The sequence below is a fragment of the Chryseobacterium vaccae genome (assembly GCF_009602705.1).
GTDB classification, from domain to species: Bacteria; Bacteroidota; Bacteroidia; order Flavobacteriales; family Weeksellaceae; genus Chryseobacterium; species Chryseobacterium vaccae.
In genome coordinates, this window is the sequence record NZ_VSWH01000001.1 from 2,306,859 (window position 1) to 2,364,529 (window position 57,671).

At 35.8% G+C, this 57,671-nt stretch carries 55 protein-coding genes, 1 tRNA gene and 1 pseudogene (2 of these 57 cut by a window edge); 7 read left to right on the plus strand and 50 right to left on the minus strand.

What is annotated here, in order from left to right; all coding sequences use genetic code 11:
- The 9 genes from FW768_RS10495 to FW768_RS10535 form a co-directional block, all read right to left on the minus strand.
- Positions 1-778: the beginning of a TonB-dependent receptor gene (locus FW768_RS10495; RefSeq protein WP_153395202.1), read on the minus strand. It extends 1,607 nt beyond the left edge of the window; the window shows 778 of its 2,385 coding nt (coding positions 1-778); its start codon is at positions 776-778; the stop codon falls past the left edge of the window.
- 269 nt (positions 779-1,047) lie between these two features.
- Positions 1,048-1,404, minus strand: coding sequence for a hypothetical protein (locus FW768_RS10500; protein ID WP_153395204.1), 357 nt, complete (start codon positions 1,402-1,404; stop codon positions 1,048-1,050).
- Positions 1,405-1,754: 350 nt separating this feature from the next.
- Positions 1,755-3,686 (minus strand): ABC-F family ATP-binding cassette domain-containing protein, encoded by a 1,932-nt coding sequence (locus FW768_RS10505; RefSeq protein ID WP_153395206.1) that lies wholly within the window; start codon positions 3,684-3,686, stop codon positions 1,755-1,757.
- A 318-nt stretch (positions 3,687-4,004) separates the two neighbouring features.
- The gene (locus FW768_RS10510; protein ID WP_231128669.1) at positions 4,005-5,381 is read right to left on the minus strand and encodes a T6SS phospholipase effector Tle1-like catalytic domain-containing protein; all 1,377 of its coding nucleotides are present in this window, start codon (positions 5,379-5,381) and stop codon (positions 4,005-4,007) included.
- Between the two features lie 155 nt (positions 5,382-5,536).
- Positions 5,537-6,214, minus strand: a complete 678-nt coding sequence (locus FW768_RS10515; RefSeq protein ID WP_153395208.1) for a response regulator transcription factor — start codon at positions 6,212-6,214, stop codon at positions 5,537-5,539.
- Entirely contained in the window at positions 6,183-6,944 is a 762-nt protein-coding gene (locus FW768_RS10520; RefSeq protein WP_231128670.1) for a sensor histidine kinase, read from the minus strand. The genes FW768_RS10515 and FW768_RS10520 overlap by 32 nt, the downstream gene beginning before the upstream one ends.
- Before the next feature lie 17 nt (positions 6,945-6,961).
- Positions 6,962-7,585 carry a hypothetical protein gene (locus FW768_RS10525; RefSeq protein WP_153395210.1) on the minus strand — a complete coding sequence of 208 codons (624 nt, stop codon included), beginning with the start codon at positions 7,583-7,585 and terminating at the stop codon, positions 6,962-6,964.
- A 27-nt stretch (positions 7,586-7,612) separates the two neighbouring features.
- Positions 7,613-8,350 (minus strand): hypothetical protein, encoded by a 738-nt coding sequence (locus FW768_RS10530; RefSeq protein ID WP_153395212.1) that lies wholly within the window; start codon positions 8,348-8,350, stop codon positions 7,613-7,615.
- A gap of 817 nt (positions 8,351-9,167) precedes the next feature.
- Positions 9,168-9,788 carry a DUF5715 family protein gene (locus FW768_RS10535; RefSeq protein ID WP_153395214.1) on the minus strand — a complete coding sequence of 207 codons (621 nt, stop codon included), beginning with the start codon at positions 9,786-9,788 and terminating at the stop codon, positions 9,168-9,170.
- Between the two features lie 220 nt (positions 9,789-10,008).
- Here FW768_RS10535 and aqpZ point away from each other — a divergent pair, with 220 nt between their 5' ends.
- The gene (aqpZ, locus tag FW768_RS10540) at positions 10,009-10,725 is read left to right on the plus strand and encodes an aquaporin Z (protein ID WP_153399867.1); all 717 of its coding nucleotides are present in this window, start codon (positions 10,009-10,011) and stop codon (positions 10,723-10,725) included.
- A 56-nt stretch (positions 10,726-10,781) separates the two neighbouring features.
- Here the strand turns inward: aqpZ and FW768_RS10545 are convergent, their stop codons facing one another.
- The 23 genes and pseudogenes from FW768_RS10545 to aceB all read right to left on the minus strand — a co-directional run bounded on the left by FW768_RS10545 (position 10,782) and on the right by aceB (position 36,960).
- The gene (locus FW768_RS10545; RefSeq protein WP_153395216.1) at positions 10,782-11,327 is read right to left on the minus strand and encodes a hypothetical protein; all 546 of its coding nucleotides are present in this window, start codon (positions 11,325-11,327) and stop codon (positions 10,782-10,784) included.
- Positions 11,328-11,422: 95 nt separating this feature from the next.
- Complete coding sequence (locus FW768_RS10550; protein WP_153395218.1) at positions 11,423-12,403, minus strand: LuxE/PaaK family acyltransferase; 981 nt, start codon at positions 12,401-12,403, stop codon at positions 11,423-11,425.
- A gap of 175 nt (positions 12,404-12,578) precedes the next feature.
- On the minus strand, positions 12,579-13,370 hold the full coding sequence (locus FW768_RS10555) for a UDP-2,3-diacylglucosamine diphosphatase (RefSeq protein ID WP_153395220.1): 792 nt from the start codon (positions 13,368-13,370) through the stop codon (positions 12,579-12,581).
- 24 nt (positions 13,371-13,394) lie between these two features.
- Positions 13,395-13,841 carry a 6-pyruvoyl trahydropterin synthase family protein gene (locus tag FW768_RS10560; RefSeq protein ID WP_153395222.1) on the minus strand — a complete coding sequence of 149 codons (447 nt, stop codon included), beginning with the start codon at positions 13,839-13,841 and terminating at the stop codon, positions 13,395-13,397.
- Between the two features lie 309 nt (positions 13,842-14,150).
- The gene (locus tag FW768_RS10565) at positions 14,151-14,513 is read right to left on the minus strand and encodes a hypothetical protein (RefSeq protein WP_153395224.1); all 363 of its coding nucleotides are present in this window, start codon (positions 14,511-14,513) and stop codon (positions 14,151-14,153) included.
- Positions 14,514-15,285: 772 nt separating this feature from the next.
- Positions 15,286-15,540, minus strand: a pseudogene (locus tag FW768_RS23985) (RHS repeat-associated core domain-containing protein); the annotation flags it as partial.
- 212 nt (positions 15,541-15,752) lie between these two features.
- Positions 15,753-16,202: a hypothetical protein gene (locus FW768_RS10575; protein WP_153395226.1), complete on the minus strand. Its 450-nt coding sequence runs from the start codon at positions 16,200-16,202 to the stop codon at positions 15,753-15,755.
- Positions 16,199-16,873 carry an RHS repeat-associated core domain-containing protein gene (locus FW768_RS10580; RefSeq protein WP_153395229.1) on the minus strand — a complete coding sequence of 225 codons (675 nt, stop codon included), beginning with the start codon at positions 16,871-16,873 and terminating at the stop codon, positions 16,199-16,201. The genes FW768_RS10575 and FW768_RS10580 overlap by 4 nt, the downstream gene beginning before the upstream one ends.
- A gap of 243 nt (positions 16,874-17,116) precedes the next feature.
- Positions 17,117-17,911 carry a hypothetical protein gene (locus tag FW768_RS10585; protein WP_153395231.1) on the minus strand — a complete coding sequence of 265 codons (795 nt, stop codon included), beginning with the start codon at positions 17,909-17,911 and terminating at the stop codon, positions 17,117-17,119.
- A gap of 14 nt (positions 17,912-17,925) precedes the next feature.
- On the minus strand, positions 17,926-21,372 hold the full coding sequence (locus FW768_RS10590; protein WP_153395232.1) for a DUF6443 domain-containing protein: 3,447 nt from the start codon (positions 21,370-21,372) through the stop codon (positions 17,926-17,928).
- Between the two features lie 5 nt (positions 21,373-21,377).
- Positions 21,378-24,722 carry an RHS repeat domain-containing protein gene (locus FW768_RS10595; RefSeq protein WP_153395234.1) on the minus strand — a complete coding sequence of 1,115 codons (3,345 nt, stop codon included), beginning with the start codon at positions 24,720-24,722 and terminating at the stop codon, positions 21,378-21,380.
- 5 nt (positions 24,723-24,727) lie between these two features.
- On the minus strand, positions 24,728-26,272 hold the full coding sequence (locus FW768_RS10600) for a T9SS type A sorting domain-containing protein (RefSeq protein WP_153395236.1): 1,545 nt from the start codon (positions 26,270-26,272) through the stop codon (positions 24,728-24,730).
- Between the two features lie 523 nt (positions 26,273-26,795).
- Positions 26,796-27,530, minus strand: a complete 735-nt coding sequence (locus FW768_RS10605) for a DUF6882 domain-containing protein (RefSeq protein ID WP_153395238.1) — start codon at positions 27,528-27,530, stop codon at positions 26,796-26,798.
- Positions 27,531-27,536: 6 nt separating this feature from the next.
- Entirely contained in the window at positions 27,537-28,124 is a 588-nt protein-coding gene (locus FW768_RS10610) for a hypothetical protein (protein WP_153395240.1), read from the minus strand.
- 4 nt (positions 28,125-28,128) lie between these two features.
- A complete protein-coding gene (locus tag FW768_RS10615; protein ID WP_153395242.1) occupies positions 28,129-28,680 on the minus strand; it encodes a hypothetical protein in 552 nt (183 codons plus the stop codon).
- Positions 28,681-28,697: 17 nt separating this feature from the next.
- A complete protein-coding gene (locus FW768_RS10620; RefSeq protein ID WP_153395244.1) occupies positions 28,698-29,870 on the minus strand; it encodes a hypothetical protein in 1,173 nt (390 codons plus the stop codon).
- 148 nt (positions 29,871-30,018) lie between these two features.
- Positions 30,019-30,573 carry a hypothetical protein gene (locus FW768_RS10625; RefSeq protein WP_153395246.1) on the minus strand — a complete coding sequence of 185 codons (555 nt, stop codon included), beginning with the start codon at positions 30,571-30,573 and terminating at the stop codon, positions 30,019-30,021.
- Positions 30,574-30,586: 13 nt separating this feature from the next.
- Positions 30,587-31,072, minus strand: coding sequence for a DUF4259 domain-containing protein (locus FW768_RS10630; RefSeq protein WP_153395248.1), 486 nt, complete (start codon positions 31,070-31,072; stop codon positions 30,587-30,589).
- A gap of 177 nt (positions 31,073-31,249) precedes the next feature.
- Positions 31,250-32,512: an erythromycin esterase family protein gene (locus FW768_RS10635; protein ID WP_153395250.1), complete on the minus strand. Its 1,263-nt coding sequence runs from the start codon at positions 32,510-32,512 to the stop codon at positions 31,250-31,252.
- A gap of 263 nt (positions 32,513-32,775) precedes the next feature.
- A complete protein-coding gene (locus tag FW768_RS10640) occupies positions 32,776-33,162 on the minus strand; it encodes an acyl-CoA thioesterase (RefSeq protein WP_153395252.1) in 387 nt (128 codons plus the stop codon).
- A 117-nt stretch (positions 33,163-33,279) separates the two neighbouring features.
- Complete coding sequence (locus FW768_RS10645; protein ID WP_153395254.1) at positions 33,280-33,849, minus strand: OmpH family outer membrane protein; 570 nt, start codon at positions 33,847-33,849, stop codon at positions 33,280-33,282.
- Positions 33,850-34,038: 189 nt separating this feature from the next.
- Complete coding sequence (aceA, locus tag FW768_RS10650) at positions 34,039-35,319, minus strand: isocitrate lyase (protein ID WP_153395256.1); 1,281 nt, start codon at positions 35,317-35,319, stop codon at positions 34,039-34,041.
- Positions 35,320-35,382: 63 nt separating this feature from the next.
- Positions 35,383-36,960 (minus strand): malate synthase A, encoded by a 1,578-nt coding sequence (aceB, locus tag FW768_RS10655; RefSeq protein ID WP_153395258.1) that lies wholly within the window; start codon positions 36,958-36,960, stop codon positions 35,383-35,385.
- Positions 36,961-37,084: 124 nt separating this feature from the next.
- Between aceB and FW768_RS10660 the strand changes: the two genes are divergently transcribed.
- The 3 genes from FW768_RS10660 to FW768_RS10670 all read left to right on the plus strand — a co-directional run bounded on the left by FW768_RS10660 (position 37,085) and on the right by FW768_RS10670 (position 40,116).
- On the plus strand, positions 37,085-38,563 hold the full coding sequence (locus tag FW768_RS10660; RefSeq protein WP_153395260.1) for a helix-turn-helix domain-containing protein: 1,479 nt from the start codon (positions 37,085-37,087) through the stop codon (positions 38,561-38,563).
- Positions 38,564-38,640: 77 nt separating this feature from the next.
- Entirely contained in the window at positions 38,641-39,294 is a 654-nt protein-coding gene (locus FW768_RS10665) for a ComF family protein (RefSeq protein ID WP_153395262.1), read from the plus strand.
- A gap of 132 nt (positions 39,295-39,426) precedes the next feature.
- Positions 39,427-40,116 carry an alpha/beta fold hydrolase gene (locus FW768_RS10670; protein ID WP_153395264.1) on the plus strand — a complete coding sequence of 230 codons (690 nt, stop codon included), beginning with the start codon at positions 39,427-39,429 and terminating at the stop codon, positions 40,114-40,116.
- Positions 40,117-40,121: 5 nt separating this feature from the next.
- Here the strand turns inward: FW768_RS10670 and upp are convergent, their stop codons facing one another.
- Positions 40,122-40,772: a uracil phosphoribosyltransferase gene (gene upp, locus FW768_RS10675; RefSeq protein WP_153395266.1), complete on the minus strand. Its 651-nt coding sequence runs from the start codon at positions 40,770-40,772 to the stop codon at positions 40,122-40,124.
- A gap of 82 nt (positions 40,773-40,854) precedes the next feature.
- The gene (gene der, locus FW768_RS10680; protein ID WP_153395268.1) at positions 40,855-42,165 is read right to left on the minus strand and encodes a ribosome biogenesis GTPase Der; all 1,311 of its coding nucleotides are present in this window, start codon (positions 42,163-42,165) and stop codon (positions 40,855-40,857) included.
- A 256-nt stretch (positions 42,166-42,421) separates the two neighbouring features.
- On the opposite strand from der, the gene FW768_RS10685 reads away from it, so the two are divergent.
- A tRNA-Gln gene (locus FW768_RS10685) sits at positions 42,422-42,492 on the plus strand.
- Between the two features lie 260 nt (positions 42,493-42,752).
- On the opposite strand, the gene FW768_RS10690 is transcribed toward FW768_RS10685, so the two are convergent.
- The 7 genes from FW768_RS10690 to FW768_RS24000 form a co-directional block, all read right to left on the minus strand.
- A complete protein-coding gene (locus tag FW768_RS10690) occupies positions 42,753-43,292 on the minus strand; it encodes a hypothetical protein (protein WP_153395270.1) in 540 nt (179 codons plus the stop codon).
- A complete protein-coding gene (locus tag FW768_RS10695; protein ID WP_153395272.1) occupies positions 43,264-43,659 on the minus strand; it encodes a hypothetical protein in 396 nt (131 codons plus the stop codon). The genes FW768_RS10690 and FW768_RS10695 overlap by 29 nt, the downstream gene beginning before the upstream one ends.
- The gene (locus FW768_RS23990; protein ID WP_394349959.1) at positions 43,652-44,245 is read right to left on the minus strand and encodes an RHS repeat domain-containing protein; all 594 of its coding nucleotides are present in this window, start codon (positions 44,243-44,245) and stop codon (positions 43,652-43,654) included. The genes FW768_RS10695 and FW768_RS23990 overlap by 8 nt, the downstream gene beginning before the upstream one ends.
- 267 nt (positions 44,246-44,512) lie before the next feature.
- Positions 44,513-46,207 carry an RHS repeat domain-containing protein gene (locus tag FW768_RS23995; protein ID WP_394349960.1) on the minus strand — a complete coding sequence of 565 codons (1,695 nt, stop codon included), beginning with the start codon at positions 46,205-46,207 and terminating at the stop codon, positions 44,513-44,515.
- 33 nt (positions 46,208-46,240) lie between these two features.
- Positions 46,241-46,720: an SMI1/KNR4 family protein gene (locus FW768_RS10710; protein WP_153395278.1), complete on the minus strand. Its 480-nt coding sequence runs from the start codon at positions 46,718-46,720 to the stop codon at positions 46,241-46,243.
- Positions 46,721-46,723: 3 nt separating this feature from the next.
- Positions 46,724-47,071, minus strand: coding sequence for a hypothetical protein (locus FW768_RS10715; protein ID WP_153395280.1), 348 nt, complete (start codon positions 47,069-47,071; stop codon positions 46,724-46,726).
- An 83-nt stretch (positions 47,072-47,154) separates the two neighbouring features.
- Positions 47,155-47,688: an RHS repeat-associated core domain-containing protein gene (locus FW768_RS24000; protein WP_394349961.1), complete on the minus strand. Its 534-nt coding sequence runs from the start codon at positions 47,686-47,688 to the stop codon at positions 47,155-47,157.
- Between the two features lie 662 nt (positions 47,689-48,350).
- Between FW768_RS24000 and FW768_RS10725 the strand changes: the two genes are divergently transcribed.
- Positions 48,351-48,617 carry a transposase gene (locus FW768_RS10725; protein WP_153395284.1) on the plus strand — a complete coding sequence of 89 codons (267 nt, stop codon included), beginning with the start codon at positions 48,351-48,353 and terminating at the stop codon, positions 48,615-48,617.
- Positions 48,611-49,432, plus strand: a complete 822-nt coding sequence (locus FW768_RS10730; protein WP_153395286.1) for an IS3 family transposase — start codon at positions 48,611-48,613, stop codon at positions 49,430-49,432. The genes FW768_RS10725 and FW768_RS10730 overlap by 7 nt, the downstream gene beginning before the upstream one ends.
- Before the next feature lie 78 nt (positions 49,433-49,510).
- On the opposite strand, the gene FW768_RS10735 is transcribed toward FW768_RS10730, so the two are convergent.
- The 9 genes from FW768_RS10735 to FW768_RS10775 all read right to left on the minus strand — a co-directional run.
- Positions 49,511-50,596 (minus strand): IS481 family transposase, encoded by a 1,086-nt coding sequence (locus tag FW768_RS10735; RefSeq protein ID WP_153391442.1) that lies wholly within the window; start codon positions 50,594-50,596, stop codon positions 49,511-49,513.
- A gap of 64 nt (positions 50,597-50,660) precedes the next feature.
- Positions 50,661-51,002, minus strand: a complete 342-nt coding sequence (locus FW768_RS10740) for an RHS repeat-associated core domain-containing protein (protein ID WP_394349962.1) — start codon at positions 51,000-51,002, stop codon at positions 50,661-50,663.
- A gap of 128 nt (positions 51,003-51,130) precedes the next feature.
- Positions 51,131-51,727 carry a hypothetical protein gene (locus FW768_RS10745; protein ID WP_153395290.1) on the minus strand — a complete coding sequence of 199 codons (597 nt, stop codon included), beginning with the start codon at positions 51,725-51,727 and terminating at the stop codon, positions 51,131-51,133.
- A 63-nt stretch (positions 51,728-51,790) separates the two neighbouring features.
- Positions 51,791-52,564, minus strand: coding sequence for a hypothetical protein (locus FW768_RS10750; RefSeq protein WP_153395291.1), 774 nt, complete (start codon positions 52,562-52,564; stop codon positions 51,791-51,793).
- Between the two features lie 6 nt (positions 52,565-52,570).
- The gene (locus FW768_RS23940; RefSeq protein ID WP_317163065.1) at positions 52,571-53,593 is read right to left on the minus strand and encodes an RHS repeat-associated core domain-containing protein; all 1,023 of its coding nucleotides are present in this window, start codon (positions 53,591-53,593) and stop codon (positions 52,571-52,573) included.
- 480 nt (positions 53,594-54,073) lie between these two features.
- Complete coding sequence (locus tag FW768_RS10760) at positions 54,074-54,502, minus strand: hypothetical protein (protein ID WP_153395295.1); 429 nt, start codon at positions 54,500-54,502, stop codon at positions 54,074-54,076.
- Complete coding sequence (locus tag FW768_RS24005; RefSeq protein WP_394349963.1) at positions 54,502-55,458, minus strand: RHS repeat-associated core domain-containing protein; 957 nt, start codon at positions 55,456-55,458, stop codon at positions 54,502-54,504. The genes FW768_RS10760 and FW768_RS24005 overlap by 1 nt, the downstream gene beginning before the upstream one ends.
- Before the next feature lie 365 nt (positions 55,459-55,823).
- A complete protein-coding gene (locus tag FW768_RS10770; RefSeq protein WP_153395299.1) occupies positions 55,824-56,174 on the minus strand; it encodes a hypothetical protein in 351 nt (116 codons plus the stop codon).
- A 4-nt stretch (positions 56,175-56,178) separates the two neighbouring features.
- A protein-coding gene (locus FW768_RS10775) for a DUF6443 domain-containing protein (protein ID WP_153395301.1) crosses the window boundary here: on the minus strand, positions 56,179-57,671 show its end. 1,987 nt of this gene lie beyond the right edge of the window; 1,493 of the gene's 3,480 nt are visible here — the last part of the coding sequence; its start codon lies beyond the right edge, outside the window — the gene reads right to left on this strand; the stop codon is at positions 56,179-56,181.

Here is a 57,671-nt window from a genome sequence, read left to right on the forward strand (position 1 = left end):
AGTCATTTTTCCAGGATTTCAGAGCATTTGCAGCCAGTTCACCGCCTTTTCCGTTAGACATTCCTGACAGTTTTATATTTCCCATCAGCGTATCTTTCTTGGGTAGCGGCGCCGGTTCCAGAATGATAGTTCCCCCGATTCCTTCGCTACCGTATTTTAATGCCGATGCTCCTTTGATTACATCGATATGTTCAAAATCATTGACGTCCACATTAGGAGCATGCTCTACTCCCCATTCCTGTTCAGCCATTTTCACTCCGCTGTTCAAAATAGAAATACGGCTTCCGTAAAGACCTCGGATAACAGGTTTTGAAATATTATTCCCTGTTTTCAATGCGGTAACTCCGGATAATCTTGAAAGCAAATTCCCCAGATTTTCCGTTGAATTTCTTTCAATTTCAGTTTTGTCCAGCGTTTTCATAATTACGGATGCTTTCTTTTTATGGCTTCCGTGCAGGGTAATGGTTTCGATATCACCGGAATGATGCTCTAGTATAATTGTCAGGCTAAGATCCTGGTCAACTCCTATATTTTCAGTATAATCATTGCAATCAGGATGTTTAGCAATGAGTGTATACTTTCCCGCAGGAATCCTGGGAAGGACAAACTTACCTTTCCGGTCTGTTTTTGCCGTGAACGTCCCGATTTTCACTTCTGCATTTTCCAGCATGGTTTTATCATGAAAATCCTGAACGGTTCCTTCAATGGTGTACGTTTTTTGTGCACTTGTAAGCGCCAGTCCGCAAAAGACCAGCAGCAGGCTATATATCAATTTCATTGTCAATAAATAGATTGAGTACCTTTTTTGAGGTACATTTTTTCGTAAAAATTAAGGGATGGGTTTATAATCTGTGTTGATGTACGATGTACAATGTATAATGTACTATGTCTTAATGATCAAAGAAAGTTATAAATCATTAAAAGCTGTATTACTGTTTCCAGCCAACAGACTATTAATTGTTTTTACTAACAATATAAGCTTTAAACGTCAAACATTGAATATTACATCTAAAACAGCATGTTTTAAACCCAAAAAGAATCTATGAATTATGAAATTGTGGGTGGACCCCGAAGCTGAAATGTGAATTTAGTCTGAGACCATATTTTTTCCTGAACAGCAATAATAAGTTCTACTTCCTGTGTATAATGTTCAAAAGTAAAACTGTATTCTTCAGGAACCAAAGTATGTCCTGTTGCCAGGAAATGACAGGCAAGACAGTCTCCGGCTTTTTCTTTCTGGGAAGACTTTGCCATGGTATTTTCTGTTTTTTTAAGATTGAAGCTCTTAAAATAGTCTACAGAATCATGGTGGTGAAAGCTTTGGGAAAACAGCGCAACGAAGTATATCCCAAACAAAAGCTTGGCGATAAAACTCTTCAGATTTCTGCTTTCCTTAAAAACCATTTGTCAAAATTATAAAAATAATTTAATTTTTAAATTAAACTTATATTAAAATTAAACTGAACTACTCTTATCAATAGGTAGAAAAGCAGTGCTCTTTGTTACAAAAGAACAGGATTAAAATAACTCAATATAGCTTAATACACTGATTTAAAAATCTTTGGAAAAGAATTTTAAAGATGGAGCAGTTTTTTATTAATCGCAATAGCAGATAAATCGAAGTGTTTTTAAGATAAACAAAGGCGTAAACTTAGCAAAGTCATACAATGTTTTGCAAACTCTGATTAATGTGCGCCTTTGTTTAATTTATTATTCTATTTTGGGAAAAACTCTCTGCTCTTCTTATTTCAAAATTAATCCAGCTGAGAACCTAAATATTCCCACTCCTGTAAAGCAAGTTCAAGTTCTCCCTTGGTTTTATTATATTTTTCCAGGGTTTCCTCTGAAGGATTTTCCTGAGCAAAAGAGGCCTCCATTTTTTCAATTTCGGTTTCCAGTTCTGAAATTTTCTCTTCTACCTTTTTCAGCTTGTTCTGGATGTTTTTTTGCTCTTTACTAACCATAACAGATGACTGGCTGCTTGGTGTAGCAGGCTTCACTTCTGCTTTTTTAGGCTCCGGCTTTACTTCTTCATTGTGCAGCTTTGCTTTTTCTGCAGAAATTTCTCTAAGGGTTTCTTTTTGTCTGTATTCAAGGTATTCTCCTACACTTCCCAGGAATTCTTTCATTCTTCCGTCACGGAATTCATAGATTTTATCACAAAGTCCATCCAGGAATTCTCTGTCGTGGGAAATTACGATCAATGTTCCCTGAAAATTCTGTAGAGCCAGTTTGATAATCTCCTTAGACTGAATATCCAGGTGATTGGTAGGCTCATCCATAATCAGAGTATTGAAAGGACGAAGCAACAATTTACAAAGCGCCAGACGGTTTCTTTCTCCCCCGGAAAGCACTTTTGTTTTTTTGGTTACCGCTTCTCCCTGAAAAAGGAAAGACCCTAAAAGGTCTCTCACTCTTGGTCTTGTTTCTTCCGTTGCGGCATCTTCAGCTTCTTCCAGTACTGTTTTATTGGGTGTCAGTACTTCTTCCTGATTTTGGGCGAAGTATCCGATGTTTACATTATGTCCTAAATTCCAGGTTCCAGTATAATCTTTGATGTCTCCGGCAAGAATTTTGGCTAGTGTTGTTTTTCCCTGTCCGTTTTGTCCTAAAAGGGCAATTCTGTCTCCTCTCTGAACAATAAAGTCTACATCATCAAAAATCTGTTTTGTTCCGTAAGCTTTTCCTAAATGTTCAGCCTCGAAAATAACTTTTCCGGGTACCACAGACTGTACGAAACGGATATTGAATTTGGAAACGTCTTCGGTATCTACTTCAATACGTTCAATTTTATCCAGTTTCTTAATAAGGGACTGTGCAAAAGATGCTTTGGTAGCACTTGCACGGAACTTATTGATGTTATCTTCCATCTGCTTGATCTCCGCGTCCTGATTCTTTTTAGCCTGAATCAGTTTTTCACGGCGTTCTTCACGCATTACAAGATATTTTGAATAATTGGCTTTATAGTCATCAACTTTTTTGTTATTAATGTCAAATGTTCTGTTGCACACCGCCGTCATAAACTGTTTATCGTGGCTTACCAGAACAATGGCTCCAGGATATTCTTTCAGGAAGTTTTCCAGCCAGATAATAGACTCCATATCAAGGTGATTGGTGGGCTCATCGAGAAGCATGATATCATTCTTTTGAAGCAGCAGCTTTGCCAGCTCGATTCTCATTCTCCAACCTCCGGAAAATTCATCGGTAATTTTATGAAAATCATCTGCTTTGAAACCTAAACCAAACAATATTTTCTCCATATCACCTTCAAGATTGTAGGCATCATGGTTCATCAAAAGATCATTAAGTTCAGTCATCTTATTGATCAGATCAGTATAGGCATCACTTTCGTAATCGGTTCTGGTAGCCAGCTGGTGGTTAACTTCTTCCAGCGCTTCTTTCCAGGCATTAATCTGTTCGAAGGCCTGCATGGTTTCATTCCATACCGTTCTTCCTTTAACGAAATCAAGATCCTGCTTCAGGAAACCAATGGTTATATTCCCTTCAGGAACTACATTTCCTTCGTAGAAATTAATTTCTCCCGACAGCATTTTCAACAGGGTAGATTTCCCTGCTCCGTTTTTTCCTACCAAACCAACTTTATCATCTTTTTTGATGGTAAAATTTACGTTTTGAAACAGATAATTTCCCGAATGATGTAATCCTAAACCTTGAACCGAAAGCATTTCTTTTAATTAATAATTAGTTATGAATAATGAATTTTCGGGTGCAAAAGTACGGAAAAAGAAATGAATAGGCCAGAAATAAAAAGAGGGAAGCCGGAAGAGGGAGGATGGAAGTTCACCGCTGCCTCAGACTTTAGGAGGTTTTCTGAAACTGATTTTTGTTTTTATCGCAACGGCAGACAAAAAAAAATTAAATTCCTGATGTTTTTAAGATAAACAAGGCCGCTTCGCTTATTTTTGAAATACAAGAGTTTTAAAGATAGAAGTTTACGAAGCGGCCCATTGTTTTTTTATAACAAAATGCGTTGCTTTCAGGTCTTAATGGTTCCCTTCTTCCAGCTTCCAGCTTTCTCCATTCATTTTATTCATTCTCATCTCGATGGTACGGCTCCAGATATCGTTGTTTGGGACATTGGTTCCATAGAGAAAATCAGGGATAAAGCTGTCTTCGGGAAGATGAAGTTCCATGATAACCTTAGTATGGCTTTCATGATCCAGAGAGCTGCTGCTGGGTACATTAAGGCCATTATTAATCAATTCTGCACTAATATCTTTTGTGGATCTTTTTAATACTTCATCGCTGTACAGCCCGAAGTTGGCAGAAATATGGGTATACTCTGCAAAGCGGCTATAATCATATACAGGCTGGAGTTCCGGCTGCATATTTTTAACGTAAGCTTCTGCACGGATATAAAAGTCTACAAGAAACGGGTGTTTTTCCGGATCTATCTCAAAATCATCTTCTTTAAAATCTGTACTGAAGATCTGTGATGTTACCCTGTTGGTTTCGTCCAACATCAGTCTGCCATATACTTTTGAAAGATCCTGATAAACTTTGTCTCTGGAAACATAAGCTTGCGCAAGAATCACCCCTTTTTCAATCTGAAATTCTGCAAGCAGCGAATCCCATATTTTATTTCCAGCCCTATCTGTTTTGGCATTTCGTATATCTGATACATAATCCTGCAAGTCCTGGGTATTGAGAAAATCTGTAGAAATATAGACGGACTGGGGACCTTCCAGATAGCCACCTCCAATATCTGCATGAGCCCCGGGAACAAAGACCTCCTTCCATACAGAATTCCAGGTTTCCGTTTTTGTATCCCGCCTACTTTTGGAAGTCTCAAAAAAACCGGCAAGAGGAAAAAAGTACCTGCATTCATTCACGGCACACAGATGAAGGGCATTCTCTGTTTCCTGCGGCAAATTGATTGTGTAGGTATTAAAAGGTTTGGATTCTACGGTGTCAAAAACACCCAGAAATTTTATTTTAATGGAGACTGAAGGATACTGTAAGAGAATCTGATTGCTGAAATGTCTTGCCAGCATACTTCCTCTGCTGAATCCATAGATATAAAAATAGTATATTTTGTTGGTATTATTTATTGTATGCTCTACGAAATCATAGGCTTTCTGAAGTTTGTCATCCGAAGAATATCCTTTTTCTCCAGGAGGATTGCTACAGGTCGCCATTGCAAAATTACTATCTTCCCCACCATTTAGGGTACCAATTCCTTCAACATATAATTTGTGGTTTCCGTTAAATAAACTGAACAGTTTGTAAATATTAGTCGCTGCTCCCTGATAACTTTCATTATTCCTGGCCGGCATATTCGCTGAAGCAGCATTAACTCCGTTGTTTCCGGTTCCGTCAAAAAAAATTCCGACTGATATTATTCCATCGTTTTTCATCATTGTGTTTCTACGTTGTAACTGACTATCTCCGGCGTATTTTAATGAACTACAATTATTTACATCCGGACTAAACTTATAGTGTCAAATTAACGAAAGATACAACAAGTGTACAAGCGTGAAATCACCAAATAAAAAAATTCCGTATTTCTACGGAATCATATTTTTTCAAGGGTATAAATGTTATTAATGATGGCATAGATCACAATGCCTACTGTATTTTTGGCTCCAATCTTTTCAAGAATCCGCTGCCTGTGGCTTTCTACTGTTCTTGGACTGATGAACAGCTTTTCTCCGATCTCATTGTTGGTATACTCCTGGCAGATCAGCTTTACCACATCTTTTTCTCTTTCGGAAAGTTCATCTTCCATTTCAAAAAGAGATTTTTTCTTCGTCGAACTGTTCATATAAGTAAACAGCATCTGATGATCTTCAGCGGTAAAGAAAACGCCATTTTTATAAACCATTGTGATGGCATCAATAAATGTTTTTCTATCTGAATTTTTAGGAAGAAATGCAGAAACTCCCAGTTTAACCATATATCCCAGGATAGATGTTTTATAGTGGGAAGAAAGAATGATAATCTTCAATTCAGGGTATTTTTCTTTTAAAATCTCCACGAGTTCAAAGCCATTCATGGGCTGCATCTGCACATCTACGAGAGCAATATCCGGAAAGCCTTCATTGGAAAGTTCTTCCAGTTTTTCAATAAAATCAGGTCCGTTACCGGAAGTCAGCGATACGGAGATATTTTTTTCATTGGACAACAGCATTTTTACTCCTTCCAGGATCAGCTGTTCATCATCAATCAGTGCTATTTTGATTTGCGGGTTCATGGTTTGTTGGAATTATAATAATTAAACGGCTTCCTTTTTTCAGGGTACTTTTCCACTTATGGACAGCATTCATTGATTTCATCCGGGATTCTATATTTTTGAGTCCCATTCCTTTTTTTACCTGGTCATAATCAAATCCCTGCCCGTTATCTGATATGACCACCGCCATATACAAAGGATAATCTTTGATATAAATCCAGAGATCTGTTGCCTGGGAATGTTTGATTACATTGGTTGTAAATTCCTGAATAATCCTATACAGCTGCACTTCTGTAAAAATCTCTTTTTTCCTGTACCCGGGCATTACCTGCAGAGAAATATTGATTTTATGAGACAGATTCGCAATCAATTCTTCCACATATAAAACCAATCCTACTGATTCAAGATTTACAGGATATAATGAATGTGAAATGCTTCTTGCCGCATCAATCAATGATGACATCTGGCCGTAAATATTCTTTTTAATCACCTCATCTCCTTTGGTATCCAGATTATTCAGCCATAATGATAAAATATTAAGCCTGTTTCCGATATCATCATGAATCATAACGGCTATCCTTTTTCTTTCTTCTTCCTGAGCTTTAATGTTTTCAAGTACCAGACTTTTCTGGTGAAGAACTTCTGCCTCATGCTGGGCATTTTTTTCTTTAATAATCCGGCTGATGAAAGAGCGGTAAGCAAGGAGTATAAAGGATACTATAACTGTTATGGTAACAATTATAAGAACCAAAAGACTGATATTTAAAGTTACTTCTTTAATTTGATAAAAGTGTATATAAATGAACAATATAAGATACTCAGCAAGATATTATTAATGCTCAGCATAAAGTAAAAATCATCATCAGAAAGATTGGCAAGCTGATGCTGAATAATAAAAAAAAATACTGACACGGAATAATAGAAGAAAATACTGGCATCTACCAAAAGAAAACGGTTCTTTGCAGAAGCTCCATTAATTTCCCGGATGAGCGTGAATCCCGAAAGACAGACAATGATAATATTGGATACTACCTTCACAATATCACTGTTGGAGGGATAATCAAAGGCATATTTTGCGACCATAAAACCAATAGCCAGTACTCCTGCCAGCCCGAGAAAATATTTTGATACGTCCAATTTTCTGATGAATAGAGCACTCAGCAGAAAAAATTCTCCGGCAATATAAAACGGATAGATAAATGAAGTATCATTCAGTTTAAAAACATAAGGCAGGATCAGGTTCAGGAGTTCAATAAAAAAAAGAAAAGCAATACAATAAAAATACTGCTTTTCCTTATGATTGAGTATACGATATCTGGCTGCTCCCAAAATAATCACACAAAGAAGCAGGCCATAATTCAGAAATAAAATTGTCTTAAAAAATTCTGTCATTCCTTTTTCGTCCAGACATTTAAGATCTTAATTTGGGAATCCGGGAATACGGCATACCGGCGGACATGGTTTTGCCCAGTCATAGGTATTGGAAATAGAGGATGTAGTTCCTCCATTCTGCAGCAGTTCATGGTAAGAAATAAAGATCAGGGTTACCAGCATTCTTTGATAAATATCATTGTAACGAAGTCCGAATGAGCATACGATTCTGGTAACTTCAGGGATCGGATGGCAAAGGTCTTCCATAGGAACGTAGAATTTTCTGAAGATTCTTGCCCCTCCGAATTCTGAACATTCATGATAGAACCATTCCATTCCTTCGTCTCTCCAGCGCTCAATGGCTTCTACCGCTTTATCCTGCTCAAAAACAGGAGCTTCTGATACTGGAAAATACATATCCGTATTGCTGCCTATTTTTTGAAGGTCGTTAGAAAGTAATGCATTTTTTACGATTTTAAACTCTTTAGTCTCCTGTAGGACAAGATCGTATTTCTGAGGCTCAAGAGTAGTGTACTGGTACTCTGTTACAGCACTGTTTATCACTCCTTTTTCAGTTAACGGAACAAAAATCAGGACAAGACTTCCTTCAACTACTCCAACTTCTGCGCAGATATATTCGTAGGAATTGTAGTCTTTGATTTTATCAATTTGATCTTTAGATAGTTTAAAAGTGTAATTGGTGCGAATCCACTCAGCAATTGAGTGATAATCAGAAACCCCGTTACCCCATTGGGCAATTGCCAGGGCGTATTCTTCTCTGTTCATAGATGTGGCTTGTTTAGTTTGCATAAAAATATACAAACTAAATGTGCTGTGCAAATAATCACTAAAATTTGAATTTTAATTAACCTGGGTTAAGAAATTTTAAATATAAAAGGTTGGAAGATGGAAGAAGGAGGCTGGAAGTCACTGTTGGTTATAGATACTGAAACCTCTGTAAAATCAAATGAGATAAAAATATATCAACACTTATTTTTAATGACCTTCATAACTTTCCTTCTTCCAGCTTTAAGCCTGTCTAAATAAAACATTTTATCCCGGACTGAGATTATAATTGTTTTCAAATTTTGTTCATATTAAAGCTATATCAGAACAACATATGAATCAATATAATTATCAGGTCGCTCCTACGGAGCTCACTTTAGATCATGTATTAAATTCTATGAACAGAGTACTCCTACGGAGCACTTAAAAAACTCAAATAATATCATATTTTTTACAAAAATTTATAAATTGATCATCAGTTATAACACTTAATATAAGTCTGATTTTTTATTCCGGACTGAGGTTAAGGTAAGTATAAAAGAATGGATAAGGAAGACTCGAAATTATTTTTGGTTGCACCCTAAACAGCCACCATAAAATTAAAAAACTCTATCAGAACATCATATGATCAATATAATTATCAGGTCGCTCCTACGGAGCTCACCTTAGATCATGTATTAAATTCTATGAACAGAGTACTCCTACGGAGCACTTAAAAAACTCAAATAATATCATATTTTTTTACAAAAATTTATAAATTGATCATCAGTTATAACACTTAATATAAGTCTGATTTTTTATTCCGGACTGAGGCTAATTAATAATTCCTAACAGTAACATGATAACAGCTCTGCTGTTTTTCTTTGATATAGTAAATTCGGCCCGCGTCTGCATAGTATTTCAGGACTTTCTCCAAAGCGAGCTCCATTTTGGGATTATATTTGAGTACATTATTGAAACGCACATAAGAAATATCGAAAGAGTTTCCGTAATTGTGAGAACTGATCCCTAGAGAGGCATTGGAGTTCACTTTTCTAAGCCGGCATTGGTCTTCAAGGGTTCTTGTTATTGACGAAACCGTAAAGGTATGACCTTTTGTCTCTTTACTGAATTTTGATGCGATCTTCTCTAATGTTGTTTTGGCTTTGGATACCATAAAAGCCCTGCTGTAATCCAGTCTCTGAACACGGTACCCTTTTCCTGTTTTTTTTACCGCGTGAAATTTACCGCTATTAACGTACTTCTGTACCGTTTTAGAGTCTTTAAGCAGTTTAACCCCAAAACTCTTTGAGGCATCCAGATGAGACTTATAAAGAGGAGTAGGTTCTACTTTTAAAACCTGTGACAAATCATAGCAGGGAAGACTCTTTTTAGCTCCCTGTGAATAATAAAGACTGTATAGGAAAGGCACAAAAACCACACAAAAAAACTTTCTCATTAACCATGCTTTAAAATTACTAACGAAAGATAAACATTTATGTTATATCAATCAATCCGGAGCGTTATGCTCTTTCAACAGAATCCCCAACAAACATTAAACCAAATTAATAAATCCTCAATTTTTTCGTTCTCCAATATTTGAAATATTTTTAAGATTTATCTTTCTATTTTGAGATTTAAATTCTACATTTGAGATACATTTAAAAATAAACAACATGATAAAAAAACTTTTTGCTGAATTTTTCGGCACGTTTTGGCTTGTTTTCGGAGGCTGCGGAAGTGCGGTTTTTGCAGCCGGAGTTCCCGACATCGGAATTGGTCTTTTAGGCGTTGCTCTAGCTTTTGGTCTTACAGTGCTTACAATGGCATATGCTGTGGGCCACATCTCCGGAGGTCATTTTAATCCGGCCGTTACTTTCGGGCTTATGGCAGGAGGCAGATTTCCTGCAAAAGACCTTATCCCGTACATTGTTGCCCAGTGTCTTGGAGCGCTTGTTGCTGCGGGATGCCTGTATGTTATCCTTAATGGCGCCGGAACCGTAGATTTTTCCCAACCCGGAGCGTTTGCCACCAACTTCTATGGGGAAGCGGTATATAACGGCAAAGCATTCAGCATGGGAGCCGCATTTCTTGCGGAATTCTTACTGACAGCATTTTTCCTCATTGTTATTATGGGAGCAACGGATAAATGGGCGAACGGAAAGTTTGCTGGTATTGCTATCGGTCTGGCTTTAACACTGATTCACTTAATTTCAATTCCTATCACCAATACTTCGGTAAACCCTGCGAGATCTCTTTCACAGGCTGTTTTTGCAGGAGGACTTGCGATGTCTCAGCTCTGGTTATTCTGGGCAGCTCCTATTTTAGGAGGGATTGTAGGAGGGTTGATTTATAAGTTCCTTCTTCAGAGAGATTCGACGGAAGTTGAAGCTTAATTATATTCAACATTTCATTATCATAAATAACAAATCCTGTCATCTGACAGGATTTGTTATTTTTTCTTCTTTATATCAAAAGGATTTTTAAAGATCAATTCTTCGTGTTTTCCTTTGATCTCCATCTTCCTGTGCAGGAGATTCAACGCCATTTTACGTATAAAAAGATCTTTATCATTCAGTTTCCAGTAAGAATCTTCATGTACATTTTTAGGCTTACGTATCAGATAGAATTCCGTTTCCCAGCTGTCTTCATTATGGTAAAACTCAATGATGCCACAGTGTTCCGGAACATCTTTATGCTCGATCATTCCCATCGGAAGCAGAAAACTGAATGCGTTGCAGACATAATCTCCACAAGAAACCTTGTCATGCTTCAGAAATTTTTCTCCCGTATCTTTGTTGAGATATGATTTTTTGAAATCGTTTTTAAAGTCACTTTTCGATAGTTTGATCTCAATTTCATGACTGAACCCTTCGGCATCAATGATCAGTATATCAGCCTCCCAATCTGCCTGAAAGTGATTTGTCATCACAATTTCCTTCTCAAAATCACAGTGAGAGTGGATGTAGGCATGAACAAGCTCGTCTATTTTGATCATTGTTTGGAAAGTGTGTTATCTGCTTTGTATAATGTACGATGTATAGTTTACGATGTAAAAGTATCGGACTAATTTTCAGTTCAAACCGCCCTCTATTAACTTACCAACAGGCTGCAACCGCGGATATCGGAATGGTCTATTCTTCCAAGCACCTGAAACTGATCTCCGGTTATTTTCCCCAAATCCTGGGTAGCAATAAAAGAACAGGAATGAATATTGGCAAGATCTATAATATTGACCGCTCCGGTTCTCCCCTCTTTTTCATAGGCAAAAGGGTCTTCTGCATTTCTGATCATCACTCTCATCCATTTTGGGCATGTATATTCATTTTTTCCGAGAGAATAAGCCTGGGAAAGCAGTTCTGTCATCGAATATTCGGAGTAGATTTTTTCGGTTTTAAATCCGTTTTGTAAAATGGCCAGAAGTTCGTCTTTGGTCATTTCTTCCTTTCTGCCTTTCATTCCTCCAGTTTCAATTACGGTCAGGTTGAGGGATTCTGAGATCGATAGATTTTGAGATTTCAATGTATCTAAAAAATCCAGCAGAGCGAAGGAAACTCCGAAAAGAATAACTTTTTTATCCTTTATTGTTATCAGCAGATCAAAAAGTTCGGTATGATTGTAAAGAAAATATCCGTTCTCCGGTTTGCCTGATTTTTTCATAAGATAATCCACCATATAAATCAGGGAAGAGTTCTGTTTTTCCAGGTAACTAGGAAGAAGCCCCAGGAAAATAAAGTCTTCCGGTTTTCCGATAAACTGTTGAAAACTTTTATAGATGCTCTCCTCATATTTTCGAGGATCTGCAATATAATGTTTTGAAAGATTCATCTGCGTGGTTCCTGAGCTTTGAAAAAAAAGATCAGCTTTGGCATTTTTATCCAGAATCTGATGATTTTTAAACATTTCTATGGGCAGAAACGGAATTTTCTCCAGACTGTTGATCTTTTCAACATCTGTCTTCAGAAAGTCTACAAACTTCCTGTATATTTCAACGTTTTCATACTGATATCGAAAAGTTTTCAATGCTGCGTTCAGGAAATCCTGTTCTGTCTGAATGTTGAATATATTTTCCAATTCTAATAAAACTATTTTAAACTCCCCCGCTTTACCCTAAGTTTTTACAGGGAAAAAGATATTTTTTAATATTTTTTTCAGAAGATTTACACTTTGGTAAACTTCTTGCAATTACCTATTCGGAATATGGATTAAAAACAAGAGTGGACTTCGGTCCATTCGGAAATTACCTCTTTTAGGGGTAATTTTTTTTTGTTCCGTCCTTATAGGTTTTCAATTCAAAATTCTTCTCAAAAACCCCGTAAGTGTAATATGAAATCCAGTCACCGAGGTTAATATATTCAGCCTTTCCACTCAGGTTCAGAACCATCGGAAGGTGGCGGTGTCCGTAAATAAAGTAGTCTATTTTCTGGGTTTTCAGTTTCTCTTTTGAATAGATGATCAAAAATTCTTTATCTTCTCCCAGGAATGCCTTATCTTCTTCTCCGGAAATCATTTTATTTTTCTGGGAAAGGTATAAGGCTACTTTCATTGCAATATCGGGATGAAGCCATTTGAAAAACCACTGGGCAACAGGATTGGTAAACAGCTTTTTCATTCTTTTATATCCTTTATCGCCAGGCCCTAATCCGTCTCCATGAGCTAGCAAAAACTGTTTTCCGCCCATTTCAAAATACTGCTTCTGATAGAATACAGTACAGCCGATTTCTTCTTCAAGATAATCTTTCATCCAAAGATCATGGTTCCCGACAAAGAAATAGATGTGAATTCCCCTGTCTTTCAATTCTGCTATTTTACCGAGAACACGTACGTATCCTTTTGGAATTACGTGTTTCCATTCGTGCCAGAAATCGAAAAGGTCACCCATTAAAAACAGGACCTGGGCATCTTCCTTAATTTCATCCATCCAGCGTATGAATTTCTCTTCACGCATCTTGCTTTCCTTAGGAGTGGGTGCTCCGAAATGCTGATCTGAAGCGAAATATACCTTTTTGCCAGGTTCGAGATTAATGATCGTTTTTAACACCGTCTTGAGTTTTTATCTGTCAGATTACTTATTATCTTCTGCGAACCATTCTCCGTAAGAGTTTTCGGTTTCATGAAGTTTAAGGTAGGCCAGAGAAACCTCAGCCGGAAGTTTTGATTTTATTTTTGCAGCGATGGCATACAGCATATTTTCACAGGTAGGCTGAAAACTGCAGTAGATCACTTTATGACCTTTCTGCTCCAGATCTTCGCCCAATTCTTTATGCGGAGACAGGGCATTCACCAAAACAGCATGGTCCCATACATCTACAATTTCAGATTTTACGATACTTTTGATATCCCCAAAATCTACTACCATCCCGTTTTTGGGATCTTCCAAGTCATTGATGGGCCTCCCTTTCACCGTTACAAACAGCTTATAGGAATGTCCGTGCATATTTTTACATTTCCCGTCATAGTTGTACAGCACATGAGCGGTTTCGAATGTAAAAATTTTCGTAATACGTATCATAATAAGTCTTTCAATTTTAATTTACTGGTTTTTATATTTTTTTAACTGCAAAAAATACAGCAGAACTGAATATCGTTCATGAAATAAAAACCAGTAAAATGAATTTACAAATTTAAGATAAAAAGAGGAACAAATAAAATGCCTGAAAGATTGGGGAGAAATTATTATTTTGTATTTGGGGAACAGAACGTTTTTATTTTTATCAGCCATACGAAAGGAATCGTGCGAGAGCGGGGGCTACTCAGAAACGAAACATACAAAGAAAAGAAGCTAACTTTTAAGAGTTGGTTTTATTATTATACTCAAAGTCTAATCGAACCTCATTGAAGAAGGAGATTTAATAATGACATAGTATTTATCATTTTTAGCAATTTTTGAAAATCTTTTTCTATATTTTTTTTTATCTAAATTAAATATGTTAATGATAACATATTCTTGGTTTAAATAAACTTTGGGCAAGTTGACAAGATATTTTGAAACAAATACTTTATTAGGTATAATCGCTTCAAAACCTATATTTATATTTTGCGATGAAGTATTTAATAAACTTGTATAAAAATTGTCGCTTATATCAACTGATCCAACAGTATATTTAAATTCAATCTTTTCTGTAGATGGAGGAATGTTTATATAAAAATTATTTACCGTTAAACATGGTTCTTCATCAATCATGATTAATATATTTAATTTTTTACATTGAGAATAATATGTCGTCAATATAAAGGAGCAAGCTAAAATTAATACTTTTTTTACTATACTATTTTGCATTTCTATTCAATATGTTTTTTATTACGGGAACAGTCAATTTCATTCTAAAAGATCCATCTCTATTATATACTGCCGCACCAACAGATCTGTTATCTTTATAGCTCCCATCACTATTTTTTGTAATATTTGATGAATTACCAATCTCTAATCTACCAGCAATTATATTTGTTTGATAAGTTGAAAATGCTACATCATCAACACCTCGAGTTGGAGTTAAAGCATTTAAAGGATAAAAAGTTCCGCCTGTACCTTCAATAATACCTGTACTATGAGAATGTATACTTGTTGTCGGAACGCCTTGCAAAAGACTATTAAACTTAATATTTGTACTTGCCGTAGCCATTGCTCCATCTGCGGAGATTGTTGGCGCTGGTCCTGTAGGAGATCTTAAAATATATCCAGTACTCCCAATAGTAGAAGCTTCTTCACTTAAACCACCATTATCAGTTTCTCTCTTTATAACGTCTAGTGTTTCAGTAAGCTCATTGTCAAACGGAACAATCATATTAGAATTTAATTCACTTAATTTTTCAGTAGAAATATGTTCCCCTTTTTTTTCTGCTGCTTTTATTGCTTTTTGATCATCTCTATTAGTTATCATTAATGTTCCTTGTACATCAGTTCCGTCAGTCCCAATTTTTTTTCCATTTTCATTAACATAGTCAATTGGATCTCTTCCATCTGGATCAATAAATCTAATCGGATTATTAAACGCATAATTATAAGGACTATGACGAGTCATCTTCTCCGCCAGCGGATCCACAACACCCCATCTTCCCAAATCCGGCATATACATCCTCGCTCCGTAGTCATACATTCCGGTCTCTTGAAGCTCTTTCCCGTTGTACTTATACTGATAAGCATTCTGTGTGGTTGCTGTATAATTATGCAGCAATCCAAAAGGATAATAATTATTCACTTCCACAATCTCTCCCGGTTTCCAACCATCAATACAATTGGGTGGATTTAAAGGGTTCCAAGGTCCGTCACATTGCACCCAACGGTATTGTCTTGGCTGAATGAATCCGTCCTTATTGGTATCCGTGTAGCTTAATCTTACATTTCCAAGATGATCAGTGTAATTATAGATATAGTGAGTTAACTTTATCAGCCAGACGAAAGGATTCGTATGGGAGTTGGGAATTATTTTAAAGAATCAATAAAAATTAATTTATCTCCTTCTATTTTATACTTATAAACAGGATAAATTATATCAATATGTGGAGGCGTTCCTTCCAAAATATATGACTTAATGCTATCTTTTTTATAAATTTTCATGAATCTATTACTTAGATTTTGACTATCAATTATATAAGATGGCTTAGTAACCTTATCTCTGTAAATACCATAGCTGTTTTTTGAACGAATACCTGTTGGACTAACTGTAATTGTAAGCAATGTATCCCTTGTCTTTGAAAACGAAACTTCATAAATGAATAGTTTATACAAGCTTTTATTTGGAATTGGATTTTTTTTCTGATAATTTAATATTTCATTATATAGATTATCATTAAAAAAAACGTCTTCTTTCTTTGCATTATTACAGCTTATTAATAACCCAAAAACAAATAAATATAAAAGATTTATTTTCATTTTTTAAAATTTTTGCTATCGTTATTAATTTTCTTTATCAAATAAACACCAGTTTTAGTTACATTATAAAGATTTGTAGATTTTGGAAAAAATACATAATTAGGATAATTAACATTATAATCTACAGTGTTTCTATAATCTCCTCCAGGACCATAATATACTCCGTTTCCCCTAGATCCCATAGAGTTCAGTTCCGTGTAATCTTCTTCGTACTTTGTTTTAAAAGGGTGATTATGATATTCAGCGTTAGTGCTAACATCTTTTCCTATCTGACCCGACCCTGGTGAAAAACCAGAATCATTATAAGTCTGTAAAGCCAAATATCTCTTTTTTTCCAAATTAAAATCTATAAGTGAGAACTCAACATTTTTAGCATTATTGGCTGTATAATGAAATAAATTAAACATATCGTCTTCCACTTGAGAAGTATATTCTTTTATAGATTGATGATATGCTTGATATTGATCATCTTTGTTACCATCTCTATAAAACCTTAATTGACCTACTAAACCCTTAGCCTTTATTCTTATTCCATCTTTATCAACAAATTTTATAGGATTATTTAAAACATAATTATAACCTGTAAAATCAAAGAATTTCTCCGCGAGCGGATCAATCACACCCCACCTGCATAAGTCAGGCATATACATTCTGGCTCCATAGTTATACATACTGTCTCTTGTAATTCCTTTCCGTCATACTTAAGTAACCTTATAAATACGAGGCTACTTATTTTCTCCCGCACGATTGTATCGTGTAGGAGCAGGGAGAATTTTCATTAATCAAATTTCATAGAATTTAGAGTGTAAGCTACCCAATTTTGTTTCCTACAACTTTTTACCATTGTACTTGTAATTATAAATAACCTGATAATATAAAGTAACTTATTATTTATCGTGCGTAAGCAGGGGAGATTACCATTCTAAGTTGTCAATTAGTTTGTCTTTTTCCAAATTTAAAATAGCAATATTATTTATTTTTCCTACTACATTAAATAAAACAAAATAATTAAATTCTTTCAATGGATAATCTTCAGCTAATTCATTTGCGTCACTAAAAGATATGAATTTTAGATCCCCCTTTAAATTTTTATAATAAAACTCGTGATTGTTAATAAAGATTAAAGGTCTTGAATATGCTATTGTTTTAAATAGATAAACAGAAGGACTATTAAACAATAGTTCTTTAGTTGTTTTTTTATAAATGTAATATTGATTGTTTTGAATATAATAAGAAAAATCAGAAGTATTTTCTAATTGCTTAACTATGTTTGGTCGTTCAATTAACAACATTAATACATCATCTATTTGATTAGAGTTTGAACTTTTTAATATTTTGTTAAAATCTATTTTACTATTAATTTTCTTTCTATTTAGAATAGCAAATTCTATTAGCTTAAGGTTTTCTAATAAGTTAAACTTATTAGATTGCACATGTAAAAAAATATTTTTTTTAGGAAGAAAAAAATATTCGGTTTGCTTGCTTGGTATCATTTCAAGAAAGATTTCAATAGAATCTGTATAGTTATACTTTTGTGATAACTCTTTTACATATTCACCAATTATAATTCCGTTATTAATCTCTTCTCTGTAAGAAAAGCAGGCTATATGGACAGTTATATTTTTAGTAGTATGTTTTACAGTAACGCTTTTTCCATAAACATTTATGAAAAAAAAGCTTATCAATAATATTATAATTTGCTTTTTCATTTTTGGAAATACTTTTATTTTAGGTTGTCCTGAATATAATTATCTTCTGTTTCTCCTGTTGGAAGCACTTGAGGAGTTATTCTTTCAGTATTTTTATTTGTTGGATTCTTTTTTGAGTTTGGGTCTTTTGGCATGCTAGTAGAATCCGGTTTCATTTTTCTATCATTAGTTCCATTTTGGGTTCCGGGTCCATATATAAACAAGTAACCTCCAGGAGTTGTAACCATATCTCCTTCAAAATTTGGATTTTCTTTGGAAGCCTTTACAGACTCTGCAATATCTCCCATTTGGGGTCCGTAATTTGAAGGAGCATCTTGACCAATACCATATTCTATTTCATCTGCTCTACCATGTGTGTGGCTTATTCCAACCTGAACTGTACCCTTTGGTGGATCTTCTGCAAGATTAGAGTTTACAGCACCTGAATTTGGGCCTGCTGATATTGGCGTAGTATATGAATAGTAAGTAGTTCCATCAGAATTTACACCTTTATAAAATCTAGTTCCAATTTCACCATTCATTCTGATAGACATATTATTATATTGCTTTCCAAAGTTTTCTCCAGCTTCTTTATATGATTTATGTATAGAATGTGGCTCTAATCCTTCAAGCTCCCTTGCGTCGATTACTCTATTTCCACTAAAAACATAAGGAGCCCAAGTTGGGTATTTTTCTGCTAGTGGATCAATATTAAAGAAACGCGCTACATCGGGCATATAATTCCTCCACTTAAAACTATAAAAACCAGTCTCCTGCAACTCTTGTCCTTGAAACTTGTATTGGTAAGCATTCTGTGTGGTTACGGTGTAATTATGCAGCAATCCAAAAGGATAATAATTATTCACTTCCACAATCTCTCCCGGTTTCCAACCATCAATACAATTGGGTGGATTTAAAGGGTTCCAAGGTCCGTCACATTGCACCCAACGGTATTGTCTTGGCTGAATGAATCCGTCCTTGTTGGTATCCGTGTAGCTTAATCTTACATTTCCTAAATGATCGGTATAATTATAAATGTACTGGCCGTTAAGTGCATCATAATAACCTTCTGAGGTAGGAATGATTCTGAGTTTCATCTCCGCAACTTCATTTGGATCAGGTAATATAATTCCACCTGTTCCTGCTTCTGATGGCTTGGTACTTTTATACTGGAATCCATCCAGATAATTGGTTTCTATATCTCCAAAGAACTTCTTTACTTTTACTCCATCTGCCCTGTAGGTGTAGTTGGTTACTTTGGTATTCTGGGTAATCTGCTTAGGTAAATTTAAATAATTATACTGAATTGAAGAAATTCCCTTATCCGGATGGCTGGTCATATTCCCATTGCCGCTGCCATTATCATTGTCATATCCTATTGTACCAGGGCTGGCAAGGTATGGATAGCCTGATGGATTCTGCTGCAAATCGGTTATTTTAGTCAGCTTATTGCCTGTATAATCATATCTTAAATCATCAATCACAACAGCAGCTGTATTTCCTGTTTGGAGGGCAGCTGATCTTTTCAGCTTTGTGATATTTCCATTCAGGTCGTACTCTGGCATTTCAAAATATTCATTGGCTGTCTCATTGCCTTGTTTCTGGTAAAATCCTGCTAAAAGACGGTTTAATGGATCATAAACATAACCGTATCTTTTTAACGGTTCATTTTCTTCCGTTAAAGTTTTCCAAGATACTTCCGTAATATTTCCGTTGAATTTAGGTCTTACTTTTAAGGTGCTATAGTTACTGTTCGGGGTTTCCATTCCTTCAACTTGGTTGTAATTGATTTTATAACCAAACAGATCATTTCCCAAATTCGCAGGATCGTTAATTTGTGTCATCCAGCCCCTGATGTTATACTGATAGTTGATGGTTTGTAATGGTGATCCCACACTGGTTCCTCCAACCTTCTTGGTTTCCAATTGGGAGAGTTCATTGTAGCTGTTTTGCGACAGAATCTCTTCCGGATTACTGTCTACTTGATGCTTATGAACGAGCTGTCTGTTCTGGTGGTCATACGTAAAGGTTTCAGTAACCACTCTCTCGGTATCTGTACTCAGTCTTTTATGCTTTGTCACAGCTTTCTGTACAGCTCCTGCGAAATCAAGTTTGGATTCATTGTGAGTATAACCTCCCAAATGATTGATGGAATGAGTGCTAATTACTCTTCCTTTGGTATCATAATAAGAGTAGCTTTTGGTCCAGTTATCGTCTTCAATGTTCTTAACCAGGCTCATTACGGCAAGGCCTTTCGTGCTTCTTCCCTCTGTAGAAGGGGTATCTGTTAAGACTGTTTCCCCTTCAATGCTTGATGGGAAAGAAGGATTGAAGCTATACTGGGGATAAGTATCATAATAATTGATACTTAACACAGTCTGTGTGTCAGATGGGAAATAATTATTGGAATAGTAAACAGACATCCCACTTTTAACATAACCTGCTGTACTTCGGGATTCTGTAATTATTAAATCTTTGATCAGATTTTGAAGGGCTGGTCTTTCTCCTGCTGCAATTATTCCAGTAAGAATAGTTCTTCCAAACTGGTCATATTTAGTCATCAACCATTTACCTTGCGTTCTCATCCCTGCATCCTGGGTAAGAATCAAACGGTCTGACTTGTCATACACCATATATTCCCAATCTTTTCCCGGAAGTTTCTTCTCAACCAAACGGTTTCTACCGTCATAACGGTACTGATAGCAAAGATTTTTGAGCGTGGCTTCATCCAGCGATGCCGCTCCGGAAGCTAATGGTGGAAGAACAAAAGCCAACTGATCATATTCATTATAAACATAGTAAGTGTCTGTATTTTTGATTTTGTTGAGCATTTTTCTGACTAAAATGGTCTGGCCTTTTCCATTCTTGAATTCGATGGTCTTATTGCCGTCTTCATCAATAATTGTGTTTTTATACAACTGTGCAGCACCATAGCTTTCTACAGAACTGAACTCTGATTGGGTAGCTCCGTTTACCCAGGTTGTGGTGACGGTATATTTCCTTACCTCTCCGTCTTCAGAAGCATCATACTCAAATTTCACAGGTTTTCCTGCCCATGCTGTTCCTACCTGCTTCTGTTCAAGAATACGGTCTAAAGGTGAGTTTTCCAGGACTTTCTCAGCATAGATCTTTTCTGAGCCATAAGGTGTACTTGAAGCATTAGCCAGTGGATTGGGAACAATAGCACCGTTTAAGGTTCCTGCCTGGGGAATGGGAAGGTATTCTTTAATCTGCCTTCCAAACTCATCATACGTGATATGGGTAACCACATCTCTTCCCAGAGGAGAAGCTTTTACATTAACAACCTGTTTGGGCCTTCCAAGACCATCAACATACTGAACGGTTTCTAATGTTTTGGAAGGCTGGGTTCCGTTATAATCAAGGTAGGTCTTGGACTGGACGTAATTTTCTGTATCGGTAAGCTGGCCATGGGCTAAGCCAGAGAGCAGCAGGGTACCTATCGGGATAATGTATTTTTTCATCGTTCTTAGTTTTTATAGTGGTATTGGTATTCTTTGATGATTCTCCCGCCCGGGCTGTGTTCTCTTACTTCTTTCAGCCTGTTCGCCGCATCATACAGGTATACTTCCCGGATTCCTGACGGTGGCGTAATGCTTTTCACCCCGATTAATGGATCGTAGCTGTAAGTGGTGATCTGATAGCCGGTTAATGAAGCATGATTCCTGAAACTGTCCAGTGCCGCCAAGAGATTCAGCTCAGCCTGTTCTGCCGATACGCCCTGAGGGGGAATATTGTCATTGTCTGACGCGGTGATGATACCGGTCACTAAAGAGGATGGAATATCGGTGTATTTAATGCCTTCTATTTTAGCGATCGGCTGGGTACTGTTGTATCCCCAAATGATGGCGGTGGAAATGCCGTCTTTGGTGGTATACTGCAGAATATTTCCTTTGCTGTCGTATCGGTCATAGGTAACTTCTGTATGTGCTGCTGACGGGTTCTGTATATCATAAGACTGAAGTGACAATGGCAGCACAAGGTTTCCGGCTACCGCATGCGGCAACGATGAAGGATAAATGGTTTCTGTCTTAGACAATGTTTTGGTCATTCCATTTATAGTCTGCTTTACAGTAGTTTCCAAGGGAATGCCTATCATATTTTTTTCAATCATCAGCTGGTTTCCTTTTTCATGGGCATAGCTGTAAATGGTCTCAATAGGTTCATTATGAGTGAGAATATTGATTTGCTTCAAAAGATTAATTGGTTTTTGAATATCATTTATAGAGTACTCATTATTTACTTTTGAAGTGAGGATCTTTCCATTAATATAATCTTTTGTAGTGACTTCATCTAATAAAAACTTCCCTGATTCTATAGGGTAATGTGCCAGTATTTTTGTTGTATACCATGCAGTCTGTATAGTAGGCCCACCTTTCCACATTAGGTATATTCCCATGATCGTAGAAGGGATCACCTGTCCCCCATTGCCAGATGAATAATTACTTGACAATGCATTTTTAAAATAAGTCGGAGTATAGCTGTAAATCACCTCTCTTAACGGGTTGTTTGCATTCAGGCTATAGCTGGTTTCACTGAGAAGGCTGGTATTACTCAGCTTATAAGGATTAAATCCATTGCCGTCAAGACTGGTAATATCCATAGGATTATCGGTATAGCTATATTTGAATAATTTTTTTCCTTTTCCCAATGTATGTTCGGTGACATATTCATAATTTACCACATCTTTTCCCGATAAGCTTGAATTAATTGCCTGATCTGCGCTGAGTACATAAGGATTACAGAGAATATCATGATCATATCCCGTATTTCGGATCACTTTATAGGTACCTTTCACAAATTCTAAAGGAGACGCAAAATAGGCGGAAGATCTTTTCCCTGAAAGATTAGGATTGTAATATTCAAACTGTCGTTTTGTATAGGTTATTGAGCCGTCAAAATCTTCAACACTTTTTATTCTCACTCCTCCAACAGGATTATTCTGGTTATTGTTTTTAATATTTTTCACTTTATAAAACCGTAATGCAACAGAACAATTCCCATTTCTGACCGTTCTGATCCTTTTAGGAGCTTGCGGATGGAGAAAAAAATTTGGATCTGTTAATTGTGCCTCGCCATCCTGACCGCTGAACGTAGCCACTGTTTTCCATTGATTATTTATCAACTCGTCTAAATAAGCAAACCCGGAACTGCTTCCATTTTCAGGAATTTGATTGGGAATCTCGTTTGAACATGAATTTCTGAACTCACACCAAAGTTCCTCAGAATTACTTGAAGGATCTACATCGAAATAAAAATACTCGTTTGAAGGAGTTATTTTTGTAATTATGTCATACTCATTCTGAGTATTGTCATAATAATTGTTGATCGTTCCGTATTCGACAGCCTGTCTTTGCGGAATCACCAGCTTATCCCATATCGTATTATTTTCATAAGTAAATGACGATGAGCCGCCTGTAGGATATAGAACCTTCTTTAAAATGAAAGCCTGTGAATAATCCGAATATACGCCTCTGTCCCCTCCCTTGATATAATTGATATTGAAATAGCGAAGATTGGGGATAAGCCCTCTATTTGTATCATTTCCGTTATAATACCCCCAAATGTCCTGTGCAAAGCTTTCAATAGCAGGCTTATATGCTTCATTGTACTCAAAGATATGCTTGCTATTTTCCAAAATATTATCTATTCTGGTTAGTTTCAGTCTGTAGTTTCTGTAATCCGTGCCAATTCCAGAACCAAAATAAGTGTGGTTAAATTTGTAGTTCCCAATGGTATTTCCAGCCGAATTGTTAATGAGTATCTGATCTATTGCAAAAGTATTCTCTGGATTTGCCCCATTAACATCTTTTCTTCCCAGTACCCCGTCAATCGTATTTTTATAATTAAACTTTACAGTCTCATTGCCATATTTTATTTCCGTCAGCAAAATATCCCTATATTGGTTAATAGTTGTTGCATGAGTATCTTCTACCGCGCCCCGGCAGGAAATTTCATATCCCTCTATGGGAGCATATACATCCTGATAGCTATGTGTGGTAGTCTGATAAGTCATTCGTTTTTCATATTTGAAAGAAATTTCCTCGTTGGTTGGAAGTTTAATATTTTCAAGGAAAAAAGAAGATACTGAGGAGTCTACAGACGGCCCCGTTGTTGACGACAGAGTGTTCCCACGTCCTAAAGTATAAATAATTCCCTTTGGATCTGTTATTTGGAATCTTTTATCAGTGTCTGAATAAGAAATTTTTATATTGTCATAAGGGATTGTATGAAAACCTCCGTTGGAATCCATGATAAAAGAACCTGAAATTGTAGGCAGGTTATAATGGAAAATATCAGGCTGCATATCCTGAAGACCGTCATATAGATTATAAAGCTTTGTACGGACGTCAACCGGCAGAGATTCTAAGTTGATATCTGTATATACATGGTCAAAAGGATTTGCTGGAAACCATTTGGTATAATTCATTACATCACTTCTCCCATGCTGCTCCACTGAAATACTGTTGGGAATGGCTAAAGTCCACCCTAAACCAACTGTACCAGAGGTTTCATCTACTTTTATCCCTCCTGTATTATAGGTTAAATGAATAGGGATTGATAATCCACTGGTATTAATACTGTAAATAGGAATGGATATATTGAGCTTCCCTGTCCTGTAATCAACCGGAAAGTCTCCAGCTTTAAAAATGCTGTAAGTCTCAGGAGTAGAGGGAATAATTTTGTCAAGGTTGTTATTGCTGCCCAGCGATTGTTGTCCGCAAAGGTTCGTTGAAATCATAAAAAAGAAAACCGCACCTTTTAACCGTTTTGTTCCATGGTGTTTATTTTGAATCTGCAAATATTTTTTCATTTGTATTATTTCTTTATCTGTTTTGCATTTGCTGTTTTATTGGTATCTGTTTTGATCACCACCAGGTAAGCCCCCTGAACCAGTGGCTGAGTATTAATCTTGGTGACTTTATTCTTCGTCTTCACGCTCTGAAGCTGTCTTCCGCCCATGTCATACACCAGAATATCGGATTCTGAAAAATCAACACCTATTTCTACGTAAGCATAATCCGAGACAGGGTTTGGATAAATTTTGATATCCTGCTTCTGGATCAGCTTATCGATCTGGCTGTCTCCAAGCTTCACAATCTTCCAGTTCTCTTTTCCGAGTTCTTCAGCACTGGTGCCGGCAAGAATAATGGAACCGTCTCTGTTCAGTTTAATATCTGAAAGTCTTTCTTCTTTCTTCCGGTTCTCTCCCGTGATGTGTTTTCTCCACTGTTCATTACCCTGCTGATCCAGATACAGCATCCAGAACGTTTCATCATCTTTTTCTATTCTTCCTTCTGCCTGGGTGTAACCACCAAGCAAAATTCCTTTGGACGTTTTATCATCCGCGGAATGAATCACACTCATTCCCATCAGGATATCACGGTTTTTGAAGTTGTAGGATTTCTGCCACTGTTCTTCTCCTCTTTCATTTAAAGCTAAAAGCCATAAATCGGTTCCGTCTTCTATTCCTACGGTTTTGTTTCCTGATCTCTCGGATCGTGATTCTCCACCGATAAGATAGCCGGTGGATGTTAAAGCCAATGTTCTTAAATGATCATCACCTTTTCCTCCGTAGTTCTTTTCCCATTCTACTTTTCCGTTTTTATCCAGCTTTACAATCCAGTAATCGCCTTCTCCTGAGTTTTCGGTTTTCTTCGAGCCTCCGATTGAACTTCTTGAATAAATCCCTAACAAAGCGCCTCCATCCTTTGTGGGGATCATTTTCTCTACTTCATCCAGTCCTTTTCCGCCTAAGATTACTTGCGAAAGTTCCTTCCCATTTTTATCCAGTCTGATGATCCAGGCATCTTTAGAGCCATAACCTTTGGAAGAGTTCTGAACATTACCTGCCACAAAGAATCCTAAGTCTGTAGTCTGAACGACTGCTCTGGCTTCTTCATCGGAAGCGGTTCCTAATGTTTTCTGCCATAATTCATCCCCGAATTCATTCAATCTTACCAGCCAGAGGTCGGATCCGCCTTTGGATTCTTCTTTTTTATCCAGTCCTTTTCCCGAATACGAAGTTCCGGCAATAAGGAAACCGCCTTCCTGGGTAGAAACAGAAGCGGAAAGATAGTCGTGATTTTGTCCTGAAAGGTATTTTTCCCAGACCTGTTCACCCTGCTGGTTCAGTTTAACCAAATGGAAATCGTAGCCGTTGTTTTGCTTGTTAGCAGCTGGCTGTTGGCTTTTTGTCTGGATGGAACTTCCGGTAATCAGATACTGCTGATCAATAGTGGGGGTAATCTGGCTTAGGAAATCCTGAGTGGAGGATTTGAGGTATTTCTGCCAGAGAATTTCCTGGGCTGATATACTCAGGACCGTGCATATCATTAATGCACTCATGTAGAGTTTTCTCATTTGCGTTTGTTTTTATTATGAAATATTTACAAAATTAACATTTATTAGTATAAATTAATTCCTCACTAAAGAGAGTTATTGTAAATTTTATCACTTTAAAGTGTTTTTTATACGAATGTAAGTATTTGTATTGAAAATATATTTCTATACATCAACAAAAATAATCGTATTTTTTTCGAAAGAATTATTTTTTAATTGATAATGATATAGAAATTAGTGATATAAGTAAAAATCGATAAAATTTAAATTTTGCACCAAATTTTAGCAAAAAAACTGCTTCAGAAATGAAACAGTTTTTTTTCTTTGGCCTATAAAGTTAGCTCTAGAGAATCTCTTCCACTCAAAGCTTTATCGTTTATACCGCTAATTTTAGGGAGCAAAGGATAGAATCAACTTTGTTGATTCGAAGAAGCAGCCTCCATAAAGATTCAGTTTGATTTCAATTTGTTTGTTACCCCCCAAGGTCTGCGATGGACATTACTTATTTTTGAAATATAAAGTTTCGAAATACATGGTAGATCGCCTACCCTTTCAGATTAGTCAGCCTTGATAAATCATCAAACTCTCCGATTACAGAATTTCCGTTTTGCGTTCCTTCTACAGAATTTTCATTTTCGGTTACCTGATATCCTTTAAAGACCAGATAGTTCTTGAAGGTATTTTTATGGTTCACTTCAAACTGTGAGATCAGTTGCGGGAAAGCAGTAAAGATCCGGAGATGATCACTGGTTCGGGCCTGGTTTATTGTATCACTTTTCACAGTTACCACCATGGCACCCTGGCCGTAATCTGCAATATAATAACCGCTCGCATCAAACATTCCCGATGCAGTCATGCCTATAAGGTGCAGTTCCTCTGTTGAAAAATCAAAGGTATCAGTGCTCAGAAGGTCAATTCCGTTCTCTTCACCATATTTTTTAAGCTGAAGAGACTGCCTGATTATATTTTCAGGAAGATTGGATTGTGTATTCGCCCATGCCCAAAGCCAGGTTTGCGATGAATGGGAAAAAGTTCCAAGTATTTGCATCGGAAAAGTAAGATCTTCACCAAAACTGATGATTCCCTGACCAATGTCCACATTCCAGTTATTATCTCCGATTACTTCTCCAAAATCCATCTGTTTATCAAAGGCTATTGCTCCATAACGTTCAAGAAGCTCCTGCTCTGTTTTGCAAGCAGCCTGTTCTGGCTGTACTCCTTGAGAGCTATCAGAATTTTGGTTGTCCGGCTGTCCGAAAATGTTGTTAAATAATCCCATATTATATTATTTGAATTGATTATCTGTTTCTGTAAGCAAATTAATAATTTCTTTGGCGGTGTCTATTTCTGTTTGATCAGTAAACTTTGTCAAGATAAATGAATGCGCTTTTGCTATTTCGAAAATATATTTCAGCCAATAATAATGTTCATCCCCATACTCAAATTCTTCCCAATGCATTTCATCCTGATCTTCACTTTCAAATTCCGGCCAGATATACTGTTCATCAAGCAATTCATGAATATGACTGATTTTATTTTCTATTTCCTGACCTTCATAATATTCAGTCTGGAATTTTGCTGCTTTCACAACTGCCAGAATAGTTTTTAAAATCTGCTTTTTATCTGTTTGGTCAAACGCAAGAAGTCTGAACAGGAACAACAGCGCAAATGGTGTTGCCATCATAATTCCATCCTGATGTTCAATATTCATTTCAATTTTTCCAATCGCCGCTTTTTGTTTTTCAGGATCATCCGAAAGCATATCATGGAAACAGGCAGGAAAATCGGTGGAACGGCCGTACCAGTTGACCAGTCTTCCCCATGGAATATCATAAAGTCCGGCTGAAAAATAGAATTCTTTATCTGTCTGCATCGATTTATAGTTTATGTTTTTCCATTATTTCGCCATACCTTTTATGATATACCGAAGGATCAATTTTTTCTTGAGCAGTAATTTCGGACAGAATTTCATTTTGAAAATTAACTTCTTTTTCCAATACATCATTCCAAAATTCAGGTTCATCTAAAAAATTTTCAAAGTAATCCAGCGCATCAATCACTCCGATAAACAATCCGACAATGTTCTCTGTACTGTTAATATCACAAACAGCATTGCCCAATGCATCTAATATAAAGATTTCAACGGGTTCCGGTTCTTCATAATCATCAGCATATTCATCCAACCCGTCCAGACTTTTCTCATTTGCTTCCTGATATTGTTTGACCTTCTCATTTCTAATATCAGAAATCAACTGTTTTTTATCAATTTCAAGGTAGATATATTTAGCTGTAACCTCTTCAAAATCATCCAGCAGAAAATAGAAATTCAATAAAGCAATGATCAGGTTTTTCCTTTGTTCAATTGAGGAACTGATAAGACCTTTCTGTAAATTCCCCGTATGCTCTTTGATGTGCTTTACGATGTCCATTTTAATTTATTTTGAAATTATCTTGTTGCTTCAAATCTGCTGATCACCTTATATTCCCTGTTCATTATTATAATATCATAATTTCCTTTATCCAGTATCAAAAACCGGCTGTCTTTTGAATTGTTAAGTTCGATAATATCCGCGGGAATCCCTTTTTTCTCAAATTCTCCTTTTCTGTAAGCCAGAACCAATACCGGAAATTGTGTGACTTTAGACTTTGGAATTTTATAGAACCTGCGGTTTCCGTCCAGCATCCAGCCAGGTCTTCCTTTTATGTATTTTGTAACCGGATGAATGATTTTAATATCTGTATACAGCTCTTTGTCTTCTCCGTTGTAAGGTGTCTGGTTTTCATCTTTCAGAACAACAGGAATTTTTTTGTTAACGATTCTGATAAGCGGCTCATTGTATTTCGGATCGCTTTTTTCTGAAAACTGGGTTTGGTCAATGGTAAAAGGGTTTAAAGAGGTCAGGTCAGAAAGCCTTCCTGCCATCGTTTTCTCCCAGGCTTTATGAACTCCTTCATAAGCATGCTGATAACCGCAGTAGATCAGGTATTTCCCGTCTTTATTGTTCTGCATGAAATTATAAATATTCTCTGCTTCGCCTATCTCCCTTTCTTTACCATTCTTTCCTTTGGTATCATAAGGAAACAGCTTAAATCCGATTTTCAGGGCCTGATAAATAAAGTTCCCGAATTCCGGTTCCTGGGAATACATTCCGCTTTCCTGCGTAGCAAACTTCCCGATATGGAAAGGGCCGTCATTATTCAGGGTTTCAACACCCAAATATCGATATCCTTTATCATATAATCCCTGAAGCAGAGAGGAAGCAAAAGTTCTGTGGCTGGCATTATGATGTGCTTCGTTAATGATAATTACTTTTTCATTCGCCGCCCTGTTCAGAATATAATCTTTTGCATTGACGGGAGTCATTTTTGTGAACTTCAGACTGTCGGCACTGCTGATTTTTTTAGGTCTTCCAAACATTTTATCCCAATTGACAAGCGCCAATTTATAGTTTCCGCTTATTGAATAATAGGTAGCACCCATCTGGCTTGTCCAGGATTTATCTTTTGTGGAATCCTTCACAATTGTCTTTTCAATATCATCCGAAAACCAGTAGAGATTCTCCTGGCCGTGCGCCGCAAGGCTGAGCAGTAATACAATTACTGAATAATGAATTTTCATGTTCTATAGTTTTTATAATAGCCTGTACGGCATCCAATAAAGTTTTTCACACTTCATTTTTAGAGTTGTCAATATAATATTTTTAACCGAAAAAAGCCGGGATTTCAGGATTTAACCTCTAAATTAATAACAAAATTCAGACTGTGGTTTATGAATATCTGAACCAAATCGTTTTTGTTCCCTTTGACCTGGCATAATCCACAAAATTTTTGAAATTATTCAAATCTGTGTAAAAGTTATCACCTCCGTTATTTTCTTTTTTGAAATAAACTGAGCTGTTCAGCGAATCAAACGAAGTGAATGACAATAAACGATACAGGTCTTCTTTTTCTTTCAGTTTTTCTACAAGTTCAGTTATTTTTGAGGACACCTCATCCAGATTATTTTCAATTTTGCTCCTCTGAATTTCATATTCCACTTTTTGCTCCTCATAATATTCAGGATCATATTCTAAAATCTCTTCGAGTTCGCCCAGATCAGGAATTTCGTCTAAATGACTAATTGATGACAAATCAATCCCCGTAATTTGGGAAATCTGATCCAGCTCTGTTTTTTCATTCTCAGGAATAACATTCTTTCTACTCATCAAGTTAGCGAAAGTACGGGTCAGCTCATGATGTCTTTTCAGTTCATCATCGGTAATATATTCAAAGGTGAAAATCTCGTCGTCGTTGTCAACATTATAGAAAATATCCAGTCCCATCTGTTTATAAATTTTAGTTATTCTCTGCTTTAAGTCCGGCAATTAAACCGGTTAAATTTTCTTCCCATTCATTGTATACATCAGAATCTTTCCAGAGTTCTACAATTTCCCGTTCTCCGTCTTCATCAGGGACTCCATTTTTAATATCAGTCAGATACCCAAGCAGAAAATCAAAGGATGCGGTGTCTCCAGTAAATGATTGAATTCGTTTTTTAAGATCCCGTGTTTCATTTTCTTCATCCGGATAGTCCAACTCTCCTGTTTCTTTAAACATAAGGTATAATTCTGCAAGTGCCATCGCTGAATGATCATAAAAAAAGTCTATTTCAGCCCATGTTTTTCCAAAGAAATCAGCTTCTTTCAAAGCATTGATCACTTCTGAAAGTTTCAGATCGATCTGAACATTCCCCGGATATTTTGTTTCGGCATAGTCTCTGATAAAATCAACAACATCCAGTCCTTCATCGCTTTCCAGTGCTTTATATCCCCATGCTCCCATAGTAATTATTATATTTTGATTGGTTTATATTAATGCAGCCTTACCGCTGATAACCAAATATACTTCATTGTGTCTATACTATATCTATAATTTCCCGAAATTAACGTTCAAAAAATATAAAAAACAACCCGGCTTAAAAAGCCGGGCCATCAAGAGATTGATTATAAATGTCTGGCATTAACTGCCGGTTAAGTGTTCTGCTGCATTCGTATTTTTAATAAAGATAAGTCCGTCAAAACATTCATTCAGTTTTAAGGGTTCTGTAATGGTAAACTTTTCTGTTTCCGGTGTGATTGGACCATATCCTACAAACCTTGCTTTGAAAGATTTTCCATAAAATCCTGTGTTATCTTTTTGAAAATCTGTAAAATAATTTCCTGCATTTTTCTGTCTCAGTTTTTCTTCCCAACTGTCTTCCAGTAATTTTGGAAGAGGATAAGAAGTGTATTTATTATTTTTCACAGCACGGGGGTCTGTTGTTGCGCTGTAAGTTCCGGATGCCGTAAATGTGCCCAGCGCATAATATTCTTTTCCATATTTCTTTTTTATATATCCTCCCATTCCGTCTACCAGAATCGGTTTCAATGCGACATGAGCGTTATGGGCAAAAAGGATCATTTTTTTATGATATACTGATTGAATTTTACCGATCATATCGGCCATAATCCGGTCCCTGGAGACATCATAGTTCTTTTTACCGGCTTCATAGGGAATTTCAAAGCCAAGCTGAAGGTTATAAAGAGCAAGTTCAGCATCTCTTCCTATTTTACCGCCATAAATACTGTCTATTTTCTTTGCCAGCATATACCCTTCTGTTCCGTTCTTAATCACGGCCTTCATATCCAGTTTGAAAGAGGGATCATTTTGTTTTTCCCACATTTCATCCTGAAATACAGCTTTCTTTTTAAGCTCATCTGCAATTTCGGAATATTGTTTTTCTTTAACTTCAGATTTTTCGAGCATTCTGGCGCTGTTTTCCAAAGAATTGGTATCGAACCCTGAAATAATGACTTTATCTTTATGGTTTTTGTTGTAAACTCTTATCCAGCCCAGTAGATTTTCGATTTCTTTTGTCTGCCAGATGGAGGTTATATAATTTTTTAATACATCTTTCAAATCGGTATCTGAGTTAAGAGCATCATTCAGAAAAGCAGCATCACCATAGGCACTTTCAAATGCAACGATTTTAAAATCATTTTTATCAATAAGGTTTTTTGAAATTTCACTTCTGATCTCATTAAATTCTTTTGTTCCGTGGGTTCCTTCTCCCAACCCGACAATGGTGTAGTCTTTAAGACTCCCGCTGATATTTTTTACTGCTTTATTCAGGCTTCTGCTGTCTGTTAGCTGTGACGGAATCTGTATTTCTGATTTCTTGTCTTGTGAAAAACCCAATGCAGAGACCAGCATCAGATTGAGTAACAAATATTTTTTTAACATAGCAATTATCTTAATCCGAAGGCCTTTTTCTTTTGCATATTCTGTGAGGGCCTTCTATCAGGGGTAAATTTACATAAATAAATTATAGAAACCCTTCTCTTTAAATCCCGTTAACCTATCATTAACCTAACCAATACTTGAGTTCGGGTTAAGCAGGTTAAGATTAATAACCGGAAGAGGAAACAAGGAAACTGGAAGTTACTTTTAGCTATAGATATTAAAGACCACTGTACAATCAAATTACTTAAAATTACCTTCAGTTATTAGGATAGTTGTTCAAGCCAGTCGCTTTCCAGTCTTCTGATCTTTTGTGTTTCTTTATCAAATAACACCCACAGCGTATGGGAATCTACCACCAGCTGATCATTGCAGTAGAATTCAACTTTTCTGGGCTGCCGGATCCCTTCCGGATCTTTTGGATATGTTTTTACAGTGATGGCATCTCCTAAATAAACCTGTTTTTTGTATTGTATATGGTGGTCAACCAGCATCCAGACATCATTCGCGTATTCTGTCTTATCTTTCAGAAGCTCCCAATGTTCTGCGGCTACATCTTCTACCCAATGAACATACTGTACATTGTTAACATGATTATTCTGATCAATATGGGCTTCTGTTACTTTTATCTGCTTTTCATAGACTAGATTCATTTCTAAAAAATTTATTCAAATGTATAAAACATCTGAATAAATCCGTACCAACAGAAGGAATAAAAAAACGGAATCAGATAGTCATCCGATTCCGTTTTCAATATTAATTTAAAAACATTATTTTTTTGCAGCCGGCTTAGCAGTCGTTGCTGAAGCTCCCAGTTTAGTTTTTACGATAGATGTGATATCTTCGCTTCCATCTGTATAAATAAGATTGTTTGCTCCTTGTGCAGCAACATCAAATACATAACTCAGATTTCTTTCTTTAGCCACAGTAAAGATTGCTGTCTTTACCTTTTGCTGTATTGGATTAACCAGTTCATTTTGTTTAGCAGCAATATCTTTAGCAGCCTGTGCTCTGGTTTCCTCTATCTTTTTACCTAAAGTTTCAAGTTCCGTTTGCGCAGCCATCAGTTCTTTAGTCACTGTTTCTTTATTAGCCTCACTTAATGTTTTCTCTTTATCCTGTGCTGCCTTTAGTTTTGTCTGGTATTGGCTGATCAATTTTTCAATCTCAGCCTGCTTAGTCTTAGACAGGGTCTCAATAGTTGTATTGGCTGTTTTCACTTCAGTTAAACTTTCAAATACATCATTAGTGTCTACACTTCCTATTTTCTGTTGAGCATTCGCAGCATTGGCAGTCAGCATTAATCCTGCAGCAATAAAAAATCCTTTAATTAGTTTCATTTTTTTTATAGTTTTTTCCAAAAAAATCCGTTTTTTTTCGCGTTCAAATATAATACATATTTTTAATAGTTATTACCTGGTTTTCATTCTCATTCAGGAACGAATATAAATTACTGAAAATCAAATTAAAAAACTCAAAAAACCTTCTCAAAACGAGAAGGCTTACATCAGAAAAATATGGAAAAATGATTAATGAAATTGTGCAGTTTCTGTAGAATCTTTCATGGCTACTGTTGCAGAGGAGCCGTTGGTCACCACATTCTGAATTTCGTCAAAATATCCCGTTCCCACGAATGATTGGTGTTTTACCGCCCTGAATCCTTTCTGCTGAAGGGCAAACTCACGCTCCTGAAGCTCTGAATATCCGGCCATTCCCTTTTCTTTATAGGCTAAAGCCAGCTCAAACATAGATGTGTTCAGCGCATGGAAACCAGCCAGTGTAATGAACTGGAATTTGTAGCCCATTTTGGCCAGCTCTTCACGGAAACTGCCCATTTCTTCAACACTCAGTTTTGCGGCCCAGTTGAATGATGGTGAGCAGTTGTAAGCTAACATTTTCCCCGGAAACTGCGCATGAATTCCTTCTGCAAATTTTCTGGCCTGTTCCAGATCCGGATTAGAAGTCTCCATCCAGATAAGATCTGCGTAAGGGGCATAAGAAAGACCGCGGTCTATTCCCTGCTCTACTCCGTTTCTTACGACATAAAAACCTTCGGAGGTTCTTTCGCCTGTTACAAATTTTTTATCTCTGTCATCTATATCTGAAGTCAGAAGATCTGCTGCATCTGCGTCTGTTCTTGCCACAATTACACTTGGCACTCCTAATACATCTGCGGCAAGACGGGCTGCCACCAGTTTATTTATGGCTTCCTGAGTAGGAACCAGAACTTTTCCGCCCAGATGTCCGCATTTTTTAGCAGAAGAAAGCTGGTCTTCAAAGTGTACTCCGGCTGCTCCGGCTTCAATCATCTGTTTCATCAGTTCAAAAGCATTGAGATTTCCTCCGAACCCGGCCTCTGCATCGGCAACAATCGGAACAAGGTATTCCCTGTCTCCGCTTCCGTTGACAGACTGGATCTGATCTGCTCTCAATAAAGCATTATTGATCTTTTTCACTACAGAAGGTACTGAGTTGGCTGGATACAATGACTGATCCGGATACATTTCTCCGGAAAGATTGGCATCTGCTGCCACCTGCCATCCGGAAAGATAGATAGCTTCAAGACCTGCATCAACTTCCTGAACGGCCTGATTTCCTGTAAGAGCACCAAGCCCTGCTACATAATCCTGGTTATTTAATTTATCCCAAAGCTTTGCAGACATTTCTGTCGCAATGGTATAATCAATTTTATAAGAGCCACGAAGTTTAAGCACTTCTTCAGCCGTATAGGTTCTTTTTACCCCGTTCCAGCGTGGATTGTTCAACCAATCCTGCTCTAATGCGTGGATTTGTTCTTGTTTTGTTTTCATAATATTTGGATTTTTAGATTAAGAGGAATGAGTTTGAGGATTGTTTCAAACTTTGTTTGGGGTTCAGTCAATAAAAGGATATGCTTTCAGGGTCAGAAATTCTTCAAATTTTTCAGAGAAAACGAGTTCATTGAAAAGTTCTTTGGCCAGATTGAATTTCCCGTTTTTAAATCGGTTTTCTCCGATATATTTTTCGATATGGCCTATTTCTTCTGCTTCCCACTGGAGAATCATTTCACGGGTAACGATTCTACCATCGCTTAGTTCTGCTTCATTTTTCAGCCATTGCCACAGCTGGGTTCTGGAGATCTCAGCAGTGGCAGCATCTTCCATCAGATTATAAATGGCGGCAGCTCCTGCTCCCATTAGCCAGCTTTCCAGGTAAAGGATTCCTATATTGATATTTTTCCTGACTCCTTTTTCGGTAATTTCACCCTGAGGAACTTCCAGCAGATCATTTTCTTTGATATGGTATTCAAATTTTTCATCAATCTGATTGGCTTCGGGCATATATTGATCAAACACTTCCATGGCAACCTGCACCAAAGCAGGATGGGCTACCCAGGTTCCGTCATGACCGTTTTTTACTTCACGCTCTTTGTCACCTCTCACTTTTTCGAAAGCAATTGTATTGGCTTCCTCATCATCTTTTACGGGAATCTGTGCCGCCATCCCTCCTACTGCATGAACATTTCTTTTATGGCAGATCTCAATAACTCTTTTGGAATAAGCACTCATAAATGGTGATGCCATGGTTACCTGATCCCTGTCAGGCACCATAAATCCGGGCAGGTTTCTGAATTTTTTAATATAGGAGAAAATATAATCCCACCGTCCGCAGTTGAGTCCGGAACTGTGATCTTTCAATTCGTACAGAATTTCATCAATCTGAAATGAAGCGGTAATGGTTTCTATTAAAACTGTCGCTTTAATGGTTCCGTTGGCAATTCCTAAATAATTCTGGGCAAAAACAAATACATCATTCCACCAGCGTGCTTCTTTATAATGTTCCAATTTAGGCAGGTAAAAGTATGGTCCGCTTCCATTTTTCAAAAGCTGTTGTGAATTATTGAAGAAATACATTCCAAAATCGATCAGTGAGCCTGAAGCTTCTTCTCCACCAATTTCAACATGTTTTTCCGGAAGATGTAATCCTCTCGGACGTACGAGAAGTACGGCTGTTTTCTCATTAAGCTTATACGATTTTCCATTTTCAGCTGTAAAATCAATATTTCTTCTTACCGCATCGGCCAGATTGATCTGTCCCTGAATGCAGTTTTCCCAAGTTGGCGAGCTGCTGTCTTCAAAATCTGCCATAAAGGTTTTTGCTCCTGAATTCAGTGCATTGATGATCATCTTTCGGTCTACAGGTCCTGTGATTTCTACTCTTCTGTCCAGTAGATCTTCCGGAAGAGGCGCACAGGTCCAGTCTGCATTTCGGATGCCTTCTGTTTCAGATAAAAATTCCGGCATTTTCCCCTGATCCAATTCTGACTGTGTTTTTTTTCTGTCTTCTAAAAGTTCCAGCCTTCTTTCATTAAAATTCTGATGTAAGGCAATCAGAAAATCGGTAAGATCAGGAGTAAAAACTGCTTCAAACTGCTTCTGAGCCTTTATTTTGAATTGTGTTTTGGTTTCCATATTATGCTGATTTTGTGTTTTGACATTACAAACATAAATAAAAATTTTCACAAATAGCGAACGTTCGCTAAATATTTTAAAAATTTATTATGCGAATAACCGCAATCATTATTTATATTTGAACATGAATTCAGAAAGTGATTATATCAAAACGGTTTTCGGACTGAAGCTGAAACAGCTGAGACAAAAGAAAAACTGGTCTCTTCAGGATCTTGCAGTAAAAACAGGATTATCTAAATCTTATCTCAACGAGATCGAGAATGGAAAAAAATATCCGAAACATGACAAAATCATCCAGCTTTCAGAATCACTGAACTGTACTTTTGATGATCTGGTTTCTACCAAACTGGACAAAAGCCTGGCTCCTTTTAATGAAATCCTCCAGTCTGATTTTTTTAAGGAAATTCCGCTGGAACTCTTTGGTATTAATAAAAACAACCTCATCAGTATCATCAGTGATGCGCCTAAAAAGGTAACCGCTTTTATTAATGCACTGATTGAGATCTCCCAGAATTATAATTTAGGAAAGGAACGTTTTTATTTTGCCGTACTGCGATCTTTCCAGGAGTTATATGACAATTATTTTCCTGAAATTGAAGAAAAAGCAACAGAATTTGCCCAGAAAAATGAGCTGGATATCAGCAAAGATCTTCGGGATTCTGTTCTGGAGCATATCCTTACTGAAAAATTCAGATACAGCATCCGTTCTGAAGATTTTGAACAATTCGGGACACTGGGAAACCTCCGTTCTCTGTTCATTCCTGAAAAAAAATTGCTTTTACTCAATCGAAAACTGGAAAAGGATCAAAGAACATTTATTCTGGCCAAAGAGATCGGGTTCAATGTTCTGGAATTAAAAATCCGTCCTAATACTTACTCTTGGCTGGATTTTGGAAGCTTTGAGGAAATTCTCAACAATTTTTACGCCTCCTATTTTGCGGGTGCTTTACTTATTTCTAAAAAGAAAGTAACTGAAAAGGTTTCTGACTTTTTCCTGCAGCACGAATGGACCTCCGGAAATTTTGAAAAGCTCATCCAGGACTTTACGGATTCTCCTGAGACTTTTTATTACAGGCTCACCAATATCCTTTCTTCCGAACTTGGGATTAAAGACCTGTTTTACCTCTGTCTGGTTAAGAAAAAAGATTCGGATAAAATCCAGATCCTGAAAGAACTTCATCTGAATCATCAGCAGGCCCCTCATGCCAATGCGACCAACGAACATTACTGCCGAAGATGGATTGCCGTTAAAAACCTACATCTTTTAAAGGAAAATGAAACGCTTACAGATGCTCAGATCTCGCATTACAAAGATCAGGGGGTAAGTTATCTGGTGATTTCCACTTCGCAGAAAAACCCGTTTTCGGATGGCAGCAACCGAAGCTACTGTCTGGGTATTTTACTGAATTCTCAAACGATTAAAAAAATCAGTTTTATAAAGTCGCCGTCATTAAAAACCGTAAATGTAGGAGTCACCTGTGAATCCTGCAGCATAGCCGATTGTGAAGTAAGACAGGCTCCTCCGGTACGGCTGGAAAAGGAACATTTTAACCGGAACATGAAAAATGCAATTGAGAGAATCAGGAAAACTATTGAAGAATAAGAAAGCTTAATCGTTTAAAGGCAACAGGTTGCGAATGTTATCACTAATTATTAACTTCCAGTTTCTAAAAAACACCAATGATACTAGATTTATTTTTCCCGAACCGGTGCATCAACTGCAACCGGATCATTGAAGCAGATCTTCTGGTCTGTGATCTGTGTTTTGCGCAGATTAATTTTACTCATTCTGATTACTTTGGAGAAAACAGCATTAAAGAACAATGCAGACTTTTATTTCCTGCTGAGAATACGTATGGCCTGATGCAGTTTGAAAAAGAAGGATTAAGCCGGAAGATTATTCATGAACTGAAATATAAAGGCAGGGAAAACGCAGGAAAAGTTATTGCTTCATGGACTATAGAACGCCTGGATTTTAAAGGAGAAAAACCTGACCTTCTGGCTCCTGTTCCACTTCACCAGAAAAAGCTCAGAGAAAGAGGTTACAACCAGCTTCATTTATATACCAGGACCTTGTCAGAATTTTATAATATTCCTTATGATTTCAGTCTGGTTAAGAGAAACTATTATTCAAAGGCACAGGCTTTAAAGGATAAAAAACACCGGCTGGAAACAGCGGCGGCTTTTTCTCTCACGAAAGAAATTACCGGGAAGCACATCCTTCTGATTGACGATGTTTTCACCACAGGAAATACAGTTTCATCCATTGCCTGGGAGTTCCTGAATGCAGGAGATAATAAAGTGAGCGTTCTGGTAATGGCTGTAGATGTGTAGATCAGGAGGCAGGTAATAGCTTGCAGGCTGTAAATAGCATCCATTTTTCAGGCTTTTATTTCTTTCAAAATGATTCATTTTCCTTTTTTTCTCTTCCGATTCTTTTTCCTAATTTCGGGCAAACTCATGATCATGAAAAATCTACTGTTACTGCATGGTGCTTTGGGGCACACCGACCTGTTCAATCCTTATCTGGAACAGATGTCAAAACACTTTACTATCCATACTTTTTTATTCTCAGGACACGGTAAAACGGAACTGCCTGAAAATGGCATCACCGTAGAGAAATATACTGAAGAGCTGATGAATTATCTGGCACAGAATCAACTGGAAAATGTTGATATTTTAGGCCACAGTATGGGCGGTTATGTTGCTCTGTGCGGAGCCCTGCAATATCCCGGAAAAATTAATTCTGTAATAACTTTGGGAACAAAATTCAACTGGACGGAGGAACAGGCTTTACAGGAAAGTAAAATGCTTGACCCTGAAGTTATTCTTTCAAAAATTCCGAAATATGCGGAACAATTAGAAAGCCAGCATGGTACGGCATGGAAACAGCTTCTTCCTTCTATTGCCGGCATGATGATTTCTCTTGGTAAAAATCCTCCCCTGAATGAAAAGAGCCTTTCTTCGATTGATATTCCGGTACAGATTATGACGGGAGATCAGGATCAGATGGTGAGTATAGAGGAAAGTGTAAATGCTTCCCGTTCTATTCCTAATGCAAAATTGGCCATACTTCCGGATACCAAGCATCCTATGGAAAGAGTACGGCCAAATTTATTATTGGGTCTGATGAAAGATTTCTGGAATCTTTCTTAAGTTTTTTATCGTTGAAGTTTTTCGCCGTAGCTTAAATCTCCTGCATCTCCAAGTCCGGGGGTGATATATCCTTTGGAGGTAAGGTTTTCATCAATAGCACCTACCCAAATTTTAGCATCCGGATAAGCTTTTTCAATCGTTTCTACTCCCTGTCTGGAAGCAATTGCAGCAACAATATGCAGCTGTGTAGGCGTTCCGTTAGTCAGGAGGTCTTTGATGGCTTCAATAAGAGAGGCACCTGTAGCCAGCATCGGATCTGCAACGATGAGTGGTCTTCCTTCAATATTCGGACAGGTAAGATAGTCCTGCTTGATAGAAAAATAATCGTTGGCATCGTGTTTTCTGTAGGCAGCTACGAAGCCACAGTCGGCTCTGTCCAGATAATTTAAAATTCCTTCAAACAAAGGCACTCCTGCTCTCAAAATCGTAGTAATTACAGGCTGAACTGCTATTTCCTGAACTTTTATGGTGTCTAAGGGAGTCTGAATTTCCACTTCTTTCTGTTCAAGACTTTTACTGATCTCGAATGCAGCAATTTCACCGATACGCTCCATATTTCTGCGGAACCTCATCCGGTCATGCTGAATATCAACGTTTCGAAGTTCATTGATCCAGGAGTTCACTAAGGAGAATTGTTTTGAAAGTTCTACTGTCATAACTTTTTAATGAAAAAATTTGAAAACGAAAAATGAGATCATGTTTCTCGGTTGAAAATCATGATCTCATTTTTAAACTAGTTTATTTTTGTCTGAAATACACTTCGATCGGAACTCCGGTAAATCCGAATTCTTTTCTCAGCTGATTTTCAGTAAATCTCTTATAAGGCTCTTTTACGTACTGTGGCAGGTTGCAGAAGAATACAAACTGAGGTGATGGGGTCGGCAGCTGTACACAGTATTTAATTTTGATATATTTTCCTTTGTTGGCAGGAGGCGGAGTCTGTTCGAAAATAGGAAGCATTACTTCGTTCAGTTTTGAAGTTTTGATTTTTTTCTTACGATCCTCGTATACTTCCATGGCCACTTCAACCGCTTTCAGAATTCTTTGTTTCGTTAAAGCTGAAACGAACAGGATTGGAACATCATGAAACTGACCTATCTTATCTTTGATCACTTTCTCGAAATCACGCATGGTGTTGGTCTGCTTGTCTTCGATAAGATCCCATTTATTAACCAGGATTACAATTCCTTTTCTGTTTTTCTGTGCCAGTCCGAAGATATTCATATCCTGAGATTCCCATCCCTGTGTAGCGTCTACCATGATGATCACAACATCAGAAAATTCGATGGAACGGATGGATCTCATTACGGAATAAAATTCCAGGTCTTCATTTACTTTGGACTTTCTTCTCATTCCCGCTGTATCCACCAGCACAAATTCATGACCGAATTTATTGTAAAGGGTCTGAATACTGTCTCTTGTAGTTCCTGCAATATCTGTTACAATATTTCTTTCAACATCCAGAAGGGCATTTGTTAAGGTAGATTTACCTACGTTAGGACGTCCTGCGATGGTGATCTTAGGTAATCCTTCAAACGGATCTTTGTAATCCGTAGTCGGGAAATCTCTTACAATATCATCCAGAAGTTCTCCTGTTCCGGAACCTGTAGCTGAAGAAAGAGTGTAGTATTTATCAATTCCCAACTGGTAAAATTCAGTAGCAGGAAGTTCTTCTTTTGCGGAATCCACCTTGTTGATTACAATATAGACCGGTTTGTTTGATCTTCTTAAAAGTCGGTAGATTTCATAATCAGTATCGGTAAGTCCTTCTTCTACGTTCATCATAAAAATGATAGAAGTAGCTTCATCTACCGCCAGTTGTACCTGCTTACGAATCTCCTCTTCAAAAATATCATCCGTTCCTACATCGTAACCGCCGGTATCAATAACTGTAAAATCTACCCCGTTCCAGTCGGATTTCCCGTAATGACGGTCTCTGGTAACGCCAGCCGTAGAATCTACGATGGCTTCCCTTCTTTCAAGTAAACGGTTAAAAAGCGTGGATTTTCCTACGTTGGGACGCCCAACGATTGCGACAATATTCGACATAAAAATGTTTAATAAATTAAATTATTAATGGGTTTCTCCAACTTTTGGAGCCCAATTTTTTGCAAAGATAAGGTTTTATTATTTAGTGAGTGGAAAATCCGGCTTGCCTCTATTATTTTTCAGTAATTTTTTTATATCATTTATTCAATTCATAATCATCCCATTACGCTGAATACACCATTATTTTGTACTTGAATTTTCAAAAAATATTTTTTTAATAGAATATTTTTTATAATTTTGCGCCACTAAAAAACAGAGACTCATGGTGTAGCGGTAACACTACTGATTTTGGTTCAGTCATCTGGGGTTCGAATCCCTGTGAGTCTACAGTTTAAGATTAAACAGCTCCTGATATCAGGAGCTGTTTTTGTTTTGGCTGTATATTGAGTTCTACCCTTTATTTTTTAAGATAATGAAGGCAAAAATAGAAAATCACTTATCAGCTCAAAGTCAGGAGACTTTGCCAGCGGGGTGGTCTCTATACCGGTAAATATAGCGGTTTTCCTAAACCTGTATATAAAAACCACTACAGATGCAGTGGTTTTTATTTTTATTAGCTCAAAATCAGGAGACTTTGCGCAGTTTGGTTATTCTTGACAGTCTTCCAATTTACTATTAAAGCCTAGTAATTGTTTTATTTCCCGTGTCTTGTTCCCCATACAAATAAAATAAATTTTCCCATTCTCATCAAATCTGATCCCTAAATGAGGTGGAGAATCATATATTATATTTTTATTAAAGGGTTTTGAATTAAATGGTTTAGATGGTTTAGTATTTTTAAAATATTTATATAGAAGGTCTTTATTTTCAATATTATCCGTAATTGTTACAACTTTGTATCCTTTATATTGAATAACAGAATCATTGTCTGTGATAACGCCGTCGCATTCAAAACAATTATATGAAAGACTAAGAATTTTATTTTTGGGATTTTCACTTTCAGATGATAAACCCATTAACAAATATGTTTTTGTTGGATTAAATATTTTACCTTTTGATGTATTGTAATCTATATAAGTATCAACAATATTATTTATATTAATTTTCTGAGCTGAACAGCTACAGACAAATATTATAATAAATAATAATGAAAAAAAATTATTCAAAACTTGTGCTTTTACTATCATAATTCATATACTTTTTTAACTGAGGAATATAAACTCTTAATTTTACATTAGGATTACTTTTTGCTACATTTATATCACAACCTCCTAGTAGACAACGGACATCACCACTAGGTCTAAATCCTTTTGAATACGACTCAAATTCACTTGCTGGATTCCATATAGGCCCATCGTCAGGATGATTATGATCCTGTGCAAATAATGTACTTGGGTAAAAATAATCACCATTAACAGAAAAATTAGACATACCCAAGCTTTTTGCATCAAAAGGTGATGCTGTAGGCAGATGAAAAGTACCAACTACCGAAAAAATACCTTTAGAACCTTTAAATGAAGCATTTGATGATTCTACAATCGTATTATTATACATATTCTGCAACTTCTTGAGCTTTAGCTTCATTATTATAGAAACTTAGGGTTGTCATCTTATCCGAAAAATTACCTTCTGAATCTTTTATAGGAGTCTTTAATTTAACTTCTTGCTTATTTGCAACAATGTATCCTTTTTCCCCAACTTCAACACCTCTGTCATTATTTTCTTTTAGATTTCCAGAACTATCAAAATTATTCTCCGAATAAATCACATCTGTTTTAGATTCAGCCATCCAAGTAAGATTACCCAGCTTATCTAATTTATAAATATCTGTAGCTTCTCTACCATCAGGATCAATAAACCTGACAGGACTATTAAAAGCATAGTTATAAGGACTATGTCTTTTCATCTTCTCTGCAAGCGGATCCACCACACCCCATCTTCCCAAATCCGGCATATACATCCTGGCTCCATAATCATACATTCCTGTTTCCTGCAGCTCCTTACCGTTGTACTTATAACTAAGATAGCTTCCTAACTTCCCTTTGGAGATCTGACCGTCAATATGGTTCAGACCAAAAGGATAATAATTGTTCACATCCGTTATTTCAAGAGCGCCATCGCTGTTTTTGACATAGCTCACCCTTGCATTGCCCAGATGGTCTGTGTACTGGTAAATATAGCGGTTTTCTTAAACCTAATTATAAAAACCACTACAGATGCAGTGGTTTTTATTGTTAAAAGTTTTGAGACTTTGTGCAGCTTTCGCTACTTATTTATGTTACTCCGAAGTTGCAAACTTCGGAGAGAGGTGAGAAACTAGGCTGTCTTTTGCAAAGAGAGCCTGATTATTTTTTATTGGCTCAAAATCAGAGACCTGCATAGCAGGGGAATATATTCTAAATTCCTATTACTTTTTAACCTTTATTATTTCTCCGTTCTCACGAAATTGATACAATTTTAAGGATGAAAACTTGCTTAGAAACCTCTTGTATTTTTGTGGTTTAGCTACTTCAGATTCAATAAAACCTCCATTAATATTATCAATTACACCATCATTATTAATTCCTATTAGCCATACTTTTCCTTTATAATCCAAAATAAAAGAATTAGCTTCTTCATCTAATAATTTTATTGATGAATTAACTTTTTGGAAATTAATTCTATTAAAAAAATCATTACATTTTCCATTTTCAAAAAAACCACAAAAAATTAGAATATTAGCCCTACCGTATTTAAACCAATTATACCTTGATGTTTTTTTATAAATTTCAAAGTTTTCAGGAAAAACTTCTATTGCCAACCAAGTTGTTGAAGTTGTGACATTTGTTGAATCACTATATATATGAACTCCAACAATTCCATTATAGTTTACATAATCATCAACGTACATTTTAATTAATTTTTCAGTAATAATTGAAATTTTATCTGATTTTTGAGCAGAAATCATAACGTTTCCAAATATGAAAATTATCAATATATAATTTTTCATTTTATTTATTTTTTTATAATATCCATTTCTGATAGATTTTATTCCTTTTCCATCATATGTTGATGTTTTTGGACCAGAAGTATAATTAGGATTGTACATAAATAATGTTGCAGTTTCCGGGAAGGCTTTGCTGGAAATATAATCTCCATTAGTCAAATCTTTCCCTACACTAATATTTTTAAATTCATTTGACTTACTATTTAGTAGTAAAATCTGATATCCGCTAGGTCCAATTTCATATACATTATCAGGATGATTATGTCCAAACAAAGTAATTGAATTGCTACCAAAATAATTTATAAAAGGGTATATTGACACTGCCCCCGAAGTTGCTGGCTTATCCAATGCCCCATCTTTTCCTATTATTGATTTTTGACTGCCATCTTTTAAGCCTGTTGCTACTATAAATTCTGCATCTACGTTATTAGAAATATACTCATGTACTCCTAAGGCTTTGTCCTCATTATCAAAATCAATTAAGCTATATGTCTGGTTACTTCCATTAGAGTATTCTACATTTCCTGTTGTTGTATGCTTAGCAATATAACCTTGCTCTCCAACATCTACGCCTTCATCATTTTTCGCCTTAAGATTTCCACTACTATCAAAGTTTTCTGAAGCATAAATAACATCTCTATCTGATTCCTTCTTCCATATTAGGCTACCATTCCTATTTAACTCATATATATCTTTAGATTCCCTTCCATCTGGATCAATAAATCTAACAGGATTATTAAATGCATAATTATAAGGTGACCAACGTCTGGAGGTTTCCGCCAGCGGATCTACAACACCCCATCTTCCCAAATCCGGCATATACATCCTCGCCCCATAATCATACATTCCTGTTTCCTGTAATTCTTTTCCGTTGTACTTATAACTAAGATAACCTCCTAATTTTCCTTTGGAAATCTGTCCTTCAATATGGTTGAGACCAAAAGGATGATAGTTGTTCACATCGGTTATTTCAAGAACACCTGCGCTGTTTTTGGTATAGCTCACCCTTACATTGCCAAGATGATCTCTGTATTGGTAAATATAGCGGTTTTCGTAAACCTGTATATAAAAAACCACTACAAATGCAGTGGTTTTTGTGTTTCCATCATGGCACAAGCGTGACGCTTGCGCCAGCTGGTGAAAGAATATTTATATGAATATTTCTTCAGGATTATTAAGGTATATATCTATAAAATCATCAAAACTATTAGCAATAACTTTATACTCTTCTCCACAAAAAATGAAAATCCGGTTTGTAGAAGACCATGTATTAAATAACTCTATTCCAAAAGAATAAAAATTAAATTCATAGTTTCCAAAAATAAAAACATTTTCAAATTTTTGAAAATCTAACTTACTATAATCTGGCACTCCGTCCCAATCTTTAAATTCATTAAATATTCTACTGACCCTATCAATACTATAAAATTCATATAGATTATCTAATGGAATATCATTACTGCCATTTATTAGTATAAAATATTGTTTAAGATCTGAAGGAATTAATACTGCATTATTATTTTGAAATTGATGTATTTTTAAATCATCAACGGTTGTAAAATTATTTACACCTTCATTTACAAAATGTTTTTTTAATAAAGTTGATTGGTTTTGTTCTTTATCCTCCATAGTTTATTTTAAAGCTTTATTAATCATTTCTAGTCTTTGAGTTTGAATTTTAAGAGCTGTTTCAGTAGCTTTACCTGCGGGAGCACCTCCAGTCCCATTAACAATTCTTGTAGCTAGTTCCTTATAGGTTTGTAGAGCTTTTTTACTTACAATTTCTTTACCTCCAGATTTGAAGAAAGCATTCATTTCAGTAGAATAGCCTTTTACTGTAACTTGTAATTCTTTAAAACCTATTTTTTTTAGGTTATTTATGAACATTTTCTCACTGAAAATTCTTACTCCTGCTTTTCCTCCTACACCTCCAATAAAATAAGAGCCTACTTCTACTCCAGTTTTAAGTTCTTTATCCAATACTGGGTCATACTCTTTATGTTCTACAAAATAATCGTCGTCACCACCAAAAAATGAATTAATAGCATTTCCAATCTCGGCTCCTAAATTCCCTGTATTTTATGATATTTTTTTCCATCAATAGTAACTATTTCTTTTAAGGAATCTTCTTCAGACATTCCTTTACTAGATCCTGCTTTTCGATCATTTTTCTTTTTAGGATCATCTTCGCCACCGTCAAATGTTCCATTCCCATTATTAGTCCAAGTACTAGAGCCTGAAGTATTATCCCACATTTCTTGTAAAGAACTGACAGAAAGCATCCCATCAGGGTCGATAAACATTATGGGATTATTGTAAGCGTAATTATAAGGATTCCATCTTTTAGAAACTTCCGCCAATGGATCTATAACACCCCATCTTCCCAAATCCGGCATATACATCCTCGCTCCATAGTCATACATACCTGTCTCTTGCAACTCTTTACCGTTGTACTTATAACTAAGATAGCCTCCTAATTTTCCTTTGGAAATCTGCCCGTCAATATGGTTCAGACCAAAAGGATAATAATTGTTCACATCCGTTATTTCAAGAGCGCCATCGCTGTTTTTGGCATAGCTCACCCTTGCGTTGCCCAAGTGGGCTCTATACTGGTAAATATAATGGTTTTCGTAAACCTGTATATAAAACCACTACAAATGCAGTGGTTTTTGTGTTTATTGGCGCAAAGTCAGGATAATTTACAACTTTGGCTACTTATTTATCTTACTCCGAAGTTTGAAACTTCGGAGAGCAAGGGAAAAATCACCACATTTGCAGTGGCTTTATTATTGTCATCATGGCACAAGCGTGACGCTTGCGCCAGCTGGGGGATTATATATATTCAGAAGTTAAAAATCCATAAACCAATCTAATGAAAATATATAAATAATATATAGTTATAAAACAAATAGGAATTAATGAAATCTTAATATTTCTTTTATTGTTACAACTTTTACTGATACTAAAATTAAATATTGAAATACCTAAGAAAACGGCTGTTCCCGGTATAAAGCAAAATAGATTAAATGTTGTTTTAATTTTTTTATAAAAATATTCATTGGATTGAAAAAATTCATATCCTATATAATTTACAGATATAAATATTACAATAAATATTATAAAAAAGATTAAAATATAGTTAGGGCTAAGCATTTTTTTTATATTCATAATTTTTATTTTCCGGTCATTATGTAAACTTCCCTAAAAATGTGTCCATTTAAAGATAGAGTTTTTGGCTTAAAAAACTTTAAATTTAAATATGAAAAAGAGTAAGTATTCAGAGAGTCAGGTTTTTGGAATTTTGAAAGAACAGGAACTTGGTAAAAGTGTAATAGAGATATGCCGTAATCATGGCATTACGCAAGGTACTTTCTATCGTTGGAAGAGTAAATATTCAGGTATGGAAAGTTCGGATATTCAAAAGATGCGAGATCTGGAGTCCGAAAATTCTAAGCTTAAGAAACTTTATGCCGAACGATGTTTAGAGATTGAAGCTTTAAAAGATGTTTTGTCAAAAAAGTGGTAAAGCCTTCTGTACAGCGTGAAATTGTCAACTTTATTTGTAAGAAATACCATTTAAGTGAGCGTAGAAGTTGTTTGACAATAGGTATCAGTAGGCGAAGTTACCGTTACACAAGCATTAAAAATGACGATGAATTAATTGAAGTTTTGACACAACTTTCACAAGATCATCCAGGTTATGGTTTTTGGAAGCTCTATCATAAGCTTCGGGATTTGGGATATATTTGGAATCACAAACGGGTTCATAGAGTCTATGTAGCTTTAAATATGAGTATTCGCAGAAGGGTAAGAAAAAGGCTTCCCACCAGAGTCAAAGAAAGTATTAATATTCCTTTAGAACCTGATGAATGCTGGAGTATGGATTTTATGAGCGATAGTTGGTATGATGGGAGAAGATTCAGAATATTAAATATTGCTGATGATTATAACCGGGAATTACTGTCCATGGAAATTGATACAAGTATCTGCTCTGCAAGAGTAGTAAGGGTTTTAAATAGTTTAAAACAACAAGGACGCAAGCCTAATGATAATGGACCTGAATTTATATCTAAAAATCTTCAGCTATGGGCTCAGGAAAATAAAATAGAAATTCATTATATACAGCCTGGAAAACCAACACAAAATAGCCTTATTGAAAGACTGAACAAAAGCTGCAGAAATGAACTTCTCAATATGTATGTCTTTAAAAGTTTACAAGACGCAGAAGAAAAAGCAAATCAATGGTGGATAGAATATAACTATAATAGCCCCCACGAAGCATTAGGGAACATAAGTCCTAAAAAATATAAACAAAAAATGAAAGAAGAATCTATCATTTAGAATGGAAACAAAATTGGGGAGCTTACATGTAATAGCCACGACTTTATCTGACAGTTAGGGGTTAAAAATAATTGTCAGTTATCCAATATTATCCTTACTTCCAAAAGTAAGGATTTTTTGTTCCTCTGCAAGAGTTTCCAATAATTTCTCTTTTGCAATAGTTTTACTATCTAGAAACGTCTGCATCGGTGTTTTACCGTAACAATGTTTTCCTGTATGCGTTCTTTCATTGTTGTAATACGACAACCAGCTGTTCAGGTCTAATTGCAGTTCTTCAATACTTCTGTAAATTTTCTTTCTGAAAGCTATGGCATAAAACTCGTCCTGTATCGTCCTGTGAAAACGTTCACAAATACCATTGGTCTGAGGGCTTTTAGCCTTGGTCTTCGTATGATCGATATCTTCAATGGCCAAATAGAGCTGGTATTCATGCTGTTCTCTTATTCCACAGTATTCCGTTCCTCGGTCTGTTAAAATTCTGAGTAAACGAAGTTCCTGCTGCTCAAAGAAAGGGACTACCTGATCATTAAGCATGTCAGCAGCAATAAGAGCATTTTTACGGTCATATAGCTTTGCAAATACTACCTTTGAATATGTATCAATAAAAGTTTGTTGATAAATATGTCCAACTCCTTTGATATTGCCTACGTAATAAGTGTCTTGAGCTCCTAAATATCCAGGATGATGAGTTTCAATTTCTCCATGAGCTTTTTTCTCTTCCTTAGCCCTTTCTAGTGCTGAAAGTTGAGATTCAGTAAGGACTACACCATCTTGAGCAGATTTGGCTTCTAGGGCTTTCAATCTTAGTTTAAACGTATGTAGATCGTGTCTTAACCAAATACTTCTGACTCCACCTGGTGATACAATGAAACCTTTCTTTTTAAGTTCATTACTTACTCTAAGCTGCCCCAAAGCAGGGTTTTCAATAGCTATATCAACAACAGCTTTTTCAATGACTTCATCTACACGATTCTTTAATACTGGCTTTCTTCTGGAGATTTCCTGTAATGCTAATTCACCTCCTTGCTCATACAATTCTTTAAATCTATAAAAACTGTCTCGGGAATAGCCCATCACCTTACAGGCTTTGGATACGTTTCCTAAATGTTGTGCTAATTCAAGTACGCCTAACTTGTTTTTGATAATCTTTTGTTGTGTTGTCATAATACTTAATCTGTTTTAAAGTTATTTAATTTGATTATAACTGTCAGATTAAGTATTGACTAATTCAGCTTACAATATGTGTTCCTTCTCTTCCATCCGGATCAATAAACATGATAGGATTATCAAATGTATAATTATAAGGACTATGCCTCGTCATCTTTTCCGCCAGCGGATCCACCACACCCCATCTTCCCAAATCCGGCATATACATCCTCGCTCCATAGTCATACATACCTGTCTCTTGCAACTCTTTACCGTTGTACTTATAACTAAGATAGCCTCCTAATTTTCCTTTGGAAATCTGCCCGTCAATATGGTTCAGACCAAAAGGATAATAATTGTTCACATCCGTTATTTCAAGAGCGCCATCGCTGTTTTTGGCATAGCTCACCCTTGCGTTGCCCAAGTGGTCTCTATACTGGTAAATATAATGGTTTTCGTAAACCTGTACATAAAAACCACTACAGATGCAGTGGTTTTTATGTTTATTAGCGCAAAGTCAGGAGACTCATCACTAATTTTGATACAGTACAATTATTTTCTTTTTTTTATATTTATTATTTCTCCGCCTTCATACAATTGATACAATTTCAACGAAGAAAACCTCTTTAAAAACTTTTTAAATCCATGAGGATTAGCAATTTCAGCGTCAATCATTTTACCATTAATGTCAGTAATTTTATAGTCTTTATTTATACCAATAGTCCAATGTTTAGTATTTTCGTCCAATCTACCAGAATAAGTTTCCTGATCTGATATTTCTGTATTATTTTTTTCATCAACTTTAAAATTTAATGATTCAAAATATTCTTGACATTTACTTGTTGAATTAAAGCCACAAAAAACAATAATATTCTTGTTTTGAAATATAAACCATTTATAATTAACAGTATTTTTATAAAGTTTAAAGTCTTTGTCTAATGTTTCTATATATAAACTACTTTTATTAGAAGTCGAATCTAAAAATATACTTATAGCTATATAATCTCCATATTTAAAAGGTCTTTTTAAAGTATCTTTCACATAAAGCTTCATTGCTTCTTTCGTTATTTTTCCCAATTTTTCAACTTTATTTTGTGCTGAATATTGAAAAAATAACAAAAATGATATTAAAAATATTAATTTTTTCATTTTTCTTACTTTGTAAGCTACCCAATAAAAGCCACTGTTTTTGCAGTGGCTTTATCATATTTATCAATAAACAATTTTCCTTACTTCCAAAATATTCTCCTTATTATTCTCCAGAGTATAAACTTTTATTAAGTTTCCTTTAGAGTCAAATTGTTTCAATTTTTTCTCGATATAATAATCAAACAACTCTGTCTTATCATTTGCAGTCATACTTCCTTTAAATGATGCTATTTCATTATATGAGTTTAAACTATATACTCCTATTATTTGAGTTCTTGGAAAAGTAAAAGTCAGTTTTTCATAATTGTAACTTTTATCATCAATCCAATTGTATCGTTCGATTCCATCAACAACAATATCATTATGAGAATTAAATAAAATGATGCGCTCAATTATACGATTTTCTTTATCAATCAAACAGAATTCTTTTGTTGAAAGATTTCCATTGGAATTAAATTTTTGTACCTGAATAGTATTTTTAGTATAATTATATTTATTAATCATTGATACTTCTTTATTTATCAATTTATTTTCCTTTTCAGAAATTACCATTCCTTCTGTTATTCTTTCTTCCTCTTTAATTTTATAATCATTATCAAGCTTTATAATGGTTTTTATCCATTCTTTATTTTTATCAGAGACATTCTGTATAGTAATCTCATTTTTATTTTGATCATAACTATAACGTCTTACAGAATTCAATTTACCATTTTTATTGACGAGTACTTCGATTGTTTTGAAATTACTCATCGCAAGAATTTTAAGAGAATCTTTTGTTTGAAAATTTTGAGCAAGCAATAATGGGCCTAAAAAAATTAAGAAAAATATATTTTTCATAAAAATTTATTGATTTTCTGGTTTAAACGTTTTATATACACCACCACTATAAACTCTAAATGTTGGTATTGGAATACGTGGATTACCTGCAGTTGCCCTATCTGGTGCTGACTCTATCGGGTTATTACCATCTCCTGGATGTGAATGGGTATAAATACTTCTCATCATTTGAATATCCTTTGTTGTTTTAAGAAAGTTTGAATAATAGTTTAACTGTACGGAAGGAATAAAACCTCCTATCTGTCCATTTACCCCAGTCCTTGACAAGTAAGAGAATTGCAATGTTCTACCTACCATGCCCTTATCTTTATTTCTTTCGGTATATTGTAACATATCATATTCATTTCCAGTTTTTGCATTTTTTTCTAAAAACTCAAAAAAAGAAACTGCATTTTGTTGATTTTCAAACTTATATATTTCAAAAAGAATATCTTTTGTTCTTTGTTCAGGTTTTCCTCTTACCAGTACATCATATTCCACTTTTTCAAATGATTGTACCCGATCCTGAATCTGACCGTCTCTTTCCATTGTAAACTTTATCTGGTCTCCATTATCATCTGTTTTTCGGTTTCCGTTTTTATCAACAATGTAAAGTTCATCAGGTTGATCATTATCTTCAACTTTATTAAGAGCACCAGTATTTTCATTTAATTCCCAAGTATCTAAATTCATTCCATTAGGATCAATAAAACGAATTGGATTATTTCCTCCATAATTATATGTTGACATTGGCTGGTACATTTCCGCTAGTGGATCTACAACGCCCCATCTTCCCAAATCCGGCATATACATCCTCGCTCCATAGTCATACATTCCCGTCTCTTGAAGCTCCTTGCCGTTGTACTTGTACTGATAAGCATTTTGTGTTGTTGCTGTATAATCATGCAATAACCCAAATGGATAATAATTGTTCACTTCCACAATTTCCCCTGGCCTCCAGTCCTCTATACACCACCAACCTGTACAATTGGATGCATTAAACCTTCTTGGCTGGATAATTCCATCACCGCTTTTATCTGCATAGCTCAATCTTACATTTCCAAGATGGTCAATATAATGATAGACATATTGTCCCAAAAGATCATCGTAATATCCCTCAGAGGTAGGGATGATTCTGAGTTTTAAGACCGGAACTTCATTGGGGCTAGGATGGTAAGTCCCTTCTCCATTCCATGATTCTATACCAAACGTAGACTTATATTGAAAGCCATACAGATAATAGGTTTCCAGGTTCTTAAAGAGCTTCTTTACTTTTACTCCATCTGCCCTATAGGTATATTGGGTGAGATTTGAGTTTTGGGTAACCTGCTTAGGTAAATATAACGGTTTTCTTAAACCTATATATAAAAACCACTACAGATGCAGTGGTTTTTATGTTTATTGGCGCAAAGTCAGGAGACTTTGCTTAGCTTTGGCTACTTATTTATGTTACTCCGAAGTTTGAAACTTCGGAAAGCAAGGGGAAGACCTTCATGGCACAAGCGTGACGCTTGCCTTGCGCCAGCTGGGTTAGCGTTTATAAGCCAGTTTACTATTTTGCTTTCCCACATTGTCTATGTATAAACTACACATGTTTAAGCAGTCTTCATAAAAAGTTCTCTTCATTTTACTTGTCCAAATTATCTTATTATCTACTAATTCTTTATCAAATCGCTCTTTAGGTTGATGTCCATATATACTAAGTGATTTTTTCAGTCTAAAAGAATACAACTTTCCTTTTTGAATTTTATATTTATACTCTTCTTGATTATTACAAACTTTAGAAACTGAAAATATTGCTTTTCCTGGTTTACTTTTTATATATATTATATAACTGTTATTTGTAGAATCTATTTTCTCAACCCTTGCTATCAAATTTATAGTATTTTCTTGTTGAGAAGATTGGCTAAAAATTGAAATTCCTAAAAAACTCAAAAATATTGCTAATAACTTTTTCATTATGGTAAGGTTTTAAAACGCCCTAAAGACGTCTGTTCTTTCGTTTTTTTATTTATATAAAATACTTCTTCTTCTGTGTATAAAAGTCTTCCATCAGTATTTCGTACCCTATCCTTTGTACGTTCAGTAGTGAAGTCACTACCTGGGTCTCTAAATCTTGGATCTAATTTTTTTGCATCTTTATGAGCAGCATTATATCCTTTTGCGTTATTTTCTTCAGATGTTGCTCCAGGACTACCAGGACTATTGAGTAATCCTGAGTAAAGTTCAAGAGCTTCATGAAGAGTACCAACTCCTTTTGGTATACCTAAAGCTTCATCCATTTTTTCATTAACCATAGGATTTACGACATTAATTCCTATCATTTTCCCATTTCCAGCCATTTTGCTTCCTCCATAAGCTCCTCCAACATAAAATGTACCATCGTCGAATCTATAATCTCCATCTGATTTCAAGACCGCTATATTACAGTTATCTTGCGTTGCCTTTAAAAATGTTGCGGACGCATCCGTTAATTTTGCTCCTTTTACTGCTGTAGCTGTTACTTTTCCACCTTCGTCCATCTTCAAATCTAACTGTCCATTTGTAGCAGCCTGTAATTGAGCTAAAACCTTATCTTTATAATCTCCCGTTATAATAACATCATTTACACCGCGGCCATCTGGATCAATAAATCTAATAGGATTGTTTACAGCATAGTTGTAAGGCGACCATCTGCGATATTGCTCCGCCAGCGGATCAACAACACCCCATCTTCCCAGATCCGGCATATACATTCTTGCGCCGTAATCATACATCCCTGTTTCCTGTAGCTCCTTGCCATTGTACTTATAGTTAAAATAACTTCCCAACGTCCCTTTAGCTATTTGTCCTTCAATATGGTTGAGACCAAAAGGATAATAATTGTTCACATCCGTTATTTCAAGAACGCCTTCGCTGTTTTTGGCATAGCTCACCCTTGCATTACCAAGGTGGTCTCTATACTGGTAAATATAGCGGTTTTCATAAATCTTTATATAAAAACCACTACAGATGCAGTGGTTTTTATGTTTATTGGCGCAAAGTCAGGAAATTTCGCAAACAAATGTATGCCCTACTTATATTTATTGATTACTTCTTTAATCAATATTTTCTTTTTTCCTTCAACCTTAGTATATCTTGTAAGATACCCATTTTGCCCATTTATACCTACAGCTGCGTAGCTGCATTTTAACACAAAAAAAACTCGCTTTTTGCAAGGTTTTTTTATCTACCAACACGAGCGAGACGCTCGCACCAGCAGGGGGCAGCATGAGATTTTTTTATACTTTAAGTTAATTTTTTATTTCTTAAACTGTATATTATTACATTTATTTTTATCATACCAATCTAACCAACCAGGATAATCTTTTTCATAAGTTCCTAAAGGGTAAGTTCTTGCATAGTTTGCCATATCTTCAAATGAAACCCTAGAATATTTTCCTATAAACTTCAAAGCTTCATAAGTATTTTTTGATTCTCCTTTATGGAATTTGATATAATCCTTAACAATTTCGATTTTTTTAAAATATTCCTGTTTAAAATCTAAATTTTCCGTACATTCTCCATTAATAGAGATATTATTATTTCTTTTTATAGAACTAGTACAATTATATAATAACAAAAATGTTAAAATAAAAAATATATTCTTCATATTACTATAACTTTGTCTTTTTAATTCTTAATCCTCCTTCATCTGTTGGCCAAATAGCTTGATTTGTTTTAGTTTTATCTTTTTCTTGATATACATTAATGCTCATTGGTCCATCTGTTTCTACTCTTTCATTCCCATTTACTTTTCCTTCTTTTTTAAAAGCTTTTGCATGTGCTTTATCAAAATCTGGTAATTTTACAATATTACCACTGTCATTTCTTTCGACTTTCCCAAGCTTTCCTTGTGAAATACCCATTTTAGCTTTTTCCAATTGTTCAGTATGTTCGTGTGTTAAAGCACCAGCACTACTAGTACCACCTTTACCTGCTTTATCAAATTCTAAGACATCAACTATATCTATTTTTCCTGTTTGCCAACTTCCAACTTCTGTCATTTTGTCATTTTCTACTATTGATTGACTAACAACTTCTTTTGCTCCAACCACTTCATTATAGCTTTCATAGAAAGCTTGTTGTTCTTTTGTTAGGGAAGTATCTTTATTAATCATATTAAGAGTTACCTTATATGTATCTGTACCTTCTATTTTTGTATAAATTGCTGAATATTTACCTCCTAGTGAGGCACTCACTAAATCCTCATAGGATTTCCGTGCCGTATCAGTAGCAAATGAAAGAATTAATTCATTTCCGTCAGGATCCATAAACGCAATTGGATTATTTCCTGCATAGATATAAGATGACATTGAAAGATATTTTTCAGCTTTATTATCCACCACACCCCATCTTCCCAAATCCGGCATATACATCCTCGCTCCATAGTCATACATTCCCGTCTCTTGAAGCTCCTTGCCGTTGTACTTGTACTGATAAGCATTCTGTGTTGTTGCTGTATAATCATGCAATAACCCAAATGGATAATAATTGTTCACTTCCACAATTTCCCCTGGCCTCCAGTCCTCTATACACCACCAACCTGTACAATTGGATGCATTAAACCTTCTTGGCTGGATAATTCCATCACCGCTTTTATCTGCATAGCTCAATCTTACATTTCCAAGATGGTCAATATAATGATAGACATATTGTCCCAAAAGATCATCGTAATATCCCTCAGAGGTAGGGATGATTCTGAGTTTTAAGACCGGAACTTCATTGGGGCTAGGATGGTAAGTCCCTTCTCCATTCCATGATTCTATACCAAACGTAGATTTGTACTGAAAGCCATCCAGATAATGGGTTTCCAGATTTTTAAAGAGCTTCTTCACTTTTACTCCATCTGCCCTATAGGTATATTGGGTGAGATTTGAGTTTTGGGTAATCTGTTTTGGTAAATTTAAATAATTATACTGAATTGAAGAAATGCCTTTATCCGGATGACTGGTCATATTCCCATTTCCGGCGCCATTATCATTGTCATACCCAATTGTTCCGGGACTGGCAAGGTATGGATAGCCTGATGAATTCTGCTGAGCATCGGTCACCTTAGTCAGCTTATTGCCTGTATAATCATATCTTAAATCATCAATCACAACAGCAG

Coding starts and splice junctions, on each gene's coding strand:
- FW768_RS10500 (WP_153395204.1), bottom strand. CDS start 1,404: ATGGTTTTTAAGGAAAGCAGAAATCTGAAGAGTTTTATCGCCAAGCTT.
- FW768_RS10505 (WP_153395206.1), bottom strand. CDS start 3,686: ATGCTTTCGGTTCAAGGTTTAGGATTACATCATTCGGGAAATTATCTG.
- FW768_RS10510 (WP_231128669.1), bottom strand. CDS start 5,381: ATGATGAAAAACGATGGAATAATATCAGTCGGAATTTTTTTTGACGGA.
- FW768_RS10515 (WP_153395208.1), bottom strand. CDS start 6,214: ATGAACCCGCAAATCAAAATAGCACTGATTGATGATGAACAGCTGATC.
- FW768_RS10525 (WP_153395210.1), bottom strand. CDS start 7,585: ATGACAGAATTTTTTAAGACAATTTTATTTCTGAATTATGGCCTGCTT.
- FW768_RS10530 (WP_153395212.1), bottom strand. CDS start 8,350: ATGAACAGAGAAGAATACGCCCTGGCAATTGCCCAATGGGGTAACGGG.
- FW768_RS10535 (WP_153395214.1), bottom strand. CDS start 9,788: ATGAGAAAGTTTTTTTGTGTGGTTTTTGTGCCTTTCCTATACAGTCTT.
- FW768_RS10545 (WP_153395216.1), bottom strand. CDS start 11,327: ATGATCAAAATAGACGAGCTTGTTCATGCCTACATCCACTCTCACTGT.
- FW768_RS10560 (WP_153395222.1), bottom strand. CDS start 13,841: ATGATACGTATTACGAAAATTTTTACATTCGAAACCGCTCATGTGCTG.
- FW768_RS10565 (WP_153395224.1), bottom strand. CDS start 14,513: ATGATTGATGAAGAACCATGTTTAACGGTAAATAATTTTTATATAAAC.
- FW768_RS10575 (WP_153395226.1), bottom strand. CDS start 16,202: ATGAAAATAAATCTTTTATATTTATTTGTTTTTGGGTTATTAATAAGC.
- FW768_RS10580 (WP_153395229.1), bottom strand. CDS start 16,873: ATGTATAACTATGGAGCCAGAATGTATATGCCTGACTTATGCAGGTGG.
- FW768_RS10585 (WP_153395231.1), bottom strand. CDS start 17,911: ATGAAAAAGCAAATTATAATATTATTGATAAGCTTTTTTTTCATAAAT.
- FW768_RS10590 (WP_153395232.1), bottom strand. CDS start 21,372: ATGAAAAAATACATTATCCCGATAGGTACCCTGCTGCTCTCTGGCTTA.
- FW768_RS10595 (WP_153395234.1), bottom strand. CDS start 24,722: ATGAAAAAATATTTGCAGATTCAAAATAAACACCATGGAACAAAACGG.
- FW768_RS10600 (WP_153395236.1), bottom strand. CDS start 26,272: ATGAGAAAACTCTACATGAGTGCATTAATGATATGCACGGTCCTGAGT.
- FW768_RS10605 (WP_153395238.1), bottom strand. CDS start 27,530: ATGGGATTATTTAACAACATTTTCGGACAGCCGGACAACCAAAATTCT.
- FW768_RS10610 (WP_153395240.1), bottom strand. CDS start 28,124: ATGCAGACAGATAAAGAATTCTATTTTTCAGCCGGACTTTATGATATT.
- FW768_RS10615 (WP_153395242.1), bottom strand. CDS start 28,680: ATGGACATCGTAAAGCACATCAAAGAGCATACGGGGAATTTACAGAAA.
- FW768_RS10620 (WP_153395244.1), bottom strand. CDS start 29,870: ATGAAAATTCATTATTCAGTAATTGTATTACTGCTCAGCCTTGCGGCG.
- FW768_RS10625 (WP_153395246.1), bottom strand. CDS start 30,573: ATGGGACTGGATATTTTCTATAATGTTGACAACGACGACGAGATTTTC.
- FW768_RS10630 (WP_153395248.1), bottom strand. CDS start 31,072: ATGGGAGCATGGGGATATAAAGCACTGGAAAGCGATGAAGGACTGGAT.
- FW768_RS10635 (WP_153395250.1), bottom strand. CDS start 32,512: ATGTTAAAAAAATATTTGTTACTCAATCTGATGCTGGTCTCTGCATTG.
- FW768_RS10640 (WP_153395252.1), bottom strand. CDS start 33,162: ATGAATCTAGTCTATGAAAAGCAGATAAAAGTAACAGAAGCCCATATT.
- FW768_RS10645 (WP_153395254.1), bottom strand. CDS start 33,849: ATGAAACTAATTAAAGGATTTTTTATTGCTGCAGGATTAATGCTGACT.
- aceA (WP_153395256.1), bottom strand. CDS start 35,319: ATGAAAACAAAACAAGAACAAATCCACGCATTAGAGCAGGATTGGTTG.
- aceB (WP_153395258.1), bottom strand. CDS start 36,960: ATGGAAACCAAAACACAATTCAAAATAAAGGCTCAGAAGCAGTTTGAA.
- FW768_RS10660 (WP_153395260.1), top strand. CDS start 37,085: ATGAATTCAGAAAGTGATTATATCAAAACGGTTTTCGGACTGAAGCTG.
- FW768_RS10665 (WP_153395262.1), top strand. CDS start 38,641: ATGATACTAGATTTATTTTTCCCGAACCGGTGCATCAACTGCAACCGG.
- FW768_RS10670 (WP_153395264.1), top strand. CDS start 39,427: ATGAAAAATCTACTGTTACTGCATGGTGCTTTGGGGCACACCGACCTG.
- upp (WP_153395266.1), bottom strand. CDS start 40,772: ATGACAGTAGAACTTTCAAAACAATTCTCCTTAGTGAACTCCTGGATC.
- der (WP_153395268.1), bottom strand. CDS start 42,165: ATGTCGAATATTGTCGCAATCGTTGGGCGTCCCAACGTAGGAAAATCC.
- FW768_RS10690 (WP_153395270.1), bottom strand. CDS start 43,292: ATGATAGTAAAAGCACAAGTTTTGAATAATTTTTTTTCATTATTATTT.
- FW768_RS10695 (WP_153395272.1), bottom strand. CDS start 43,659: ATGTATAATAATACGATTGTAGAATCATCAAATGCTTCATTTAAAGGT.
- FW768_RS10710 (WP_153395278.1), bottom strand. CDS start 46,720: ATGGAGGATAAAGAACAAAACCAATCAACTTTATTAAAAAAACATTTT.
- FW768_RS10725 (WP_153395284.1), top strand. CDS start 48,351: ATGAAAAAGAGTAAGTATTCAGAGAGTCAGGTTTTTGGAATTTTGAAA.
- FW768_RS10735 (WP_153391442.1), bottom strand. CDS start 50,596: ATGACAACACAACAAAAGATTATCAAAAACAAGTTAGGCGTACTTGAA.
- FW768_RS10745 (WP_153395290.1), bottom strand. CDS start 51,727: ATGAAAAAATTAATATTTTTAATATCATTTTTGTTATTTTTTCAATAT.
- FW768_RS10750 (WP_153395291.1), bottom strand. CDS start 52,564: ATGAAAAATATATTTTTCTTAATTTTTTTAGGCCCATTATTGCTTGCT.
- FW768_RS10760 (WP_153395295.1), bottom strand. CDS start 54,502: ATGAAAAAGTTATTAGCAATATTTTTGAGTTTTTTAGGAATTTCAATT.
- FW768_RS10770 (WP_153395299.1), bottom strand. CDS start 56,174: ATGAAGAATATATTTTTTATTTTAACATTTTTGTTATTATATAATTGT.